Below are 55,067 nucleotides of genomic sequence, written 5' to 3'. Positions count from 1 at the left end.
TGCCAGGCCCACTACGATGGCGACGACGCCGGAGGTCGCCAGCAAACCTTTCACTGGCAGTTCCAGCACGTAGCCGGCGGCGGCCACCACCGCAATCAGGAACACCAGTGCGCCGATGACATCCTGCAACAGCCGGCCGCTGTGGCCGATGCGCCGCATCAGGGCCAGGCCGATCACTTCGGTGAACACCCGCGCCGCGTACAGCCACCAGAGAATCCCCAGCGCCGTGGCCCCCAGTTGCGCCACGCGATCATCGGCAAACAACGGCGCCTGCAACGGGCTGACGCCAGCATTGATGAGCACCGCGCCGAACAGCACAAACAGCGCCAGGCGCACACCGACCCGGCTGACGCGATGCTTGAATGGCGCGAGGTGCCAGAGCAGAGCGTCGATGGCCAGCAGCAGGGTGCTCAGGGAGAGCAGGTGACCGAGGAGAAAGGACATGGGAATGCTCCAGTAGAAATGAGGTCGCGCAGGTGGAGGGTGCTGTTGTGGCGAGGGAGTCGTCGCCCGCTTGAGTGCGGAGCAGATTAATACTGTGTCAGGAAAGGAAAAAGCGGCTATAAAGTGTTTGACTGTCAACCAGGAAGTGACAATGAATCCCTTCGAAGATATGCGTATTTTTTGCCAGGTGATGGAGTCTGGAAGCTTCACGGCTGCCGCCGATCAACTGGGGCTGTCCAAGCAGTTTGTCAGCCGTCGCTTGATGCAACTCGAAGAGCGCCTGGGCGTGCGCTTGCTCAATCGCTCGACCCGGCGACTGGATGTCACGCCGCTGGGGCAAAGCTATTACGAGTCAGCCTTGCGCCTGCTCAGCGAAGTCGAACAAGTGGAGCAGGGCATCGCCGGCCAGACCACCGAGCCACGCGGGACCCTTCGTGTGAGCGCTCCGCTGTCGTTCGCACTGGCGCATCTGGGCTGCCTGTTGCCGGTGTTTTTGCAGCGCTATCGCGACGTGACGGTGGAGATGGATTTGAGCGATCGGCCTGTGGATTTGCTGGGTGAGGGATACGACCTGGCGTTGCGCATCGGCACGCTCGAGGACTCGACCTTGATTGCCCGGCGGATCGCGTCGATCCCGCGGGTGTACTGTGCAAGCCCCGCGTACCTGGTCGAGCGCGGCACACCGCGCAAACCTGAGGATCTGCACGGTCATGACTGTCTGCCGTACGGCCATGGTCGACAGGTGCAATGGCGTTTTGCGGGGCAGGGCAAGCCGCTGACGGTCAACGTCACCGGGCGGATGCGGGTCAACAACGGCGAGGTGCTCAGGGATGCGGCTATCGCCGGCCTGGGGATCACGTATTTGCCGGCGTTCATCGTCGGCTCGGCGCTGAAGGATGGACGGCTGGTGGAGGTACTGGAGGATGTGCGCCCCGAGCCGCTGACGTTATCGGCGGTGTATCCGCAGCATCGTCAGAGTTCGCGGCCGGTGCAGGCGCTGGTTGAGTTCTTGCGCGAGGCGCTGGATCAGTCCGAGGGTGGGTTGTAAGGATAGGGTTCACACAATCTACTGTGGGAGCGGGCTTGCTCGCGAAGGCGGTGGGTCAGTCGACATCAATGTCCCATGACCCACCGCCTTCGCGAGCAAGCCCGCTCCCACAGGGGTTTTGTGTTGTATGGGAATCAGTAGGAATCAGCTCTTTTTGTCATCGCCGGATTCGGCATGGACACCACGGTCATCGCCGGGCTCGCCATTGGCATGAACGCCACGGTCATCGCCGGGCTCGCCATTGGCATGAACGCCACGGTCATCGCCGGGCTCGCCATTGGCATGGACGCCACGGTCATCGCCGGGTTCGCCATTGGCGTGGACGCCATGGTCATCCCCCGCTTCATCATGGGTGCCGTTGCGTCCTGAGGACGAGGCTGTTCCGGAGTGACTCGAACCACTGTTGGCACTGCCATGGCCGCTGTTGCTGCCATGGTCGCCGCTATGGCCGCTGCCGCTGTTTCCGCCGTTGCCACCACTGCCGCTTCCGCCGTGACTGCCGCCACCGCCGCCACCACCGCCACCACCATTACCGCCGCCACCTCCATTGCCACCGCCACCATTACCGCCGCCGCCTCCATTGCCACCGCCACCACCGCCACCACCACCGCCTCCACCGCCACTACCCCCATCCTTGGCCTGTGCACTGGATACCCCGGACAGGTTGTCCGGAATCAGTACGGTAGACGCCGACAGAACCGCGCCAATAGCTACTGCCAGTAAAAGCTTATTGATGTGCATGTCGTTCTCCGTCTTCTTGTTTGAGTCTGGAACGTTGATGAAGCTTGCAACGTGCTGCTTTTTCCCCATGGGAATCTGTTAAACACCTCGGCGGGCTGACTTATTCAGTTGGGTGGTTGAACAAATGCAACGGACAGCGCGGCCCTGTTCCAAAAGTCAGTGAATGCTCGAGGCCAGTTCGAAAATCGGGATGTACATCAGGATCACGATCACCCCGATCAACAGGCCGATGAAGGTCATGAGCAAGGGTTCGAACAGCCGCACGAACCATTCGATCCAGCGGCTGATTTCTTCGTCGTAGAAGTCGGCGCTGCGCTCCATCATCTGCCCGAGGTTGCCGGACTGTTCACCGGCGCGCAGCAGGCGCAGCGACACGGGGGTCACCAGTTGATTGAGTTCCAGCGCGGTGGACAACGATTGCCCTTCACGCACCCGTTCGCAGGCCTGGTCCAGCCGGCTGCGTGAGGCGACGGTGAGCAGGTTGCGGACCATGCCCATGGCGGTGACGAGGGGAATGCCGCCTTGCAGCAGGATGCCCAGGGAACGGTAGAAGCGTGCCAGCTCATACATGAAGATGCGCTGGTGCACCGCGGGGAGTTTTTCGATCACGCGGTCCAGCCCCCGCCGAAAGGCCGGTTGGCGCTTGAGCAGGACGAGGGCGACGATGATGGCCAGCAAGCCACCGAAGAATTCGCCCTGGTGGGCGTGAAGGAACATGCCGCTGCTCATCAGGATCTGCGACAACCACGGCAGGTTCGACCCCAGCCCTTCGAACACCAGGCTGAAGCGCGGCACGACGTAGCCCATCAAGAACAACACCACGCCGCCGCCCACTACCAGCAACAGCATGGGGTAGATCGACGCGCTGATGATCTTCTGGCGAACCTCGTCCATGCGCTGTCGATAGCTGACATATCGGCCCAGGGCATCGCCGACGGCGCCGGTCTTCTCGCTGGACTGCACCAGCGCCACGTACAAAGGCGGGAAAACGGCCGACAACTGGCCCAGGGCCTGGGAAAACGATTTGCCCTCGTAAAGCAGGCGCACCAGCTCGCTCAGGGTTTTGCGGGCTTGTGGCGCGTTTTCCTTTTCCGCCAGGCTTTCCAGCGCATCGATCAACGGCAGGCCGGCGTTGAGCAAGGTGGTCAGTTCCTGGCTGAACAACACCAGGTTGAACGTCTCGCGCCTTTGCAGGCGCAACGAGCGCCAATGTCGCTCGGCGTGCAGGCTGACCACCCGCAGGCCCTGGTCCTCGGCGATGCGCCTGGCTTCGCTTTGCCCTGGCGCATCGACGGTCATTGAGACGACACCGGCCTTGCCGACGGCTTTGAGGTGAAAGCGCATGGTCGCCATATCCGTCAGTTCCAGTTGGTGACTTCGGCGTTCTCGCCTTCGCCGCCGGGTTGCCCGTCCTTGCCCATGGACAACAGGTCGTACTCGCTGTTTTCACCGGGATAGCGATAGCTGTAGTTGCGGCCCCAAGGGTCTTGGGGGAGTTTTTTCTGCAGGTACGGGCCGGTCCAGCGCGGTTCGTCGGCGGGGGCCGTGACCAGCGCCTGCAAACCCTGTTCGGTCGACGGGTAATGGCCGACTTCCAGGCGGTAAATGTCGAGGGCTTTGCTCAAGCCTTCTATTTGGGCCTTGGCCACTTTCACTTCGGAACGGCCCAGTTGGGCGAAATACTTCGGCGCGACGATGCCGGCCAACAGCCCCAGCACCACCAGCACCACCAACAGTTCGAGCAGGGTGAACCCGCTTTGGGTTCGCCGGGCATAACGCAGATGCTGATTCATGATGACCTCGCACGGTAGGCAGCAGTGTTGCCAGTTGCCATGTAGTTGTTGTCCTTCAACAGCATGCAATTGCCATGCTCATGCTCGGTGATCCTTCTGCACCCCCCGTGCTACGGGCCTTCTCACTTACGGCACAGTGCTTGCGTATGGCTGTTGCACGACTGGCCATTGGGGCAATACCCCCATTTTTCGGGGCCGGGAAGGGGAGGTCTAATAATGAAATCACTCACCACCGGATTGCTGGGTCTGCTGGTCTTGACCGGCGCCGCACAGGCCGATGTGTTTGTTTCCGTGGACGCCAATGGCAGCTACGTCCTGTCCAATGTCCACCGCCCCGGACGCCACTATGAACGGGTGATCCGTGAACCCGATGCGCCGGTCGTCAGCCTCGACCAGCAACCGCAGATGATCGCCGCTCAACCCTACGCCGAACTGGTGGCGGCGGCGGCCACGGCCAACGAGCTGCCGGCGGCGCTGCTGCACGCAGTGATCAAGACCGAGTCGAGCTACAACGCCCGCGCTACCTCACCCAAGGGCGCTCGCGGACTGATGCAGTTGATGCCCGACACCGCCCGCGAAATGGGCGTGACCAACGTCTACGACCCCAAGGCCAACATCCAGGGCGGCGCCCGCTATCTCAAGCGCCTGATGACGATGTTCGACAACGATATCCGCCTCGCCGTGGCCGCCTACAACGCCGGCCCGCAAGCGGTGCTCAGCCGCGGCAACGTGGTCCCGCCGTTCGCCGAAACCCAGCGTTATGTGCCCAACGTGCTGAACCAGTATCGGCGTTTGCAGGGGTTATCCGCGGATGCGCCGCTGTGATCGAAACCCCGGGGGCGATTTTCCCCAATAGTGGGGAATAGTGGCCCCAGTCGGAAAGTGGGGGATTGGGTGGGGAATATCCCCCGGCTTATCAAGTCATGATTATAACTTGCTGATTAATAACGTATTTTTATTGGCATGCGGATTGCTCCAGACGATTTGTCGAGAAGTGTTCCCCCGATAACCCGCAGCGAGGTCCGAGTCCATGATCGGCATATCCCACGCTTCGTCCTTGATTAATTTGCAGCGGGTGGCTGTCGGCGATTGCCTGACCATCAATCTGCAGAACCTGCTGGCTTTGTGGGAGCGTGCTTGCTCCCACAAGGGTCGGGCAAGGCAGGAACAGATCGGTAAAGAGGAATGTTGTTATGGACAGGACCATCACAGTCGCTGGCAGCGCGCTGATTCTCGGGATGGCCCTGATCGGGTTCGGGGTATGGCGGACCGCGCCCCCGACTGCGCTCGACGAAGTCGCCTTGCCCGACACCTGGAGCGACCAGGCGCTGGAGCGTGACGGGAATTCGGTGGGCCTTGCCGACGTGCAATCTCGTGTGATGGACAAAGCCTCGGGCCAGCCCTTGTCCGGCGACGTGCCGGGTGTTCGGGTCGAGCCAGGCGATACCCACTAGGAGGAAACTGACATGAACCGATTCGCGCATCGCGCACTGCTGACGTTCTGCCTGTTGGCCTTCGGTATCGACCAGGTGCCGGCTCACTCGACGGACGGGCACACCGGGCACGACATGGGAGCCAGGAAGGCCGGCCAGGAGACCGCCCGGATCAAGATTGCCGACGTGACCTTGCTGGACCAGGACGGCAAGGTCGTCAGCCTGGAAAAAGACCTGGTCAGCAACAAGATCGTGGTCATGGGTTTCATCTACACCAGTTGCACCACGGTCTGCCCGGTGGTGTCCTCGATCATGGGCAAGGTGCAGAAACAACTGGGTGCGCGGGTCGGCACCGAGGTGCAACTGGTGTCGATCAGCATCGACCCGCAGCGTGACGATCCCCAACGCCTGAGCGACTACGCCCGCACCTTCCAGCAGGGGCCGGGCTGGAGCTGGCTGACCGGTTCGCCGCAGTCGGTCAATGCCACCCTCAAGGGCCTGGGCGCCTACAGCGGTGACTTCAAGAACCACTCGCCGCTGATTCTGGTGGGCGACGGCAACAACCGTTTCTGGACCCGCTATTACGGTTTCACCGACCCGACGGAACTGGCCCGGGCCGTCGAGAAACTCAGTGGTGAACGCAACGTCCACGCCAAGCACACTGCCATTGCCATGGAGCAACAGCCATGAGAGCCATCGACTGGTTTGCCCTGGGTATCTGCTACTGCATTTTCAGTTCAGTGGCGTTTGCCCACGAAGGGCATGAGCAGACCACCGCGCCTGCGGTGGCCGCCGCGCAGCCGTCCAGCGGCACCCACGACGCGAAGACCTGGTTCACCGACACGCCGTTGCAGGACCAGAACGGCAACACGCTGCGTTTCTACAGCGACACATTGAAAGACCGTGTGGTGCTGCTCAATGTGATTTTCACCCGTTGCAACGATGCTTGCCCGCTGATTACCCGCAAGCTCAAGGAAGTGCGTGAAGTGCTCGGCGACAAGGCCGACGGCATCACCTTTATCTCCCTTACCAGTGATCCGCTGCGGGACACCCCGGCGGTACTCAAGGCTTACACCTTGAAACAGGGCGTCGATGGGCCCCACTGGTTTTTTCTTACCGGCGACAAGGCGCAAATGGACCTTGTATTGGGGCGCATCGGTCAGATCGTGCCGACCCCCGAGCAGCACTCCACCCAGTTGATCGTCGGTGATGTGGCGAACAAGCGCTGGAGCAAAATCCGTCCCGATGCCCCGGCGGCCGCTATTGCCCAGCGCCTGCAGTTGCTGACAATGCCTGTGGCCGGACGCTAGCCATGGCCATCAATACTGCCCTCGTCCTTGGCCTGCTGCTCTTCGGCGGCCTTTCGCTCAGTGTCCAGGCGCTGCCATTGAGCCTCAGTGAAAGTGCCGGCAAGCGCCTGTACCGCGAAGGTGTATCGGCCAGCGGCGAGCCGATCATGGCCCGGGTCGGCGCATCGAACATGGTGCTGCCGGCCACCAGCCTGCCGTGCGCCAACTGTCATGGCGAAGACGGCCTGGGGCGACCCGAAGGCGGGGTGCGCCCACCGGACCTGAGTTGGTCGCGGCTGGCCAGCAGCCATGGCCAGCAGCACATCAACGGCCGCAGTTATCCGGCCTACAGCGACAGCACCCTGGCGCGGGCGGTGCAGGAGGGGCGCGACCCCGGCAACAACCGGCTCGATCCGTCGATGCCACGGTTCGTGTTGTCGATGAACGATCAACGCAACCTCACGGCGTACCTCAAGCGCCTGGCCGAAGACCGCGATCCGGGCCTGACCCCCGACAGTCTGCACCTGGGCACGTTGCTGCCGGGCACCGGGCCATTGAGCGAGGAGAGCGTCACGGTGGCGGCGGTACTCAAGGGCTGCGTGACGCGTATCAATGAGGCGGGGGGCATTCACGGCCGGCAGTTGCGCCTGACCATCCTCGACCCCGGTACCGATCGCGCCAGTGCCGAAAAAGCGCTGGACCGATTGATCGATGAAGAGCAGGTGTTCGCCCTGATCGCCCCGCTGGCGCCGGCATTGGACGTGGACCTCGCCGTGCGCCTGGAACGGGCCGGCATTCCGCTGATCGGGCCGCTGTCCTTGCAGGGCACGCCCCACGCCAGCCCGCAGATATTCGAACCACTGCCGGGCCTTCGCGAGCAATTGATCGCCCTGGCCGATTACGCCGGTGCCAGCCTGCGGGTGCTTCAGGGGCCGACGCTGATCGCCTATCCGGACGAATCCGGCCAACGGCGGGCGGCGCAGGAACTCGGCCAGTACTTGCAGGGGCACGCCTGGCAAAAGGTGCGCCTGCAAGCCTACGACCCGAGCGGGGAAGATTTGCCCCTGGGGTCGCGCTCGGTGTTTTACCTGGGCACCAGCAGCGGCTTCAGCCGACTGGCCGAGCGCCTGCAAACGGCGGGGCAGGTGCCTTACCTGTTCGCCACCTCGAACCAGGTGGCGGGCAATCTGACGCAGGTGCCCAGCGGATTTTCCCGGCGGGTGTTCCTGGCCTATCCGTTCGTGCCCAGCGACTGGACCCTGGCCGGGCGCCTGGCCTTGACCCAGTTGCGCGAACACCAGGGCCTCGGTGGCCAGCACGCGATACTGCAAGTGGGCGCGTTCAGTTCGATGATGCTGCTCAGCGAAGGCATGAAGCAGGCCGGGCGGGATGCCAGCCGCGAAAAGCTGGTCAGTGCCCTGGAAGGCCTGCATGACTTCGATACCGGGCTGACGCCCCTGATGAGCTTTGGTCCTGGCCGACGCCTGGGCTTGAGCGGTGCCCATATCGTCACGGTGGATCTGCCGGACCAGCGATTCTATCTGGTCGCCCCCTATAAACCTGTCGCCGCCACGCCCTGACCGGAGGCCGATCATGAAACTCGACACTTTGCTGGTCCTGCTGACGTTATGGGCACCCGTGGCGTGGTGCAGCAACGGTCCGGCCGCGGCGCGGGTCAATGGCGAGGAAATTTCCCAACTGCGCCTGGAGCGCTACTTCGCCGAATACCTGGAAGATCAGGGCCGGGCGGTAGGCAACATCCGCAACCCGACCGCCTACAAGCAACTGCGCAAGGCTGCGCTGGATGCCTTGATCGATCGCGAATTGCTGTGGCAGGAAGCCGTCAAGCGCGGCGTGGTGATCAGTGATGCCGTGGTCAAGGACCAGATCGATCAGACCCGTCAGGCCATGGGCGGAGCCGAGGTGTTTGCCAGGCGTCTTGAAGAGGCCGGTTTCGATGAGGCCGGTTACTCCGAATACACCCGCCGTGAACTGGCGGCCCGGCAAGTGTTCAATGACCTCATCCAGGCCGCCGGGCCGGACGAAAAACAGGTCCGGGCATTCTACGAAGAACACCGAGGCGAGCTGAACCGGCCCGAAGAAGTGCGGGCCCGGCATATCCTGGTCAAGGTAGCGCCCGGTGCTGACGCTTCCACAGTCGAGGCTGCGCGGCTACGCTTAATTGAAACAAGGGCGTCCATCGTTGCCGGGGCCGATTTCGCCGGCGCTGCCCGTAGCGGGTCCGAAGACGCGTCGGCCAGCGAAGGGGGCGACCTGGGCTACTTTCCCCGTGGACGGATGCTGCCGGAGTTCGAGGCGGCCGCGTTTGCCCTGGCACCGGGGGCCATCAGCGAACCCGTGCGCACGGCGGTGGGCTGGCATCTGATCTATTTAGAGAACCACAGGGAGGCGAGCCATGTCCCGCAAGAGCAAGGACTTGAGAGGGTTCGGGCTTACCTTGCCCGCCAGCAACAGGTTCAGGCGCGCTCGCAGGCCTTGGCGCAATTGCGCTCGCGCAACCGGATCGAGCGGATTGATGATGACTAGGGTGTTCCCCAACAGTGGGGGAAAAACGTCAATGCCCATCCGATCGCTTTCCCCGTTTTTGGGGGATGGGATTGCTGCACAAAAAGGCATTGTTTTTAAATTCAAGGACATGAAGGCCTAAAATAACCGGCGCTCAGTCTGGCATGAAGTGTGCGTTAGTCCTCTCAGGGCACGCGCTCCGCCAGGTTCAAAACCCGGACCTGCGGTTTCAAGGAGTCGACCTTGTTAAACAAAGTACTGGTTGTTGATGACGAACAGCTGCTGGCGGAAAACCTCCAGGGTTACCTGCAGGCGCAAGCGCTGGAAGTCCGGATTGCTCACGACGGTGCACATGGAATCGCCGAAGCAGACGATTTCGCACCCGATGTGATGGTGTTCGATTACCGCTTGCCGGATATGGAAGGCTTTCAGGTGCTCGATGCCGTCCGCCAGAACAGGAAGTGCCATTTTGTGCTGATCACAGGGCATCCAACCGCGGAAGTTTGCGAGCGGGCCCGGCTACTGGGAGTCAGCCATATCCTGTTCAAACCCTTTCCGTTGGCGGAATTGGCCCGTGCAGTGCTTGATCTTCTGGGCAGGCGGCGCGAGCCCAGGCCGGGTGTGAGCACTTGCGAAGGATTCGTCGAACGACGCCAGAGCAGGACCGAGAGTTTCCCGCTGCAGTTGTACGACGGTAGTTGGGTGCTTGCAGATCGCCGAAAAAACACTTCGGCTTCCATGGCGCCAGACGACGAACAATTGCTCACCGGGGAGTAGTGGCGCGACAAGACGTTCCGGCCTGTGCCGAAATGGCTCGCCGCGCCGACAGGGCTCAAAGCCCCGGGCGTTGGAGAGCATGCCATGGACCGTCTATCCCTTGCCGTAGAACCGGCGCAAGTGGAATGTGTACCGACTCGTTTCAGCAGTGAACAACTGGCCCGGGCGCGCGCCCTGGCCACCAGTTCCGGCGAGCGGATGCTGGACACCCTCGGGGAGTTGAGTGAACTGGCTCCCATGCCTTTCATCCAGTGCCTGGGTGTCACCCTGCACTACCCGGTGCTCGACACCGACAGCCTGTTCAGTGCCACACCGGTGTTCGACCGGGTGACCCTGGCCCAATGCCTCAAGCGAGAATTCATCCTGCTGCGTCACGACGATGCGGTCATCGGCGTGTTTGCCGACCCCTTCGACAGCGCACGCCTGGCCTGGATCGATGAATGCCTGCACGGCGCGCCGCTGTACCTGGTGCAGGCCGACGACCTGAAGGCCTACCTGGCGCGTCACGAAGAAAGTTTCCACGCGGTGGAATCGCTCAACGCCCAGGCCGAGGGCGGAGCCGAGATCGATACCCTGCAAAGCCTGTCCCTGACCAGCATCAGCGAAGACGCCAGCGTGGTGGTCAAGCTGGTCAACTCGACGCTGTACGACGCGCTGAAAATGCACGCCAGCGACATCCACCTCGGCACCACCGGCAGCGGACTGGTGATCAAGTACCGGATCGACGGTGTGCTCAACAACATCAGCAAGATCCAGGGCAGCGAGTTCGCCGAGCAAGTGATTTCCCGGGTCAAGGTCATGGCTGAACTGGACATCGGCGAAAAGCGAGTGCCCCAGGACGGTCGTTTCAAGATCGGCATCAGCGGACGGCAGATCGACTTCCGGGTGTCGATCATGCCAAGCATCTTCGGCGAAGACGCGGTGCTGCGGGTGCTCGACAAACAGGACCTCGCCGACAAAGTCTGTGGCGTGCAACTGCAAGCCCTGGGCTTTGAAGAAGATACCCTGCGCCAGTTGCGCCGGCTGGCCGCCGAACCCTACGGCATGGTGCTGGTGACCGGGCCTACCGGTAGCGGCAAGACCACCACCCTGTACGCGATGATCACCGAGATCAACCACGGCGTGGACAAGATCATCACCATTGAAGACCCGGTGGAATATCAACTGCCGGGCGTGCTGCAAATCCCCGTCAACGAGAAAAAGGGCCTGACCTTCGCCCGGGGCCTGCGCTCGATCCTGCGTCACGACCCGGACAAGATCATGGTCGGTGAAATCCGCGACCCGGACACCGCACAGATCGCCGTGCAATCGGCGCTCACCGGTCACCTGGTGTTCACCACCATCCACGCCAACAACGTGTTCGACGTGATCGGCCGCTTCACCCAGATGGAAATCGACCCCTACAGCCTGGTCTCGGCACTCAATGCCGTCCTGGCTCAGCGTTTGATCCGTCTGGTCTGTACCAGTTGCAGCGCCCCTTACAGCCCGACAGAAGAAGAGCTGGAGGTCTCGGGGCTTGATCCGCAAAAGGTCGCTCACTACCGGTTCGTCCACGGCAAGGGTTGCGGGCATTGCCGGGGCACCGGGTATCGCGGGCGCAGTGCGATTGCCGAACTGCTGCACCTGGATGATGAATTGCGGCAAATGATCGTCGAGCGCCAACCCATCTCGAAAATCAAGGCCCATGCCTGCAAACGTGGCTTGCGCCTGTTGCGCGAGTCGGCGCTGGAACTGGTGGAACAAGGCCGGACCACTCTCGAGGAGATCAATCGTGTCACTTTTATCTCGTGAGCAATTTGTCGCCGTGCTCGGCGCCAGCGGTGTAGGCCTGGGGCATCGCCAAGGCAGTGCAACCCACTGGCTGGGCAGCGTCGGCTACATCGATGAAGGTTTCCAGGCCTGGGCGGTGGCCCTCGACACCCTCGACCGTTTGCTGGCCGAGCACGCCGTTGCCAGGGCGGAACTGACGGTGGTGGTCTCCGGACACTTCAGCCGCTATTGCCTGGTGCCCTGGAGCGATCAGATCAGCAGCCCGACCGAATTGCTCGGCTTCGCCCAACTGTGTTTCGAAGACCTCTACGGTGCACCGACGCAACCCTGGAGCCTGGTGCTGTCGGCCGAACCTGCCGGTTATGACCGCATCGCCACCGCGCTGCCCCGGGACTTGCTCGACCGCCTGCGCGCCCTCGTCAGCGCGCGTGGCTTGCGCCTGCGTTCGGTGCAACCGTATCTGATGGCGGCGTTCAACCATTTCGATAAAAGCCTTGATGCCGGGGACTTCCTGTTCGTGGTCGCCGAACCGGTACGCAGCGTGTTGCTGCTGGCCCGGGAAGGGCGCTGGACGTCGGTGCGTTCAGTGGGCAGCAGCGACAGTGATGCGGCCCTGACGGCGCTGATCGGCCGTGAGAACCAGTTGCAGGCATCCACCAGCGAACGGCCGTTGACGGTCTACCTGCATGCGCCGGCGCGCATCGACTCGCACCCTGAAGTGCCTGGTGTGCATCTGCGCACCCTCGAAGAAGACCGGACAGCCGTACGCGATTGCCTGTACGTCATGTCTCGGGCGGTGGCCTGACATGCGCCCCCTGATGCTCGACTTTCAGCCGCGCCGCCGTGCAGGTCCCCTGGGCTGGAGCCTGCTCGCCGGTGGCGTGGTGCTGACACTGACTTGCGCTCTGGTGCAGCAGCACCTGAGCAACGAGGCCGAACAACAGCAGGGCCACCTGCAAACCACCCAGCGGGTGCTCACCGGCGACAACGGCAGCAAACCCGGCCTGACCCCGGCGGAAACTCGCGAGCAGGCGCAGAACCTGGCCGAAATGCGCAAGGTTTCCCAACAGTTGCGCCGCCCCTGGGAGCGTCTGTTCGCCACGCTGGAAGCCATGCCGCGGGACAACATTGCCCTGCTGACCCTGACCCCGGACGCCCGCAAAGGCCAGGTCCGGATCAGTGCCGAGGCGATGGACCTGGACGCCATGCTCGATTTCCACCGCCGCCTCGAAGCCAGTGACGAGCTGTCCGACGTGTCGCTGCTCAGCCACGAAATTGTCGCCAACGTGCCGGAACACCCGGTGCAGTTCAACCTGTCGGCTACCTGGGAGATCGGCGATGCAAATCCATAAATTGATCGTCCACGAATACCTGCAAGGCCTGGGGGTTCCGGGGCTGGCCGGGTTGGCCATGCTGGTGCTGGCGCTGAGCTATGGCCTGGCCGGATTGCTGCCGGACTGGCAGTCGCTGCAAAGCCTCAACCAGCAGACCCGCGAGGCCACCGAGTACCTGGCCAAGGTCGAAGACGGCACCGTGGCTGCACCCGTTGTGCCGCAGCGCCAGCTCGACGACTTCCGCAGCAAGTTGCCGTCCCAGCCCCAGGCCACCGTGGCCATCGACAAGATCTACGCCCTGGCTGCCCAGGAGCGCATCACCTTGTCCCGGGGTGAATACTCCCTGGGCGTGGACCCCAAGACGCACCTGGCCCGCTATCAGATTCTGCTGCCGGTACGTGGCAGCTATCCGCAACTGCGGCGTTTCCTGCACGCCTTGCTCGGCCAGTTGCCGGCGGTGGTGCTGGAAGATGTGGAGTTTCAACGCAAGAAAATCGCCGATACCGACCTGACCGGCCGGATCCGCATGACCCTTTACCTGTCGAGGTCGTGATGAATACCAAGCGAGTGGTGGGTTGGGTGGCGTTCTTCGGTGTAGCGGCAGCGTTCGCCTGGTTCCCCGAATACTTCAAACCGGCTGACGACAGCGACCCTGCGGTGGCCGCCGTGGCCACGTCAGCCAAAGGCAAGGCCTCGGGCGCAGCGGCGGCTGCATCAAGCGCCGCGGCGGTAGTGCCGATCAAGGACCTGAGCCCGGCAGGCGACCTGTTCGCTGCCCGCAGCTGGAAAGCGGAGCCGGTCCTCGGCACCGTCATTGAACAACCGGTAGTCGTGACTCCAGAGGTGCAGGTCCCCACTGCACCGCCAATGCCCTTCCAGTTTGTCGGCAGGCTGGATGACCGTTCCGATCTGCAGGTGTTCTTGCAGAGCGGCGAAAAAATATACGTCGTACGCAAAGGGGATGTCATCGACGAAACCTGGCGGATCGAGCGCATTTCCAAAGAGGAGCTGAGCCTGGTCTACCTGCCTCTGCATTTAGCTCAGACTCTGTCTGTGGGGAGTACGGAATGAACAAATCCCGTTTGCTGATGAGCCTTTGTCTCTGCGCAGGGCTGGCTGCATGCAGTTCGGCGCAGGTCGCCAAGGAAGAAGCTTCCGCCCTGATGGAATCTGGCCAGTACGAAGCCGGCCTGGCTCGCATCGAACAGGGGTTGCGCGAGAACCCTCGCGATACCGATCTGCACATCGCACTCAACAGCGGTCGGGCCCGCGCCGTGACGGCACTGCTGACCCAGGCCGACATGGACCGCGCCCAGCGTAATTTCGCCGGGGCCCGCATGGGCTACAGCCGGGTCCTGGGCATCGAGCCGAACAACCGTCGTGCCCAGGACTCCCTGCGCCAGCTCGACTACCTGCGCAGCATGGACGAGAAACTCGAATTGGCCCGTGGCGACCTGCGTCGCGGGGACATCTACGGTGCCGACCGCCAGGTCAAACAGATTCTCGAACTGGACCCGACCAACGAGGGTGCCAAGGAGCTGCAAGACAACATCCGCCTGGTGCAGAGCCGCAACGTGGTGCAGTACCCGCAGCTGCGTACACGCCTGGACCGGCCGGTGACCCTGGAGTTTCGCGACGCCAACCTGAAGACCATTTTCGAAGTGCTGTCCCAGGTCGCCGGCCTGAACTTCATCTTCGACAAGGACCTGCGCCCGGACATGAAAGCCACGATCTTCGTACGTGACGTGCGCATCGAAGACGCCGTGGAGCTGCTGCTGCAACAAAACCAGTTGCACCAGAAAGTGGTGAATGAAAACACCTTGCTGATTTACCCGGACTCGCCGCAGAAGCTCAAGGATTACCAGGAGCTGGTGATGCGCACCTTCTACCTGACCAGCATCGATGCCAACACCGCGTTGAACATGATCAAGACCATGCTCAAGACCCGCGACGTGTTCGTCGATGAACGCCTCAATACCCTGACCATGCGCGACACCGGCGACGCCGTGCGCATGGCGGAAAAACTCCTGCAATCGCAGGACCAGTCCAACCCCGAAGTGGTGCTGGAAGTGGAAGTGATGGAAGTCGCCCGCCAACGCATTCTCGACCTCGGTCTGCAATGGCCCAACACCTTCGGTGTGATCAACAGCGACGGCTCGCCAGTGTCCATCCTTGACCAGCTCAAAGGCATCAATTCCAGCCGCATCTCCATCAGCCCGGCGCCCCAGGCCAAGATCAACGCCCAGGACAAGGACATCAACACCCTGGCCAGCCCGGTGATCCGGGTGAGCAACCGTGAACAGGCGCGCATCCACATTGGTCAGCGCGTGCCGATCATCAGCGCCACCTCGGTGCCTTCGACCCAGGGCCCGGTGATCACCGAAAGCGTGACCTACCTCGACGTCGGTCTGAAGCTTGAAGTGCAGCCCATCGTCCACCTGAACAACGAAGTGGCGATCAAGATCGCGCTGGAAGTCAGTAACGCCACGCCGCTGACGCCGACCGCTCAGGGCACCATTCCAGTCCAGGTCGATACCCGCAACGCCCAGACCACCTTGCGTCTGCATGATGGCGAAACCCAGATCCTCGCCGGCCTGGTGCGCAACGACCATGGCAGCAGCGGTAACAAGATTCCTGGCCTGGGCGACATTCCTGGCCTGGGCCGCCTGTTCGGCAGCAACAAGGACGATGTCAGCAAGTCCGAACTGGTGCTGTCGATCACCCCGCGGATCGTGCGCAACCTGCCGTACCAGAGCCCGTCGGACATGGAATTCCCGACCGGCACCGAAACCAGCATGCACATCCAGGCCCCTGACCGTTCGATGAGCACCACGGTTCAGACCGGCCCCATGAGCGCACCGATCGCCACCACCGTTACCGTCGGGAAGCCATGATCATGAACGCCTCGCAACGCGGTTTTACCCTGATCGAAGTCGTGGTGACGCTAGCCCTGGTCGGCCTGTTGGCCGGCATGGCCGCACCGCTGACCGAGACGGTGGTGCGCCGGGGCAAAGAGCAGGAACTGCGGAACGCGCTGTACCAGATCCGCGATGGCATCGACGCCTACAAACGCGCCTTCGACGCCGGCTACATCGAGAAGACGCTCGACAGCAATGGCTACCCGCCGAACCTGAAAGTGCTGGTCGATGGTGTCCGTGACGTGCGCAGCGCCAAGGGGGCCAAGTTCTACTTCCTGCGGCGCATCCCCCGTGACCCGCTGGCCACCGTCAAGCGTGACGATGAGGGTGGCTGGGGCCTGCGTGCCTATGACAGTTCGGCCGAGAACCCGCGGGAGGGCCAGGACGTCTTTGACGTTTACTCCAAGGCCCGGGGCAAGGGTCTCAACGGCATCGCCTATAGGGAGTGGTGAGCATATGCGTCGGCAAAAGGGTTTTACCCTGTTGGAACTGATGGTGGTCATGGCAATCATCGCAACCCTGATGACGATCGCCATGCCACGCTACTTCACCAGCCTGGAAGCCTCCAAAGAGACCACCCTGCGCCAGAGCCTGTCGGCCATGCGCGAGGCGCTGGACCACTACTACGGGGACACCGGGCGATATCCCGACTCCATCGAACAACTGGTCGAACTGCGCTACCTGCGCAACCAGCCGCTGGACCCGATTGCCGAGCGCAAGGACACCTGGGTCATGGTCGCTCCACCGGAAGGCGTGGCGGGCGGGGTGGCCGATATCAAGAGTGGCGCCTCCGGGAGGGCACGTGATGGCAGCCTTTACTCCGAGTGGTAAGCCTTCGGGCCAGGACGGCTTCACCTACCTGGGTGTGCTGTTTCTGATCGTCGTGATGGGCATGGGCCTGGCCAGTGCCGGCGAGTTGTGGGCCACCGCTTCACGCCGGGACCGGGAAAACCAGTTGCTCTGGGTCGGTACGCAGTATGCCCAGGCGCTGCGCAGCTATTACCGCAGCTCGCCCGGCGTCGCCATGTACCCGAAAGAACTCGCGGACCTGTTGCAGGACGAGCGCTTCCCGTCGGCCAGGCACCATATCCGCAAGTTGTACCCGGAGCCGATGACGGGGGGCGAATGGGAGGTGATACGCGGTATCGACGGACGGATCAGCGGAGTGTACTGCTCCTCCACGGAGAAGCCGCTCAAGCAGGTGAACTTTCCCAGCCAGTGGTCGGACTTCAACGGCATGGCCAGCTACAAGGACTGGCAGTTCGTGGCCGAGAAAGCCTTCCTCGATGACTCCAGCGGGCAGCCGAAAGCACAGTCCACCGCACCTCAGGCATTGCAGCCTTGAACCCTTGGGAGCGGGTTTTGCGCCAGATATACCGGGTCCAATTGTGGACTTGCTCGCGAAGGCGGCCTGATAGCCGACCTGTCTTTTTTTGACTGTGTACATATCCGTTTTTTTGGTAACGGCGGCTTATGGTTCCGCTCTTACAGCGGGTCACTTTTGGCAAACGCCCCAAAAGTAACCAAAAGGTCTCGCCCCTTACGTACGGCCCCTCGCTGAGGCTCGGGGTTCCTTCGCTCCGGTATTCATCAGGGCGCATCGCCTCCGGTCTGCTTCGCGACGACCTCCTCTCGATGTGTTCGACTTCGTCGAACGGCGCTGCGCGCCTGCCCCCTGATGAACACCTCCACTTAGCCTGCCGAGGGGGCGGGTGGATCAAGATCAAGAGCTGCAGGCGAGCTAACGCTCGACCTGTTGAGTGGTGAAGAGCGAAGGTGTACGCCGCTCTGCTTTTACTCTTCTGTGGGAGCGGGCTTGCTCGCGAAGGCGACCTGCCAGCCGACCAATCTCTCACAGGTATACCCAATCCCTGTGGGAGCGAGCCTGCTCGCGAAGACGGCCTTGCAGCCAACGAAAGTCCTCTGCCTCACACCAGCAAAATGGCCAGAAATTATGGATGTCAGGCAAGGCTGTAGGACCAGGAGCGAGGCTACACCGCCTTGCGTCGTTGCCTACAACTACGCCAGAATCCGCCGGCTTGTGGGCCTTGGACCCTGACTCTATCGTTGTCGGGTCGCTGCAAATTCAGCGACCGGATTTAGCGATCCGAACAGATACAGGGACACCAGCACTCCAGTCTTGATTGCATTCGTTTCTATGCCTGCAATTTGATTATGGCGGCTGTGCGTCGGAGACCTTCGGGTCTGCCGGGTTTGCCTGTAACCGGTTCGCTAACCTTCGTACAGTCGCCACCCTTACTTGTTTAGCGACAGGTCTTGGTGGTTCCAGTTTCTACAGGAGCTCCACCATGTTCAAACCCACACCCAATCCCCCAGAATCAGAAACCGATACCACCCGGAGTGCATCAACTCTCCACCTCAAACCCGCCATCCTCAAAAACGACGCACCCCACAACCCCAGCACTATGTTCACCATCGTGCCGAACATCGACACCGAAAGCCTGTTGGCCCATGCCTGTGAATCGCTGGCCTCGGCGAGCGTCATGGCCAGTGATTTCGCAACATTCCTGGATGGTCCGCAACGCAGCATGTTGCTGGGGATCCAGCAGGTGATCATGCTGGCGGACCTGGCAGTCAACCGCGCACTGGATAACGTCGCCCCACTGGACTAAGCGCTGAACCTAGTGGCGCGGGAGCCAGCTTCCTCGCCACAGAAAGCACATCAACTTTTGGATGCGTCCTACGCACACTTCGGAAACATCCTATATCAATCTTTTTTCCCTTCCTGAAAGCTGCCCAGCGTTTGAACGAGGGTGGCAACGAAGCCTCCCCGTCCGCTTCAAAAGCCCAGGGAGGCCTGATTTTGTCCACCGCACTGCGCACCCTCATCGGCCACAACCGCCACACACTCAAGATCGACCAGCTCGACACCCACCTCGACGTCCTCACCTTCGAGGGCCATGAGTACCTTAGCCAACCCTACCTCTACCGCATCGAATTCACCGCCAGCGACCTCGACATCGGCGCGGAAAAGTTCATCGGCCAGTACGCCGAGTTCAGCCTGTACGACGCACCGTCCAACGTGCCAGTGTTCGACTGGGAAGTGCCCAGACCGATAATGCCGCTGCGCACGCTGTACGGCCGCATCACCGCCTGCCAGCGCCTGTCCGGCTCAATCGACGAAGCCCGCTACGAAGTCACCCTGCAACCGCGCCTGGCCCTGCTTGATCGCGGCCAGCAAACGCGGATCTATCAGCACCAGTCCGTGCCGGACATCGTCAAAAGCATCCTGCGCGACCGCCACGGTCTGGACACCGGGCACTTTCGCTTCAACCTCAAGCGCGAGTACCCGCAGCGCGAGCAGGTGATGCAGTACCAGGAAAGCGACCTGGCTTTCATCAGCCGGATCCTGGCCGACGTCGGCATCTGGTACCGCTGCATCCAGCACGAAGAGCTCGCCTTCGACGTCGTCGAGTTCTGCGACGACCAGCGCTGCTACCAGTTCGACGTCGAGCTGCCGCTGCGCTCGCCGTCGGGCTTCAGCAACAGCGAGCAGGACAGCGTCTGGGCCCTGCAAACCCGCCACCGGGTGGTGGAACAGCAGGTCAGCGTACGCGCCTATCACCCCGACGACAGCCGCGCCTACCTCGACGGCGAGGTCGACCAGACCCTCGGCGAGCCCGCCACCCACGGCGTGGCCACGACCCGCGGCGTCGCCGACAACACCTACGGCGAGGCCTACCACTACGCCGAATCCTACCGCGTGCTCGGCAAGTCCCACCTGCGCGACGAAGACCTGCAAAGCGAAAGCGGCTTTTTCTATGCGCGCCTGCGCCACGAACGCTACCTCAACAACCAGACCCACCTCAGCGGCACCAGCAGCAGCGCCACCCTGGCCCCGGGCCAGGTCCTGACCGTCAGCGGCGACGCCCCCAAGGCCTTCGCCTCCCGCGTGGTGATCACAAAGATCACCACGCGCGCCGCCCGCGACCGCAGCCTGACCTGCGATTTCGAAGCCATGCCCTACGCCTTGCGCCTGTGCTTTCGCCCACCCTTGCTAGCCAAACCACAAATCGCCGGCACCCTGCCAGCGCGCGTTACCCACCCCCAGAGCAACCCCCTTTACACCGAAATCGACATGCAAGGGCGCTACCGGGTCAAGTTCCTCTTCGACCGCGACACCTGGCCCGCCGGCCGCGAAAGCAAATGGCTGCGCCAGGCCCGCGCCTACGCCGGTGACACCTACGGCCTGCACCTGCCGCTGATCGCCGGCACCGAAGTGGCCATCGCCTTCGAACAGGGCGATCCGGACAAACCCTACATCGCCCATGCCCTGCACGACGACCAGCACCCCGACCTGGTGACCCAGCGCAACGACCACCGCAACGTGCTGCGCACGCCGGCCAATAACAAGTTGCGCCTGGACGACACCCGGGGGCAGGAGCACGTCAAGCTCAGTACCGAGTATGGCGGCAAGAGCCAACTCAACCTTGGGCATCTGGTGGATGGCCAGCGGAGGAAACGTGGGGAAGGGTTTGAACTGAGGACGGATCAGTGGGGGAGTATTCGGGCGGGCAAGGGCCTGTTCATCAGTGCCGATGCACAGGCCAAGGCGCAGGGGCCGGTGCTGAACATGGACGCTGCCGTCGGCCGCCTGCAACAGGCCGGCGAACAGCTGCAAAAGCTGTCGGTCGACGCCCAGGCCGCCAATGCCGAACCGGCGGACGTGGCTGCGCAACTCAACCTGCTGCGCCAGGATTTGGAACAGCTCAAGTCCCAGGTCCTGCTGCTCAGCGCCCCGCAAGGCATCGCCCTCACCAGTGGCCAGCACCTGCAACTGGCGGCCAAGGACAACCTGATGCTCAACGCTAGCGGTGAAGCCGACCTCAGCGTGGTCAAGCGGCTGTTCATTGGCGTCGGCCAAGGCCTGAGCCTGTTCGTGCGCAAGCTGGGGATCAAGCTGATCGCCAATCAGGGGCCGATAAGCGTCCAAGCGCAAAACGACCAGTTGGAACTGATCGCCCGCCATGGCCTGGAGATCACCAGCACCGAGGACGAAATCCACATCACGGCGAAAAAGAAAATCGTCCTCAACGGCGGCGGCAGCTACCTCAGCCTGGATGAGTGTTGCATCGAATCGGGCACAGCGGGCGACCACAAGGTCAAGGCAGCGCACTTCGAATACAGCGGCCCGGCGAGCATGAAGGCCACGCATCCGGATTACCCGCAAAGCCTGTCCCGGCAAGTGATCAACCTGAGCGTGTCGCCAGCCCCGAACACCTCCAGCCAAGGCTGGGCAGGCATGCCTTACACCCTGTACGCCGACGGCGCGGTACTCAAGCAAGGCGTGCTGGACAAGACCGGGCAAGTGTCGATTGACCATCAGGTGGTGACACGAGGCTACCGGTTGGTGATGGCCAACGGCGCGGTCTACCAGATCCCGGTGCCCACCGAATACCGCAACGCCGAGCAGGCGCAACTGGCCAATCGTGGTCTGCGCAACCACCCCTCGCAAACCGATACCGGCGTCAATCAGCCCGCGTCGCACACCGATCATCGCGGGCAGTACGCCACGCACATGGACATCACCGATCAGGAAGGGGAACCCCAATGACTCAATTCGAATGCGTGGTGCCCATCGCACTCCAGCACACCAATCAGGCCACCTGCACGGCGCCCTGGTATGTGTGCAACACCGAATACCACCCGGTGGGAGCCACCTATCAGCCCTTGATCAACGGCGAGGAAGCCTTCAAGGCCGTGCACGAGGCCATCGCCGCGGCGAAAAAGTCTGTCGATATCATCTGCTGGGGCTTTCAGCCGTCGATGTTTTTCATCCGCAAAGGACAGTCACCGAGCATCGGCGAATTGCTCAAGGCCAAGGCCAAAGAAGGCGTCAAGGTTCGGATGTTGGGCTGGGAGATGCCATTTAATCTGGCGGGCATGGGGGGTGAAGCCAACCTGCCCGGCAAAGGCTCGATTCGTATCGCTGATCGAGCGCTGCAGCGCTCCACCGAGGCGCAATACGCCGAAGACCGCGAGTGGTTTGCCCGCTGCGCGGTCGCAGGCAACAAGGCGGCTCAACAGGTCGCCAGTGGCCTGCCAGCGTTCGTCAGCCGTGGTTTCAGTTGGCAAGAAAGGGCAGAAATCTCCCATTGGGTGAAATACGAAAGCCTCGACCCGCACATCAGCACCAAGATGCGGCAAGCCCTGAAGTTCGCACCCTCGCACCACCAGAAGACGGTGCTGGTCGACTACGAACTCCCCGATAGCGCCGTCGGTTTCGTCATGGGCCACAACATGCTCGACGAGTATTGGGACACTGATTCCCATTCGGCGCTGAACCGCGCCGAAGGCAGCAAGCCTGCACCCAACGCCGGCCCGCGAGGCAATACCCCGCGCCAGGACATCTCCAGCCAGGTCAGCGGACCGATCCTGGAACACCTGCACCACAATTTCGCCAGCGCCTGGCTCAAGGAAACCGGTGAAGACCTGCTCGACTTGCGCCAGTCCAAGCAAGTCGGGCTGCAGCTGCAATGCACCCCGGGCGCAACACGGCAGATCGCCCAGATCCTGCGCACCCAGGCCCAGGAAGGCAAACGCGATATCGAGACGCTCTACCTGCAAGCGGCGAACAACGCGACCCAGTTCATCTACATCGAGAACCAGTATTTCCGCTGGCCGCCTCTGGCCGAACTGATCAAGTCGGTCGCCGCCGGCCAGACCCGGGCCGGTCGCGACCCCGGCATCCACGGCCCCCTGCACCTGTTCGTGATCACCAATGCCGGTGACGACAGCGTAGGCGACGGCACCCGCAATACCCAGCGCATGCTCGCCAGCCTGGGCCGGGCCGAGACCATCCCCGAAGTCACCAAGTTACAGCGCATCGAAGAAGTGAAAAAAAACGCCCCGCCCCGGCCACGCCCCGAACCCCGGGACCGCGTGGGGCACCGGGAACTGGCCGAATGGCAGGAGGATCTTGATTGGCACATCAAGCAGATCAAGGACAGCACCATCGAACCGGAGGACATCCCCGGCCTGAAAGTGCACTTGTGCTCGCTGGTCGCCCCCGACTCGCCAGCGGGCAAGAAATGGATGGAGGTGTACATCCACTCCAAGCTGATGATCGTCGACGACGTGTTCACCACTCATGGTTCGGCCAACATCAATACGCGCAGCATGCAGGTGGATAGCGAGCTGAATATTGCCCATGAGTGGGCGAGTGTGACCCAGGCAATGCGACGGCGGTTGTGGGATCTGCATACGGCTGGGAAAGGGGTGCAGGAAGAAGTGGGTGATGCATTCAAAGCTTGGCAGAAAATCATTGATGACAATAAAGATCTTCAAAAAGACAAGGAAAACGGTGTTCCCGAGGCACCTCTCGTCGAGTTTTTTTACGGTAAGGCCAAACTGTGGGACCTCGACTGATGCGCCGTTTTCTCCTGCTCTCCTGCCTGCTGTTGGTCGCTTGCGATAGTCGCAGCGCCTTTACCTACACGAAGAAGGACCCACATGTGAAACCGCTGACTGAAATTAAAGCCAATCTGGCCTTTACTTGCGCCCACGAGAAAATCCCTGAGGCCAGTGCCGAGTCCGACGTGCTGTTCCAGTACGCCCGCTGGTTGCAAAAGAATAACCAGCTCAAGCAGGACAAAAGTGTCGATGTCGAAATCGAACGGCTGTATCGCATTGCCGCCGAAAACGGTCATTACAAGGCCAATATCAATCTGCAGAATGGCGCCATGCGCGGCCGTTTCCAGCTCCGAGGCGATGAGCATTTACGTCTGAGTCAGCAATTGATTGATGCCGGTGTGGCAACGGGGTACTTCTTTGTCGGGATTTTCCTGCAGCAAGGCTCGGCAGGCCTTAAACAAGATCCGGAAATGGCCTTGCGGTACTACCGCAAGGCTGCCGATCAAGGCAGTGCCGAAGCGCAATACTATGTGGGTGACAAGCTGGCATCGAGTGACATTGCTCCGGATATCGCTAGGCAGATGCGTCGTTGTGCCGCCGAACAGAAGCATGGCAGGGCAGCTGTCGCACTAGCTGTCAATCTTAAGAACAAGGGGATTTACCAAGAGGCAGTTGAGGTACTCCAGATGGGTGTTGCCGGAGGGGATGAACATGCTGCTGGTCGCTTGGACGATGCATTTCGCGGCCCCCCTAAGACCAACAAACTGGACTACCTCGGTCAATCGGAAGACCTTGAACGCGCCGACCGCTACAAAAAAATCTGGAAAATCCTAGCCGGTTATTCCTACGCCAACCCCAAAGTCCCCGAAATCAACGAAATCGTCCCGCTACCCCCAGCCAAGCTCCCAGCCTGGGACGGCAAGCTGCAATGGCTCGAAGCCCGCCTGGCGAATGTCCCGCCGGAAAAACCCAGCCCGGCGCTGATCAAGAAGCTCGTCGAGGCCAAGGTCCTCGACCCCGCCACCGGCCGACCCATTCCGGGGTCGCCGGCGTTCAGCGATACCAACTTCCTCGGGCCGACCTGTTTGAGTGGCAACCCCTGCCCGCAAACCGGTTACTGGAAGTTCCACTGGTCCGGCCGAGGGCATTATTTGTTGATGCAACGAAACGACGCTCGCCATTTCGAACGAGGCGAGATCATGCCGACGGCGCTGGTCAGTTTCTATCGCCCACGCATTTGGCCACTCTCTGACAAGTACACCGAGAGACAGTATGAGGTGAACTGGGGCCTGCTCGGATGAGCCGTCGTCTTGCCATGACGCTACTGAGCTCGGTACTGCTTGGCGCTTGCACCCTTGACGCCCGCGTGACGAAAGCCACCATGGACCCGCTTACCGGGATCAAAGCCGATCTGGCCTTCACCTGCGCCCATGAGCAGATTCCGGAGGCCAGTGCCGACGCCGACGTGCTATTCCAGTACGCACGTTGGTTGCAAAAGAATAACCAGCTCAAGCAGGACAAGACTGTCGATGTCGAAATCGAGCGGTTGTATCGCATTGCCGCCGAGAACGGCCACTACAAGGCCAATATCAACTTGCAAAACGGCGCCATGCGCGGCCGCTTCCAGCTACGTGGTGATGAGCACTTGCGGCTGAGCCAGCAACTGATCGATGCAGGGGTGGCCACAGGGTATTTTTTTGTTGGCATCTTCCTGCAACAAGGCTCGGCGGGCCTTAAACAAGATCCGGAAATGGCCTTGCGGTACTACCGCAAGGCTGCCGACCAAGGAAGTGCCGAAGCGCAATACTATGTGGGTGACAAGCTGGCACCGAGTGACATTGCTCCAGACGTTGCCCGTCAGATGCGCCGTTGTGCTGCTGAGCAAGGGCATGGTAAAGCGGCTGACATGTTGTCGCTCTATCTCAGAGATGAACAAAAATATAGTGAAGCAATCGAAGTCTTGCAGATGGGTGTTGCCGGCGGCTCAAGCAATGCGGCTTCCCGCTTGTCTAAAGGTTTTCTTAACCCATCTCCCTCAGATGAGTTGTATTACCTCGACCAACAGGAAGACCTCGAACGCGCCGACCGCTACAAAAAAATCTCGAAACTGCTCTATGGCTACTCCTACGCTAACCCCAAAGTCCCCGAAATCAACGAAATTCTCCCCCTACCACCGGCCAAGCTCCCAGCCTGGGACGGCAAGCTGCAATGGCTCGAAGCCCGCCTGGCGAATGTCCCGCCGGAAAAACCCAGCCCGGCGCTGATCAAGAAGCTCGTCGAGGCCAAGGTCCTCGACCCCGCCACCGGCCGACCCATTCCGGGGTCGCCGGCGTTCAGCGATACCAACTTCCTCGGGCTGACCTGTTTGAGTGGCAACCCCTGCCCGCAAACCGGTTACTGGAAGTTCCACTGGTCCGGCCGAGGGCATTATTTGTTGATGCAACGAAACGACGCTCGCCATTTCGAACGAGGCGAGATCATGCCAACGGCGCTGGTCAGTTTCTATCGCCCACGCATTTGGCCGCTCTCTGACAAGTACACCGAGAGACAGTATGAGGTGAGCTGGGGCCTGCTCGGATGAGCCGTCGTCTTGCCATGACGCTACTGAGCTCGGTGCTGCTTGGCGCTTGCACCCTTGACGCCCGCGTGACGAAAGCCACCATGGACCCGCTTACCGGGATCAAAGCTGATCTGGCCTTCACCTGCGCCCATGAGCAGATTCCTGAGTCCAGTGCCGACGCCGACGTGCTGTTCCAGTACGCCCGCTGGTTGCAGAAAAACAACCAGCTCAAGCAGGGCAAGACTGTTGATGTCGAAATCGAGCGGTTGTATCGCATTGCCGCCGAGAACGGCCACTATAAGGCCAATATCAACTTGCAAAACGGCGCCATGCGCGGCCGTTTCCAGCTGCGTGGCGAAGAGCATCTTCGCCTGAGTCAGCAATTGATCGACGCGGGTGTTGCCACGGGCTACTACTTCGTGGGGATTTTTTTGCAGCAAGGCTCGGCAGGGTTGAAGCAGGACCCGGAAATGGCCTTGCGTTATTACCGCAAGTCCGCCGACCACGGCAGCGCATTAGCGCAAGCCTACGTGGGTGATAAGCTGGCACCGATACATTTTGCTCCGGATGTTGCCCGACAGATGCGTCATTGCGCGGCTCAGCAAGGTAATGGCGAGGCTGCTAGAGCTCTTGGAGTTAATTTATCGACAAATGGACGTTATCAAGAGGCACTCGAAGCATTCCAACTCGGAGTTGCTGCGGGTGATGAATCTTCTGCTTCCTTCTTGGAAAATGGCTTCCGCGGCCCAAAACCAGATGACCGGTTGTACTATCTCGGCCAACAGGAAGACCTCGAACGCGCCGAACGTTATGAAAAAATCTGGCGAGTGCTCGCTAACGCTTCTTACGCCAAGCCCACAGTCCCCGAAATCAACGAAATTGTCCCCCTCCCGCCGGCCAAACTCCCAGCCTGGGACGGCAAGCTCCAATGGCTCGAAGCCCGCCAGGCCAATGTCCCACCAGAAAAACCCAGCCCGGCGCTGATCCACCAACTGGCCAAGGCCAAACTCCTCGACCCCGCCTCCGGCCGACCGCTGCCGGACTCTCCCGATTTCATCCGCGCACCTTTCCCCAGGTTGACTTGCAACAGTGGCCAAGCCTGCCCGCAGACTGGCTATTGGAAAGCCGAGGGCATCGTCGACAAGATCCGACGTTTCGAAAAAGACGAAATCATGCCGACCCTGAATGTCCAGCGCAGCCATAGCCGCTTCCTGCTCGCCGACCGGGTCACCATCGCCGAAGAAAACATTAGATGGAGTCTGTTCGGTGAGTCCTGAGATTTCCTGATCTGTTTTTTGCTGCGCGCTGGCCGGTTGTTGCGCCAGCAACGCAGAAAGCTAAACCACCGCCAATTCCGGCAACTGCAAGGAGCAGCACAATGACCAAACTTAAAGCAGGCAAAATAAACGTAGAGTTTGAGGCAGTCCCACAAGGAGCTGAAACGGCAGCAGGCGATAGCTATGTTCAGGTAGACCGCGAAGGTAACTTCGTTGGCGCCCAGGTTTCTGGCGGCGTGGTGGAAAAGGTAGAGGGCGGCGTGAAAGTCACTCGCCCGGACGGGGCAATAGTGTTCCTGCATGACGCGGGAAATATCACGATCGAGAATATGATCCCCAAATCGGTAGGGGTCGAGGATCTATTCGAGATTGAATCCTTCGCGATGCGAACCGTGGATCAGTTGCGTATTTATCGCGTGGAGTATTTTGGCGGGGGGTATGTCGAGGTGACGTATTCACAGGAGGGTCAGGTGATAGGCCTCACCGGTCACAATATCAAGCAGTCCATCAGCAAGGACAATGAGATTCTGGTTCGCCAAGGTGATTCGGCCAGCGGTCAGGTGCATTGATGCCCTGTAGGAGCGAGCTTGCTCGCGATGCACTCAAGGACGCCGCGTGCAGTCAGAATGCCCGCGTTATCGTTGACCACCATCGTCGGAACGCCGCCCGGAGCAAGCTCGCTCCTACAGGGGGCTGTTTGCGTAACGCTCGTTAATTCAGTGCGCTCTCCAGCATCTCAATCAACTGTTCTGGCCAGACCGTTTCGCTGGTCGTTAACAGATCTTCCACCGACCACCACTTATGGTCAGCCATTACCCGAACTTCGTGAGCCGTCCACCCCTCACGGGACAGGCGTTCACTCTCGGTATGAACCACAAAATACCGTTCAACCGACAACACCGTTTCACCGCTTGGCAGCATCATCGGAAAACTGCGCTCTGCAACGCTGGCTCCCACGGCAGCGACGTTCAGCCCGGTTTCTTCAAACAGTTCACGAACCGCCGCCGCCTCAAAGGATTCACCCGGCTCAAGCCCGCCGCCGGGTGTCGCCCAGTGGCTTTGGCCGTCGAGGGCATCGCCTTTGTGCCGGAAGTGAAACAGCAGAACCTGTTGCGAGGGATTGATCACCAGCAGTCTGGCGGAATGGCGTTGGCGCATTTTTTTCTTTCCATAGAGTGCCGCGAACCGCAGCTTTCACTGCGGCTCGCGACGGTAAAGCTCATGTCGGCGTTATTACACCAAAAGGGTTAAGCCACCACCCGATAACACGGCACATACGCCGCGCCGCCCGGCAGTTTCATGCGGTGCTGGGCGACGAAGGCTTTGAGCAGCAGGTCCAGCGGTTGCATGATCGCCGCGTCGCCACGGATCTGGTAGGGCCCGTGCTCTTCGATCAAACGGATGCCCTTGTCCTTGACGTTGCCGGCGACGATGCCGGAGAACGCGCGGCGCAGGTTGGCCGCCAGTTCGTGGGAGGGCAGGTCGAGGCTCAGTTTCAGGTTGGCCATGTTTTCGTGGGTCGGGTCGAACGGGCGCTGGAAGCCTTCGTCGATTTTCAGCAGCCAGTTGAAGTGGAACGCGTCGTTGCGCTCGCGGCGGAACTGCTTGACCGCCTTGAGGCCCAGGGTCATCTGGCGCGCCACTTCGGCCGGGTCATCGATGATGATCTGGTAGTGCTGCTTGGCGGCGTCGCCCAGGGTGGCGCCGACGAACGCGTCCAGTTGCTCCAGGTACGGCGCGGCATGTTTGGGCCCGGTGAGGACGACCGGGAAGGGCAGGCCTGCATTGTCCGGGTGCATCAGGATGCCCAGCAGGTACAGGAACTCTTCGGCCGTACCGGCGCCGCCCGGGAAGATGATGATGCCATGGCCGACGCGGACGAAGGCTTCCAGGCGTTTTTCGATGTCCGGCAGGATCACCAGTTCGTTGACGATCGGGTTCGGCGCTTCGGCGGCGATGATGCCGGGTTCGGTCAGGCCCAGGTAGCGGCCGCCGTGGATGCGTTGCTTGGCGTGGGCGATGGTCGCGCCTTTCATCGGGCCTTTCATCACGCCGGGGCCGCAACCGGTGCAGATGTCCAGGCTGCGCAGGCCCAGTTCGTGGCCGACTTTCTTGGTGTATTTGTATTCTTCGGTGTTGATCGAGTGCCCACCCCAGCACACCACGATCTTCGGCTCGACGCCTGGGCGCAGGGTGCGGGCGTTGCGCAGCAGGTGGAAGACGTAGTCGCTGATGCCCTGGGAGTTGCTCAGGTCGATGCGCTGGCTGTCGAGTTCGTTTTCGGTGTAGACGATGTCACGCAGGGCGCTGAACAGCATTTCCCGGGTGCTGGCGATCATTTCGCCGTCGACGAAGGCGTCGGCCGGGGCGTTCAGCAGTTCCAGGCGTACGCCGCGGTCCTGCTGGTGAATGCGGATCTCGAAATCCTTGTAGGCTTCCAGAATGGTCTTGGCGTTGTCGACATGGGCGCCGGTGTTGAGGATGGCCAGGGCGCACTGGCGGAAGAGGGTGTAGGTGCTGCCGGAACCGGCTTCGCTCAATTGCTGGACTTCCCGCTGCGAGAGCGTTTCCAGGCTGCCTTTGGGACTGACGGAGGCGTTGATAACTTGGCGTTGGGTCATTCAATGATCCTTAAAACGATGTCATTCACACAGCAACTACGAATGGCATCCGAATAATGTGTATTCATGAAAGAAGATGGCACGAACTGCGCGGTCTCGCCATGTCCCCCGCTTGACGATGAAAAGATGAAAAGATCAAAAGGAGCCCCAGCATAGCTAAATCCCCCGCAGAGGGGATAATGGCCCGCTGTCTTTTTGCCTCAGACGCCTTTTTACCCTTTCAGCTCAGGAAACCCGACGCAATGTTCGAAATCCAGCCGATGAACGCTGACACCTACCGGCAACAGACGCGGCGCAGCACGGTCATCATTGCCCTGATCTTCCTGGCGCTGGCGATGCTGCTGTCCACGGCGGCGGTGGCGCTGTTCGGCACGCCGGCGGGCGACAATCTGCGCTTCAACGTCGGTGGCGTGTTTGTTGCCGTGCTGGCGATGGCGGCGCTGATGCGCAAGGTGTTCTGGCGCCAGGCGTGGATGGCGCCTGCGGTCTACAGTTGGCAACTCAAGCGCAGCCTGATGAGCATCACCAATGTCATGCATCATGTAACGGCCGCCGTGGAACGCGGTGATCCGGTTGCGATGAAGCTGTTGCGTTTCTACCATTTGGGCTTGAACCAGATGCATCAACTCGATGGCAACTCCAGTGACCATGGCCAGTTGATCCGCGAAATGGACCAGCACAAGGAACGCATGCAAGCGCAGGGTATCGAAATCGAACAGACACGGCTGGATCCCGCGTGGCTGGAGGCGGTTAAACAGGCGTCGCGCTAACATCATGGCGAGCCCGGCTCGGGCATGAGTGAGCAAAAACGGCGATCAGGAAGGCTCGTCCGTCATCGACACACAGGGAGCACCATGGGACATCCATTGATCAACGATCAAATTGAAATGCGTCGGTCAGCCGTGCCAAGGCTCAAGGTCCGCTCGGCGGTGACCTTGCTGATGGCGGTGTGCCTGTCGATGGTGGCTATCGTGATCTGGGAAGCCTGGAGCTCACGCCAGTACCGCCTGCATGACAAGGAAGTGGTGATGTCCAATCTGGCGCAGACCCTGGCTTCGCAAGCGCAGGCAACGATCAAGCAGGCCGATACGCTGCTGTTCACGTTGGTCGATCGTCTGGAACACGACGGCGCGGATCAACCCCGGCTGCCGGCGTTGCTCAATGCCCAGCGCAGTGAGTTGAGCCAGCTCCATGGCGTGTTCGTTTTCGACGAAAAAGGGCAGTGGCTCGCCAATTCCAATGGCGCCGGCCAAACCGGCGTCAACAATTCCGACCGCGAATACTTCATCTTCCATCGCGACAACCCCAGCCGAGGGCCGCACATCGGGCCGTCGATCAAGAGCCGGTCGAGCGGCGAGTGGATCCTGACGGTTTCGCGTCGGCTCAATCATCCCGACGGCAGTTTTGCCGGCGTGGCGCTGGCGACGATTTACCTCACTCATTTCCTGCAGCTCTACGACAGCATCGACATGGGCAGCAACGGCGTGATCACCCTGATTGCCGACAACGCCAGCATTGTCATTCGCCGACCCTTCAAGGAGGCGGATATCGGCAGCAGTCTCGCCAAGAGCCCGTTGTTCACCCAGTTGTTGCCCAAGGGCGATGCGGGCACGGCCACGATCACGTCGGTCGTCGACGGTGTCGAGCGGGTGACGGGGTACCGCCGGGTCGAGGGTTATCCGCTGATCGTGTTTGCCGCGCTGAACAAGAATGAAGTGCTGGCCAGTTGGCGCAAGGAAACGCTGCTCAGCGCCGGCATCGTCACGCTGTTGCTCAGTGTTCTCGGGGTACTGGGGTTCCGGCTGATCAAGCTGATGAAGCAGCAGAATCTGGTGCAGGTCGAGTTGCTGGACACCCGGGACAAGCTCCTGGAGGTCAATCGCAACCTCGAAGGCCTGGCCCTCAAGGATGCGCTGACGGGGCTGGCCAACCGGCGTCAGCTCGACGCGTTCATCGATGCCGAAATGGGCCGTGCCCAGCGCAGCCAGAGCGAGCTGGCGCTGTTGATGATCGATGTCGATCATTTCAAACCGTTCAATGACCGCTACGGCCACCTGGCCGGTGATGAGTGTTTGCGCAAGGTCGGTGCGATCATCACCGACAACATCAAGCGCCCCGGTGACCTGGCCGCCCGTTATGGCGGCGAGGAGTTTGCGGTGGTGCTGCCCGGCACCGACTACGTCGGGGCATTTCTGGTGGCGGAGAAAATCCGTCGCGCGGTGCTGCAGGCCGATATTGCCCACAGCGACAGCCCGGAAGGCGCCGTCACCGTCAGCGTTGGTGTGTGTGCCAGCAATGGTGCGTCCCAGGTTCGCTCCGAAGACCTGATCGGTGCGGCGGACAAGGCGCTGTACGTGGCCAAGGCCAGTGGGCGCAATATGAGTGTGATTGCCAACTGAGGCTCAGGCGTCAGGCAAACCGGTCCGTTCCCTGAACCAGTCGGGTCGCCAGGCCTGGTTTTTCAAGCTGCTCCAGCCACCAGCCGAGGGCGCGACCGTCATGGTCGCCACGCCAGCCGGCGTAGAGGATGTTCGGTTCGCGCGGGTCGGCCATCGGCTTTTCAACCAGCGTGCCGTTTTTCAGCAGTGAGCCAACCCGGTGCCGCGGCAGCCAACCCACCCCCAGCGCATGGCACTGGGCGAGGATTTTCGCGGCCATGGTCGGCACGGCCAGCACCGCTTGCCCACCGGTGACGCCGTAGGTGCTGCCCTCGGTGACTCTGGACGAATCGGCCACCACCACGGCCCGGTGCTGCGCGACCATGGCCCGGGTAATCGGGCTTTTGGCCTTGGCCAGCGGGTGCCTGGGTGACACCGCAAACACCCATTCCATTTCCCCCAGTTGCATCCAGCGCAAGGACGGAATCGCCGCAGGCTCATTGGTGGCGCCGATGATCAGGTCCGCGCGGCCTTCGCGCAGCGCTTCCCAGACCCCTTTGAGCACTTCCTGGGTGATGCGCAGCGGGACGCCGGATTGCAGCGCATCGAATTCGTCGATCACCGGGATCAGGGTTTCGAACTCCAGCAGCTCGTCGGTGACAATCCACAGGCGGCTCTCCCAGCCATTGGCCACTTGCCGGACCCGTTGGGTCAGGCGCGAGACGTCCTGCATCAGCCGCGCCGCTTCGTTGACCAGCAACTCACCCGCCGGGGTCAGTTGCAAACGGTAGCGGCGGCGGTCGAACAGCAACGCATCGAAGCGTTCCTCCAGCTGCCGCGCCGCATAGGACACGGTCGACGGCGCCTTGCCCAGATGCGCCGCCGCCCGCGACAGGCTACCGGTTTCGCGGATGGCCTCGAGTAGCGCCAGGTCTTCGGTCGACAGCATGTGCAAAATCCTCAAACGAACATCACACCCTGTAGGAGCCGGCTTGCCGGCGAAGGGGCCCGCGAGTGCGATGCATGGCTCAAGGCCGATCGCTGGCAAGCCAGCTCCTACAGAGGCAGGGTGGGTGACTCAGGAGGTACGGATCAATCGAAGATAGACCATCAGGTTGATCACCAATACCACGCTGCCCAAACCCAGTTGAATGGTCGGCGTCAGGCCCGCCGGGTAAATCACCGGCCAAATGTAATGCTCGATGAACCCACCGCCATAGCCGGTTTGCCCGGCCCCCTGGCGCATGCGGTTTTCCCAGTCGGTCAGCGGGCAGGGCAGGTGGAAGAACTCCACCGCCATCCCCCACAGCGCAGCAGGCGGATGCCACCAGATCAGGTGGCGCCATTTGAGCACCAGCAGCCCGCCGAACACGACAAACACAATGAACGACAGGTGAAACAGCATCAGCCCGTCGGCGGCGATTCGGTACAGCATGTCGGTGCCCCTGAAGGCTGATCGAATCGCTCCATGGTACTCGGGCCGCGGGCCGACGCTCTATCGATTGTCGCGGCCCAATGCGTTGAGCACACCCTTCAAACGCTCGGTCATCGACTCACTGCTGCGTTGCATCGGTGCGCGCAGTTCGTCACCGATCAAGCCTTGCAGGGCCAGCGCGGTTTTTACCGGGGCCGGGTTGGGCTCCAGGAACAGGCTGTTGATCAGTGGCAGCAAACGGAAAAACGTGGCGCGACCTTCAGCCAATTGGTTGTCGCGGATCTGCCGGTGCAACTGCACGAACAGTTCCGGATGGACATGCGCCGACGCGGCAATCGCGCCTTTGGCGCCCAGGCACAGGGTATTGAAGATCTGGTTGTCTTCGCCGCACAGCACGTCGACGTGGCCGCTATCGAGCAAGGCGAGGGTGTTGGAAAAGCTACCACCGCAATCCTTGATCGCGACGATCCGCTCGTGGGCGACGATGTTGAGCAGGGTCACCTGTTCGAAGGCCACGCCGGTACGGTAGGGGATGTCGTAGAGTATCAGTGGCACGCTGGAGGCATCGGCGACCGTGCGGAAAAACGCTTCGAGGCCGGCCTGGGACGGGCGGATGTAATACGGCGCCGGCACCAGCAGGCCCGCCACCGGGCGCTTGAGGATCTCGCTCTGGAACTGCAACAACTCGGTCAGGTTGTTGCTGGCCAGGCCCATGACCACCCGTTGCGCCGGCACCAGCTCCAGCACTGCATCAAGCACGGCCAGTTGCTCATGCTTGCCCATCGCCGCGGGTTCGCCGGTGGTGCCGCAAACGACGAGGCCGTCGACACCTTTTTCCAACAGATGGCTGACCAGCCGGCGCAAGCCGACGAAATCGATGGCGCCGTTGTGGAAGGGTGTGACCAATGGAACCCAGATACCCTGAAACGCTGACATGCTTTTTTCTCCTGATGGTTGACCGATTTCGTCACCGTCAGGGGCATGGAAGGAGAGTAAGCAAGGGGAGTGTGGTCCGTCGCGCTCAATGTCCTGTCAGCTCATCTGACGGGACAGCGCGCCCCGGTCACATGAGCGACTGTTTCTTCGATTTGAGGGCGTGCGCAACGCAACCTTGCGCCTTGGCAATCAAGCCAATGACGGAAGTGTTGAGGTTGAAGGTTGCGGACATACTTGCTTACACCCTGAGTGAGGCGCCCAGTTTTAAAAGCCGGCGCGCCTTTTGTCAATCACGAAAATCAGCGAACTCGGCGCGCATCCGGCCATTGTGCTTGGCCTTGTAGAGCAGATGATCGACCTGCTCGACGAACTCCAGGGCCGTCGCATGCATCGATGCCAGGGTGGTGCCGACGCCGAGGCTGATACTCAGCAGCTTCGATACGTTCGAGAATTCGTGGGGGATCTGCTGCTGGCGAATCAGGTGCAGGCATTTGCGCGCCACCAGCCGTGCGGATTCGGCATCGGTTTCCGGCAGCAGCCAGACGAACTCTTCACCGCCGATCCGGGCGATGAAATCCCGTGGCCGGTTCGCCGCCAGGGACAAGGTTTGCGCGACGCGGCGCAGGCATTCGTCACCCTTGATGTGGCCGTAGTGGTCGTTGTACTGCTTGAAGTAGTCGATATCCAGCACCATCACCGACAACGGCGAGCCGGTACGCTGGGCCGTGTTCCACTCGCGTTCCAGCACGGTATCGAACATGCGGCGGTTGGCGATGCCAGTCAGGCCGTCCTGGAAGGAATACTCTTCGAGCTGCTTTTGCAGCCGGATCAGGTGTTCTTCGGTTTTCTTGCGCTCGCTGATATCGAACATGAACCCCACCAGCGCCTCGACTTCACCGTCCTTGCGCACCACGTGCACCACATCGCGGATCCACACGTACTCGCCGCTGTCGGTCAGTGCCCGATAGTCGGCCTCGTGATCGATGCCGGCCCGCGATTGCGAGACACAGAAGTCCATCACGTAGTCGCGATCATCCGGGTGCATGCGCTCGACCCAGTCATTGACCGAGGCCCAGCTGTGCTGCTTCCAGCCCAGCAGTTCTTCGATCTGTGGTCCGATGTAGCTGAAGGTCATGGTTTTCCAGTCGATGCGCCAGGGAATGGCTTTGGTCGACTCAAGCAGGGTTTTGTAAACGTCGCTGTCGGTTTCGACTGAACTCATGAAGGGCCTGCCTCGATGAAAAATGCAGGGCCATCATGTTGCTAGCACTTTGGCGAATCAAGCGGGCAGCCGATGAATGGCACTCAGGCGTATCAGTGAGCAAGATTGTTCAAGCCATTGGCCGCCACAGCTGGCAAAGTCTCAGGTCTTTCCCTGTCTGTAGACTGTCATGTCCAACTCAATCATGCCGCGCAGTGCCTTTTTGCGCGGCGCTGCAGCGATCATGCCGCTGTCCCTGGCCACCGCGCCCTGGGGCTTGCTGGCCGGCTCCATGGCCATCGAAGCCAACCTCTCGCCCCTGCAAGGCCAGGGCCTGTCGAGCATTGTGTTTGCCGGTGCGGCGCAACTGGTGGCCATCGGCATGCTCAAGGGCGGCGCCGGGATCTTTTCGATCTTGCTCACCACGCTGTTGCTGACCTCCCAGCATTTGCTTTACGGGATGAGCATGCGTTCGGTGATTTCTCCATTGCCGGGGCGCTGGCGTGCGGGCCTGGGTTTCTTGCTCACCGATGAGCTGTTCGCCCTGACCAGCCAGCACGACAAGCAGCAATTCAACCGCTGGTACGCCCTGGGCGTGGGCCTGACCTTCTACATCGCCTGGAACCTCTTCACCCTGGCTGGCATTGTGCTCGGCAGCAGCATTCCGGGCCTTGAACACCTGGGCCTGGATTTCTCCATCGCGGCCACCTTCATTGCCCTGATCACCCCGGTGGTGCGCAACGTGCCGACTGTGGTGTGCGTGGCGGTGTCGCTGTTTTGCTCGGTGCTGTTCAGCTCCTGGCAATGGGGTTCAGCGCTGGTGCTGTCGGGGCTGGCGGGGATGACCGCCGGGTTTGCCTGCAATAAATTCTACGGTGGACGCACATGATGGTCTGGGCTGTGATTGTCGGAATGGGCGTGTTGGTGTTCCTCAACCGCTACGTTTTTCTCGAACCGCGCCTGCCGGTGCGCCTGAGCAGCAATGCCCGGCAATTCCTCGGGTTTGCCGTACCGGGCATGTTGACGGCTATCTGTGGGCCGATTGTGTTCATGCCGGAAAAACAGCTGAACCTGCACTGGGACAACCCCTATCTGATCAGCTCGCTGGTGGCGGTGGGGCTGGTGCTTTACACGCGCAACACGTTGCTCAGCATGCTGTTGAGCATGGGCTTTTTCTTTTTGCTGCGCTGGTGGCTCTGAGCGGAGCAGGGGAACTGATCTAAGCTTAAAGTGGATGACCGATCCCTTCAGGAAGCGAGGTGAACATGGCCAATGAACCCAAGCGTCCGGACCCGGAAGAAGACGTGGACGAACCCACGGAAGAAGAGATGGAGCAGCAGAAGCGTTCGATACCGGACTGGAAGCATCCTGACGACGGTAAGGAACTGTCAGAACCTGACCGCAAGTTCTGACCGGCACGCGAACACAACAAAGCCCCGCCATTGTAGGAGCGAGCTTGCTCGCGATGGGCTCAAGAGCACCGCGTTTAGCCAGTAAACACGCGTTATCGTTAACGACCATCGCGAGCAAGCTCGCTCCTACAATTTCCTTTCCATTCAGTGGGGCGTTGTCGTTATCGACAGATTCAAGGCACTTCCTTGATCAGCGCAGCGCCCTGGTTCCTGACATTTCCGACGGCCTTGTCCACCTTGTACCACTCAAATACGTGACTGACCTCGCCTTGGGATAACGCCATTTCCTCGGCTCTTTCCTTGGGCGTGGCCGGGTCCAGCCATTCCCGCGCCAGCTCGGGCGAGAACACCACCGGCCGCCGGTCATGCACGTCAAGCAGGCCGCCTGCGCTGTCCGCGGTGAGGATCACGAACCCGTCGTGCTCCCTGTGCGGGGCTCCGCCGATGGGGTACTGGCCGATGGCCGCACAGAAAGCCGGCGCGCGGTCCCGTCGCCGAATCAGCCAGGGCTGTTTGTTGCCGTCACCGGCGTCGACCCACTCAAACCAGTTATCGATCGGGCAGATCGCGCGATGCGGCCAGATGGCCCGGAAGTACGGGCCGTGGGCGACTTTTTCGACCCGGGCATTGGTCGGCTCCGTGCGATCCGTTGCCCAGTGCGGCCGCCAACCCCAGCGCACGGCGTCGGCGTGCAGCCGCTCGTTCTCCAGGTGCAGCAGGGCGAGTGGCGTGGTGGGCGCGGCGTTATAGTGCGCCAGGGGTTCGTTGCCGACGTGATTGACCAGCGCGTCGGGGATGCTCAGCACCGCCACGAAGTCGTGAATCCCGCGGTATTGCGACAGTCGTCCGCACATGGCCTGACACTCTGGTTGAGCGTTTTTTCAGTTTAGTAGCTGGCGACGAAACAGGCTTGGCAAGCGCCGGAACCAAAGCCTGTGTACCTTATCCAACCTCGGCCCGGCGTCTCGGGCGAAGGATTCCTGCCAACTTGCATTTCAATCGTGATGGTCTGGCCCAAGGCAAAAAATGAAACAGTGGTTCAAGTGTTTAACGGTGTGCGCCCTGGCCGTTGGCTTGCTGGGTTGTATCGCCGCCCCCATTGCAATGACGCCGCAGACCGAACAGCGTTTGCAGGCGCAACCGCCCATCCGTTTTCTGCTGACGTTCGATGACGGTCCCAGTGCATCGAGCTGGTGGAACCCGACCGTCACGGTGCTTGAGAGCCTGGCACAAAACCCGCTGCAGCCGGGGATCAAAGCCGTGTTCTTCGTGCAAACCCGCGCGCCGCGCGCTGGTGGCAGCGAATTGGGCCGGGACATCATGCGGCGCGAACACGCCGAAGGTCACATTCTGGGCTTCCACACCGCAACGCCCTGGCACACCAATCATCGCTCGCTGGAGCCGCAAGAACTGGAGCAGGCCCTGACCGATGGCAGCGCCGACATCGCGGCGATCACCGGCGCCCCCCCAACCCTGCTGCGCCCGCCATTCTGGAACTACGACAAGCGCACCTTCGCCGCTTATCAACAGCATGGCCTGCACGTGCTGCTCACGGACTTGAGCGCCAATGACGGCAAGATCTGGGGTTTCAATGCCAGCCCCCGGCGCCGCTCGCACATGCTGCGCTCGATGTCTGAAGTGCGCGAACGCATGGCTCGTGGCGAATTGCCGGTGGTCGACGGGGTGATTCCGGTCGTGGTGACATTTCACGATCTCAACCGCTATACCGCCCGGCATACCCGTGAATACCTGCAGATTCTGCTCGACAGCGCCCGGGAGACCGGGGTGAAAACCGCGGACAAGCCGTTTTACGACGACCAGGCTGCGCTACAGCGGGCGGCCATGGCGCGAACCGTGCGCGATGGCTCGCAGCCGGTCGAGTTGCCGGGGTTCTGGAACTGGATCTGGGGCGGGAACGCCCGTTAAAACGACCAGGAATGAGACCTGGGTAACAGTAATTGCGAATGATTTCTTGTGCAGATTCGCAAAGTGTATCTATTCTGAAACGGATCCAGTCCGATCTACTGTCGCCGAGGCACCGGCCATGGTTCCTATTTCAGTTCTTTGCAGCATTGTAGAGTCCGGTTTTGAGCCACTGTCGTGCGAATGTACGGAGAGTCTCGGGCTGCTGCGCATCGAAGTCTACGAACCCGTCACCGGGCGGGTGGAGCTGCTGATCAGCGGTGTCTCGACAGCCGAACTGACCAGCGTGCGTGCCATCTCTGATTTTATAGGCGAGTTGCGTACCGAGATGAAGGCAGGGCGCCGGGCTTTTGCCGGCTGATACTTCGCTGTTCGAATGTAAGCGCCGTCCTGTGGCGAGGGGGCTTGCCCCCGTTGGGGTGCGAAGCACCCCCAAAATGGTCCTTACGTTCATCTCCGGGAAACCGGGTAGCGGCTTTTAGGGCCGCTACGCGCCCCAACGGGGGCAAGCCCCCTCGCCACAGGTTATCGTCGTCTTACGCTGCCGGTGGCAACAGCTCATCAATCATCCGCAAACAATGGTTCAACCCCGGCGAAACATCGCCCACCCGTCGGCTGAGGATGATCGGCGAGGTCGCGTTGTCTTCCAGCAAGGGGGTGAAACCGATGTCGTCGCGGTGCAGCAACTGCACCGAGGCCGGTACCAGCGTGACCCCGATTCCCGCGCCCACCAGACCGATCGCCGTTTGCAGTTCGTTGGTCCACTGCGCGACGTGGATGCTCACGCCGTAGGACTCAAACAGCGCGATCACATGGTCGGCGTAACTCGGCCGTGGATTGCCGGGGTACAGCACAAAGGGTTCCCTGGCCAGTTCCCGCAGGCTGATGGGCCCGGCGAGCAACGGATGGCCGGCGGGCAGGGCGGCGACCAGGCGGTCTTCGGTGAGCACGGTCTGGACGATGGCCGGGTCGTCGATGCGGATCCGGCCAAAACCGATGTCGATGCGCCCGGCCTTCAATGCCTGCACCTGTTGCAGGGTGGTCATTTCCGACAGGCCCAATTCCAGCTCCAGCGGTTCGCCACTGCGTAAACGGCGGATCAGCTCCGGCAGCACGCCATACAGTGTCGATGGCGCAAAGCCGATTCCCAGCCAGGTCTTTTCACCCAGGCCGATACGCCGCGTGTTGTCGCAGACCTTGTTCAGTTGTTCGAGCAGGGCGGTGGAGTGCTCATGAAAGAATCGCCCGGCGTCGGTCAACTTCAGCGGGCGGCCGCGCTCAAGCAACATCACCCCCAGTTCGTCCTCCAGTTGCTGGATCTGCCGGCTCAACGGCGGTTGAGCAATGTGCAGGCGCTCGGCGGCGCGGGTGAAGTTGAGGGTCTGAGCCAGCACCTGAAAGTAACGCAGGTGACGCAGTTCCATGGGGCCTCCGGATGTTCAATTGAATACCTTTAAGGTATCAAGCCAGACCAATTCTATATTGGCCGCCCGGAAAAAGCCGTACGAGAATCCGACTCAGAACTTCAAGAACCTGACGGGTATCGAAATGCTTGCAACCGCCATTGAGTCGATCGAGACGATCATCGTCGATCTGCCGACTATCCGCCCGCACAAGCTGGCCATGCACACCATGCAGAACCAGACCCTGGTGATCGTTCGCGTGCGTTGCGCCGACGGCATCGAAGGCATCGGCGAATCCACCACCATCGGTGGCCTGGCCTACGGCAACGAAAGCCCGGACAGCATCAAGACCAACATCGATACGCACTTCGCACCCTTGTTGATCGGCCAGGACAGCGGCAACGTCAACGCCGCCATGCTGCGCCTGGAGCGCAGCATCCGTGGCAACACCTTCGCCAAATCCGGTATCGAAACCGCGCTGCTCGACGCCCAGGGCAAACGCCTTGGCCTGCCGGTCAGTGAATTGCTCGGTGGCCGCGTGCGTGATGCGCTCCCCGTCGCCTGGACCCTGGCCAGCGGTGACACGGAAAAAGACATCGCCGAAGCGGAAAAAATGCTCGACCTGCGCCGCCATCGCATCTTCAAGCTGAAGATCGGTGCCGGCGAGGTCAACCGCGACCTGGCCCATGTCATCGCCATCAAAAAAGCCTTGGGTGACCGCGCCAGCGTGCGTGTCGACGTCAACCAGGCGTGGGACGAAGCCGTCGCGCTACGTGCCTGCCGAATCCTCGGCAGCAACGGCATCGACCTGATCGAACAGCCGATCTCGCGCAACAATCGCGCCGGCATGGCTCGCCTGAATGCCATGAGCCCGGCGCCGATCATGGCCGACGAATCCATCGAATGCGTGGAGGATGCGTTCAACCTGGCCCGCGAAGGCGCGGCCTCGGTGTTCGCCCTGAAGATCGCCAAGAACGGCGGCCCGCGCGCCGTGTTGCGGACCGCCTCTATCGCCGAAGCAGCCGGTATCGCCCTGTACGGCGGCACCATGCTCGAAGGCGGCCTGGGCACGATGGCGTCGGCCCATGCCTTCGTCACCCTGAACAAACTGGCGTGGGACACTGAACTGTTCGGCCCGTTGCTGCTGACCGAAGACATTCTCAGCGAGCCGCTGGTGTATCGCGATTTTGAACTGCACGTGCCGAAAACACCGGGCCTGGGCCTGAACCTGGATGAAGAGCGCCTGGCGTTCTTCCGTCGCGACAAGACCACTCATCAAGCCTGAGGAGAGCATTATGCTGTTTCACGTAAAAATGACCGTGAACCTGCCGGTCGACATGAATCCGGAGGCGGCGGCCAGACTCAAGGCTGACGAAAAAGCCCTGGCCCAGCGCCTGCAAGAGCAGGGCAAGTGGCGTCACCTGTGGCGCATCGCCGGGCACTACGCCAACTACAGCGTGTTCGATGTCGACAGCGTTCAGGAACTGCATGACCTGCTGATGCAATTGCCATTGTTTCCCTACATGGCCATCGAAATCGACGCGATGTGCCGGCATCCTTCTTCCATCCGTGACGATGACCGCTGAGCCTCGCCTGTTCAGCTCGCTACGCCCATAATTACAAGATGAGGAACCCTGAAAAATGAACGTCAAGATTTCCCACACTGCCGAAGTCCAGAAATTTCTCGAAGAAGCCAGCGGCCTGCTCAACGACGCCGGCAATCCACGGACCAAGGCGCTGGTCTACCGCATCCTGCGTGATTCGGTGAACATCATCGAAGACTTGGCCGTGACCCCGGAAGAGTTCTGGAAAGCCGTCAACTACCTCAACGTGCTGGGCGCGCGCCAGGAAGCCGGGTTGCTGGTGGCCGGTATTGGCCTGGAGCATTACCTCGACCTGTTGATGGATGCCGAAGACGAGCAGGCCGGCAAGACCGGCGGCACTCCGCGCACCATCGAAGGTCCGCTGTACGTAGCCGGTGCGCCGTTGTCCGAGGGCGAGGCGCGTCTGGATGACGGCGTCGATCCGGGCGTGACCCTGTTCATGCAAGGCCGCGTGTTCAATACCGCCGGCGAACCCTTGGCCGGGGCCGTGGTGGACGTCTGGCACGCCAACACCGGCGGCACCTACTCGTACTTCGATGCCACGCAGTCGGAATTCAACCTGCGTCGCCGCATCGTGACCGACGCCGAAGGCCGCTACCGTTTCCGCAGCATCGTGCCGTCGGGCTATGGCTGCCCACCGGACGGTCCGACCCAGCAACTGCTCGATCAACTGGGCCGTCATGGCCAGCGCCCGGCGCACGTGCACTTCTTCATTTCCGCACCGGATCATCGCCACCTGACCACCCAGATCAACCTCGACGGCGATCAATACCTGCACGACGATTTCGCCTACGCCACCCGCGACGAACTGATCGCCAAGATCACCTTCAGCGACGATCAGCAGCGCGCGGCGGCCCATGGCGTGAGCGGTCGCTTTGCCGAAATCGACTTCGACTTCACCCTGCAGTCGTCTGCACAACCTGAAGAACAGCAGCGCCACGATCGGGTCCGCGCCCTGGAAGACTGACAGCAAATCCCTGTGGGAGCGGGCTTGCTCGCGAAAGCGGAGTGTCAGTCAACGTTGATGTTGAGGCTGATTCCGCCTTCGCGAGCAAGCCCGCTCCCACAAGGGGTATCGGTCAACTGTCCGGAAATGCCTCAAGCGCCTGACGCACTGTTCTAGAATGGACCGACGCAACCTATAACAACAACGAGAGTGACCTGATGATGCAAGCGCAACTGTTGAGTCAGCGCAGCCGGGTGTTCGACCATGCTGACCCTTACGCAGTGTCGGGCTACGTCAATCAGCACGTCGGTAACCACTGCATTCTCATGCCCCGTGCCTGCAACCCGCTGGCCAGCCTTGATCATCGCAAGTTCGCCAGCCTCGACCTGTGCCGCATCAGCTACGGTGCCAGTGTGCGCGTGACGTCCGGTGCGCTGGACAGCATTTATCACCTGCAAGTGCTGCTGCGCGGCAACTGCCTGTGGCGTGGACACGGCCAGGAGCATTACTTCGCCCCCGGCGAATTGCTGCTGATCAACCCCGACGATCCGGTGGACCTGACGTACTCTGCCGATTGCGAAAAATTCATCCTCAAGGTCCCGACCCGCTTGTTTGAATCGGTCTGCGATGAGCAGCGCTGGCGCTATCCGGAGCAGGGCGTGCGGTTTCTGGAAAACCGTTATCAGCTCAATGAACTGGAAGGTTTCGTCAACCTGTTGGCGATGATCTGCCAGGAGGCCGAATCCACCGAGCAGATCCCCAGGGTGCAGGAGCATTACACGCAGATCATCGTCAGCAAGATGCTCAGCCTGATGAGAACCAACGTCAGCCGCCTTGAGCTGGGCTCGCAGGCGGCCACGTTCGAAGCGCTTGCCGATTACATCGCCAATCACCTCAAGCAGGACATCGACAGCGAAGAACTGGCGCGCCAGGCCCACATGAGCTTGCGTTCGTTGTATGGATTGTTCGAACGCAATGCCGGTGACACACCGAAGAACTACATCCGCCGCAAGCGCCTCGAGTCCATCAAAGCCTGCCTCAGCGACCCGACCTGCAACGTGCGCAACATCACCGAAGTGGCCATGGACTACGGCTTCCTGCACCTGGGACGGTTCTCCGACAGCTATCGCAAGCAGTTCGGCGAATTGCCGTCCGATACCCTCAAACGCCGGCACTGAATCACACTCGATCTCCTGTAGGAGCTGGCTTGCCAGCGATGGCGTCCGCGCAGGCACACCGCGTCGCCTGAATCGCCGGCAAGCCGGCTCCTACAATGTCCGCGTATATCACTGCACAAAACGGATAAAGGTCTGCACCCCGCGGATACTCCCGCCTGATCCACCGTCCTAGCATGACCCCTGCCTGAACAATAACAATGGAGGCGGTGGCCATGACCCTGCGACCCGAATATTTGCATTCCCTGCTTGAAGACGATCCCGAGCAGGGCCTCTATCGCTGCAAGCGCGAGATGTTCACCGACCCGCGTCTGTTCGATCTGGAGATGGAACACATCTTCGAAGGCAACTGGCTGTACCTGGCCCACGAAAGCCAGATCCCCAACATCAACGACTTCTACACCACGACCATGGGGCGCCAGTCGATCTTCATCGCGCGCAACAAGGACGGTGTGCTCAACGCCTTCATCAACGCCTGCAGCCACCGTGGCGCGACCCTGTGCCGGCACAAATCCGGCAACAAGAGCTCCTACACCTGTCCGTTCCACGGCTGGACCTTCAACAACTCCGGCAGGCTGCTCAAGGTCAAGGATCCGGCCAACGCCGGTTATCCCGCGAGCTTCAACTGCGAAGGCTCCCACGACCTGACCCGCGTCGCGCGGTTCGAGTCCTATCGCGGCTTCCTGTTCGGCAGCCTCAAGGCCGATGTCCTGCCACTGGTCGAGCACCTGGGCGAGTCGGCGAAGATCATCGACATGATCGTCGACCAGTCCGCCGATGGCCTGGAAGTGCTGCGCGGCTCCTCCAGCTACATCTACGAAGGCAACTGGAAACTCACCGCCGAAAACGGCGCCGACGGCTACCACGTCAGCTCCGTGCACTGGAACTACGCGGCCACCCAGAACCAGCGTAAGCAGCGTGAAGCCGGTGACGCCAACCCGACCATGAGCGCCGGTAGCTGGGCCAGGCAGGGCGGTGGTTTCTATTCCTTCGACAAGGGCCACATGCTGCTCTGGACCCGTTGGGCCAACCCCGAGGACCGTCCGCTGTACGAGCGCCGCGATGAGCTGGCGCAGGATTTCGGCAAGGCTCGCGCCGACTGGATGATCGAGAACTCGCGCAACCTGTGCCTGTACCCCAACGTGTACCTGATGGACCAGTTCAGCTCGCAGATCCGCATCGCCCGGCCGATCTCGGTCAACCGCACGGAGATCACCATCTACTGCATCGCCCCGAAAGGCGAGAGCGACCACGCCCGTTCCAGCCGGATTCGCCAGTACGAAGATTTCTTCAACGTCAGCGGCATGGCCACGCCGGACGATCTGGAGGAATTCCGTTCCTGCCAGACCAGCTATCAGGGCAGCGTCACCACCTGGAACGACATGTCACGTGGCGCCGAGCACTGGATCGAAGGTGCAGACGAAGCCGCCAAGGAGATTGACCTGCACCCGCTGCTCAGCGGCGTACGCACCGAAGACGAAGGCCTGTTCGTGCTGCAACACAAGTACTGGCAGCAGACCATGCTCAAGGCCCTGGCTGATGAGCAGTCGAAACTGATCGCTGTGGAGGACGTGCAATGACCATCACCTACGACAGCGTGCGCGACTTTCTCTACCGCGAAGCGCGTTACCTCGACGACCGCCAGTGGGACGAGTGGCTGGAACTGTACGCCCCGGACGCGACCTTCTGGATGCCGTCCTGGGACGACAACGACGAGTTGACCGAAGATCCGCAGCGGGAAATCTCGTTGATCTGGTACGGCAACCGCACCGGCCTGGAAGACCGCATCTTCCGCATCAAGACCGAGCGCTCCAGCGCCAGCGTGCCGGACACCCGCACCTCCCACAACATCAGCAACATCGAGCTGCTCGAACAAGCCGACGGACTGTGCAAGGTGCGCTTCAACTGGCACACCCTGAGCTTTCGCTACAAGACCGTCGACAGCTATTTCGGCAGCAGTTTCTACACCCTCGACGTGCGCGGTGAAAACCCGTTGATCAAGGCCAAGAAAGTGATCCTGAAGAACGACTACGTTCGTCAGGTCATCGATGTCTACCACCTGTGAGGCGACCGACATGACCCATTCCATTGCTTTCAACTTTGAAGACGGCGTCACCCGTTTCATCGACGCCAACGTGGGCGAGACCGTGGCCGATGCCGCTTACCGCCAGGGCATCAATATCCCGCTGGACTGCCGCGACGGCGCCTGCGGCACTTGCAAGTGTTTTGCCGAAGCCGGTCAGTACGATTTGGGCGAGGAGTACATCGAAGACGCCCTCAGCCCTGAAGAGGCCGCGCAGGGTTTTGTCCTGACCTGCCAGATGCGCGCCCAAAGCGATTGCGTGGTGCGGGTGCCGACGTCCTCCGAGGTCTGCCGCACCCGTCAGGCCAGCTACGACGCGACCATCAGCGCCGTGCGCCAGCTGTCCGACAGCACCATCGCACTGTCGATCAAGGGCGAAGCCCTGAGCAAACTGGCGTTCCTGCCGGGGCAGTATGTGAACCTGGGAATCCCCGGCAGCGAACAGACCCGCGCCTATTCGTTCAGCTCGTTGCAGCGCGATGGCGAAGTCAGCTTCCTGATCCGCAACGTGCCCGGCGGCTTGATGAGCAGTTTCCTCACCGGCATGGCCAAGGCCGGCGATTGCATGAGCCTGGCAGGTCCCCTGGGCAGTTTCTACTTGCGTGACATCCGCCGGCCGTTGTTGCTGCTGGCCGGTGGTACGGGGCTGGCGCCATTCACCGCGATGCTGGAGAAGATCGCCGAGCAGGGCAGCGATCATCCGCTGCATCTGATCTACGGCGTGACCCACGATTTCGACCTGGTGGAAATCGACCGCCTCGAAGCCTTTGCCGCGCGTATCCCCAACTTCACTTTCAGCGCCTGCGTCGCCAGCCCCGAGGGCCAACATCCGCTCAAGGGCTACGTGACCCAGCACATCGAGCCAAAGCATTTGAACGAGGGTGATGTCGACGTCTACCTGTGCGGCCCGCCGCCGATGGTCGAGGCCGTCAGCCAGTTCATTGGCGAGCAAGGCATCGCGCCTGCGAACTTCTACTACGAAAAATTCGCCGCCAGCGCGGCGTGAGTCGACCCAATGTGGGAGCTGCGGTGCGGCGATTCGACTGGATCGCGAAGAGGCTGGAACATTCAGCATTGATGTCGTCTGTAAGTCCGCTTTCGCGGGCAAGCCCGCTCCCACAGTTGATGGGGGCGACCGCTGATTCTGTGCACGACACAGATCCATTGTGGGAGCGGGCTTGCCCGCGAAGAGGCTGGAACATTCAGCATTGATGTCGTCTGTAAGTCCGCTTTCGCGGGCAAGCCCGCTCCCACAGTTGATGGGGGGCGACCGCTGATTCTGTGCACGACACAGATCCATTGTGGGAGCGGGCTTGCCCGCGAAGGGGCTGGAACATTCAGCATTGATGTCGTCTGTAAGTCCGCTTTCGCGGGCAAGCCCGCTCCCACAGTTGATGGGGGGCGACCGCTGATTCTGTGCACGACACAGATCCATTGTGGGAGCGGGCTTGCCCGCGAAGGGGTCGGAACATTCAACAGAGATGTTGCGGATGAGACTGCCATCGCGAGCCAGCTCGCTCCCACAGGACTGCGTTTGGCCTGCATTTTCTTGATTGGCCGGAATTATTTGAGGTGTCCATGAACAGATTTCACGAAAAAATCGCGCTGATCACCGGCGCGGCCCAGGGCATCGGGCAGCGGGTGGCCGAGCGCATGGCAGCCGAAGGGGCGAAGCTGATCCTGGTGGATCGTTCCGAACTGGTGTTCGAAGTGCAGCAACAACTGGCGTCGACCACCCAGGTTTTGGCCCTGACCGCCGACCTTGAGCAATACGACGAATGCAGCCGGGTGATGCAAACCGCCGTCGAGCGTTTCGGGCGCCTCGATGTGCTGGTCAACAACGTCGGCGGCACCCTCTGGGCCAAACCGTTCGAGCACTACGAGGCGTCGCAGATCGAGGCCGAGGTCCGCCGTTCGCTGTTCCCGACCCTGTGGTGTTGCCATGCCGCACTGCCGTTCATGCTGGAGCAGGGCAGCGGGGCGATCGTCAACGTCTCTTCCATCGCCACCCGCAGCCTCAACCGCGTGCCCTACGGTGCGGCAAAGGGTGGGGTGAATGCCTTGACCGCCTGTCTGGCGTTCGAAACCGCCGGTCGTGGCGTGCGGGTCAACGCCACGGCGCCTGGCGGCACCGAAGCACCGCCGCGGCGCATACCCCGCAATGGTGCCGAGCAGAGTGAGCAGGAAAAGCTCTGGTATCAGCAGATCGTCGACCAGACCCTCGACAGCAGTCTGATGAAGCGCTACGGCACCCTGGATGAGCAGGCGGGGGCTATTCTGTTTCTGGCCAGCGACGAAGCGTCCTATATCACCGGCATGGTCATGCCCGTGGGGGGCGGCGATCAGGGCTGAGGCGAGTGGCGAACAACCCCATCGGCAAACGGAGTCAGGGTGATGAGTGACAAACCCACGATCGTGCTGGTCCATGGTTTCTGGGGCGGTGCCGCCCACTGGAACAAGGTCATCGCCAAATTGCTCAGCCGGGGCGACACGCACATTCGTGCCGTCGAATTGCCGCTGACTTCGCTGGCTGATGATGCCGAGCGTACGCGCAAGATGGTCGCCCAGGTGCCCGGTCCGGTGCTGCTGGTGGGGCACTCCTATGGCGGCGCGGTGATCACCGAAGCCGGCGACCAGCCGAATGTGGTCGGGCTGGTGTACATCGCCGCGTTCGCCCCGGACGCCGGTGAAAGTCCCGGCGGCATCACGCAACGTCACCCGCCTGCGGCAGCGGCCAACCTGACCCCGGACAGCGACGGCTACCTGTGGGTCAAGCCCGAGCTCTATCACGAGAGCTTCTGCCAGGACCTGCCGGCGACCGAAGGGTTGGTCATGGGCCTTACCCAGAAAGCGCCGCTGGCGAGCACCTTCGGCGACAGCATTGGCACGGTGGCCTGGAAGAACAAGCCATCGTGGTATCAGATCTCGACCGCCGACCGGATGATCGCGCCACAGAACCAGCAATGGATGGCCGCGCGGCTCAACGCCCGGGAGATTCTGACCCTGAACGCCAGTCATGCGTCATTGGCGTCGATGCCCGCCGAAGTGGCGGCCTTGATCGACAGGGCAGCGACGGCATTGGCCAACGGCTAAGGCCTACAAGCGCCGCACAAAGGCGTTGACGATACTGCGCATGGCATCGCTGATGTTCAGGTTGTGTAGTGCATCCAGCGGGTGCCAGATGCACTCGGTGATTTCGTTCAGCGGTCGCAATTGCTCCAGGTTCAGCACCGACACCTCGAAGACGTGGTGTCGGGTGCCGTCCGTTTCCAGCTCCAGCACGTATATCAACTCGTCCACCCGCAGACCGGTTTCCTCCCACAGCTCGCGCACGGCAGCATCGGCTGCGCTTTCACCCCGTTCGAGCTTGCCGCCAGGCAGCGTCCAGCGACCGCCTTGCTTGCGTACCAGCAGTACATGCCTGTCCTGCTCGCAGATGATGGTTGCGCGTACTTTCATGGGTTACCCGATGGCTGGTTGTCATGGAACAGGCAGGAAGAGGCAGCATTCGGGCCAGGACTGCAATTGCGCTGCCATTGGGTAGTTTGAGCTGCCAATGGGACGAAAAGTGCAACCGAAAGGGGGAATTTCCACGGCGACGTCTGGTCGGTATTTTGGAGAAGGGTGGGTGTAAGGTAAACAAGTCAACCTGATAGCACTGCCCAGGAGGAGGTGACCATGAGCGTTTCGATGCTGAACAAGATGCACATGAACGGCTATGACGTACTCAGCGTGAACAACGGCCCCTGGCGGGTATGCACCCAGGGTGACCGGCTTGGCTCGTTCAACAGTCGAGAGGAGGCATTGGCGTTTGCCGCGTCACTGCCCGGCTACAGGGCTCGTGCCGGCAAGCCTGCAGGCAGCCATCAAACAAAATGACCCCCTGTAGGAGCGAGCTCGCTCGCGAAAAACGTCCGGACAACGCGTTCATTCAGACAGGGCGCGTCATCGTTGACGTCCATCGCGAGCGAGCTCGCTCCTACAAATAGCGCGCTAGTACCCACCCCCTCCGCTGGGCCGGGAGGGCTCCCGGGCCTTTTGCTGCGCGTGACTCCATTCCGCGCAGGTCATGAAGCTCTTGTGGTCGACCATGCCGCGGCCATCGAAACTGACGTTGTACGCCTGCTGATGACCGGCCTGAGTCAGTTTGTAGTCAAAGCAGGTACCGGCTTCAACAGTACGATCAGTCACCGCCAGGGGTTGGCCGCCGATTTGCCGGACTTGCTCCCGGGTCATGCCGGTGTCGACTTTCGCCACCAGCGGCTGGTCCTGATAGATCGAGTTGGTGCTGCAGCCTGCCAACGCGGTCAGTACGGCGACCAGCGTGAATAGAGGCCTGTTCATGGCAGCGCTCCCGCTATTGAGCCTTGTTGCGGCTAATGACCTTGGCTTTCACTTCCTCGGCATAGCCAGCCAGTTTTTGTTCATCACCCTGAAACAAAGCACACAGTCTTTGCACGGCTTGCGCGTCGCCTTCGCTGCCAAGCTCGCGCAACCGCTGCTCAATGCGCAAAAGCTCCACCGCCGACCAGCGCAAATCTGACGCAAGCCCTTGCAGGTCACGCCGAAGTTCCTGTTCCGAATCGTTAAGCCACATGATGACCTCCTGAACACTGCATTCCGCAATGTTAGACCCGTTTACCGGACCGGATGTTGTGTTGTCTGAGTCAGCGGGGTTTCCTTTGGTCGGGAAAAGCGAACAGGACAATGCGCTGTCCTGCTCTAGTGCCGGTGTTCTCAAGCCAGGATGACGTCAAATGACAGCCTGCAAGGAACTAACTGGGCAAAGTGATATCAATGACTCGCCGAATCGTCGGGATGGATGTACGGTCGGCGGCAAGCTACATTTTCTCTTTTCGAATTTAAGGAAACAGCATGCGGATGTTGATGGGGGGAGTCGCGCTGGCATTGCTGGGCGGATGTTCGTTGCCGGCGTCGCTGGTACCGGGCGAGCCGAATGTCAGCAAGCACAGCGATAAGACGCCAAAAGAGTATGCGGCGTGCGTTTTGCCGGCCTGGCAGAAGGAAGTATCGAATACGACCCAGGTTTCGATTTCCAACGGCTACCGGATCACCGCACCAAGCGTGATAACGGCCGATGAAGTGCTGGATATCGTGAAATACAAGGATGGCAGCCAGATTTCGCTGTATCAGGGGCCACCTTGGGCCAAATCCGGCGACCTGCGCAAAATCGTGCGCGACTGCCTTTAAGCGCGAAAGGGTGAAAATCGGTCACCGACCGTTTTTCGCCTGAGCTGAGAAAAACCGGATGCCTGGCGTGCATCCGGTTTTATGTGGATCAGTCTGAAAGGTTGGTCGCAGGAATGATCTGCTCACTGGCCTGGGCACTGCTTTTCCTTTCCCGACGCTCGTTCATCCAGCTCTCCACCTTGACGCCGAATTCGGCCGGGGCCTTGCGCCCGAATTTCCTGGCGATGTCGAGGATGGTTTGCTGGGTGAGGGCCTCTTCCATGCGTTTTTGCGCAACCATCATCGCCCCATGGACCGCGCACGGACCGTCCAGTGCCCAGGCCGGCGGGGTGCCGTCGAACACTGCGCAACGGCCACGGATTTCCCGGCAATCGAAGATCGACTTGCGGCCGTCGATGGCGTTGACGATATCCAGCAGGGTGATTTCGTCGGCGGGCCGGGCCAGCTTGAAGCCTCCGCGCATGCCTTCGGTGGCGACCACCAGTTTGCCTTTGGCCAGCTTGGTGAAGATTTTCGCCAGATAGTCAAGGGGAACGCCTTGCAGTTCGGCAAGGTCGCGCACACTCGCTTCGCGCGAATCGCCACCGTTGCCGACGAGAAAAAGCAGGCAGTGGATGCCGTACTCGACACCCGCGCTGTAAAGAGACATACAAATCTCCGACTTGATTAGTCGCCAATTCTAGCAGCAGAGCCTAAGCCAGGCAATGAATCGTCGCGCCCTGAAATTTTTTTGTCTGCTCGAAAAATCCTTGTCATGCGCGTTCTTGAGGCTTTTCTGCCGAAGCATCGACGGGTTCGATGGCGGCCATCAAAAAAAACCGGTTGCGGGATTTAACTAGGATCAATACAGTCGTAGTTGTTCGAGCGGCACAGGTCGGCGGTTCTCGAAAAACACCGACCTCGTGCCCGCTCCCGATGAGCGTGACTCATAACCCTTGTTACCCCCTGGAGTTAAAGATGAAACAGCACATTCTGGTGATCGGCGCAGGTTTCGGTGGCATGTGGACCGCTTTGAGTGCCACGCGCCTGTTCGACATTCACGGCCACAACGACGTTGAAGTGACCGTGCTGGCGCCCCAGGCCGAGCTGCGTGTGCGTCCGCGCTTCTACGAACCGAACGCCCATCAACTGGCTGCGCCGATCGGAGATCTGTTCGATGCTGTAGGGGTCAGGTTCATCAAGGGCGCGGCGCAGACCATCGATGTCGAGCAAAAACAGGTCGGCTATGTCGATGCCGCCGGTGCCCGACAAGTCTGCAGCTACGACAAACTCGTTCTGGCCACCGGCAGCGGCCTGGCTTCGCCAAACACCCCGGGCGTGGCCGAACATGCGTTCGACGTCGACCAGATCGAACAGGCGGTGCGCCTGGAAAACCACCTCAAGGCGCTGGCCAATCAGCCCGAAAGCAACGCACGCAACACGGTGGTGGTGGCCGGTGGCGGTTTCACCGGGATCGAAACGGCGACTGAAATGCCGACCCGCCTGCGGGCCATCCTCGGCGACCGTGCCGACATCAATGTGATCATCGTTGACCGTGGCGATAAAATCGGCGGCTCGATGGGCGAGGAAATCGCCGAATCGATCGTCGAGGCCAGTGTGGCGACCGGCGTGAAATGGCACTTGAAAGCCTCGGTCGTGTCGGTCGATGCCAATGGCGTCACCCTGTCCGACGGTGCGCGTATCGATGCCAGGACCGTGGTCTGGACCACCGGCGTTCGCGCCAGCTCCCTGACCGAACAGATCCCGGCCGAACGCGATCGCCTGGGCCGCCTGCATGTCGACGCCCACCTGAAAGTGATTGGCCAGGACGACATCTTCGCCACCGGCGACGTGGCCTACGCAGCCAGCGACGAGATCGGCAACTACGCCCTGATGACCTGCCAGCACGCGATTTCGCTGGGCCGTCATGCCGGCAACAACGTGGCGGCGCAGATCCTCGGAGTCGACCCGACGCCGTACAGCCAGCCCAAGTACGTGACCTGCCTCGACCTCGGCGCCTGGGGCGCGGTCTACACCGAGGGTTGGGACCGCCAGGTCAAGTTGGTCAAGCATGAGGCCAAGGCATTGAAGACCCAGATCAACACCCAGTGGATCTACCCACCGGCGGCTGATCGTGTCACTGCGCTGGCTTCGGCGGATCCGATGATTCCTGTGGCCTGAGTCGTCAATCGCGTTGATTGAACAACGTTGTTCGAAAAAATCCCGCCCAGGGCAGCCAGGGCGGGATTTTTGATTATTCACGGATTACCGGGAAAGACGTGGTTGATCTACATAAGGATGAAAAAGAGCTCGCTATCGCGCTAACCGGGCTCGATGCGTCATTCCTTGTAACAGCCACGCGTATCGACATGCACTTCCAAAATGCGGAAGCGTCCTACGCGATTGTCAGAAATGCCTGATTTTCATTCCAGCCAACCTCTTGAATGCTTTCGCCCCCCCAGGACTCGGGTGAAAGCACAGCCTTTCCTGCACGTCCCCCGCCTCAGACCAGGAAGGCCTGACCATGAGCACCGCACTGCGCACCTTCTTCGACCACAGCCGCCACACACTCAAGATCGACCAGCTCGACACCCACCTCGACGTCCTCACCTTCGAGGGCCATGAGTACCTTAGCCAACCCTACCTCTACCGCATCGAATTCACCGCCAGCGACCTCGACATCGGCGCGGAAAAATTCATCGGCCAGTACGCCGAGTTCAGCCTGTACGACGCACCGTCCAACGTGCCCGTGTTCGACTGGGAAGTACCCAGGCCGCCCAAGCCCCTGCGCACCGTCTATGGCCGCATCACCGCCTGCCAGCGCCTGTCCGGCTCAATCGACGAAGCCCGCTACGAAGTCACCCTGCAACCGCGCCTGGCCCTGCTTGATCGCGGCCAGCAAACGCGGATCTATCAGCACCAGTCCGTGCCGGACATCGTCAAAAGCATCCTGCGCGACCGCCACGGTCTGGACACCGGGCACTTTCGCTTCAACCTCAAGCGCGAGTACCCGCAGCGCGAGCAGGTCATGCAGTACCAGGAAAGCGACCTGGCCTTCATCAGCCGGATCCTGGCCGACGTCGGCATCTGGTACCGCTGCATCCAGCACGAAGAGCTCGCCTTCGACGTCGTCGAGTTCTGCGACGACCAGCGCTGCTACCAGTTCGACGTCGAACTGCCGCTGCGCTCGCCGTCGGGCTTCAGCAACAGTGAGCAGGACAGCGTCTGGGCCCTGAAAACCCGCCACCGGGTGGTGGAACAGCAGGTCAGCGTACGCGCCTATCACCCCGACGACAGCCGTGCCTTCCTCGACGGCGAGGTCGACCAGACCCGCGGCGAGCCCGCCACCCACGGTGTGGCCACAACCCGCGGCGTCGCCGACAACACCTACGGCGACGCCTACCACTACGCCGAACCCTACCGCGTGCTCGGCAAGTCCCACCTGCGCGACGAAGACCTGCAAAGCGAAAGCGGCT

General features: G+C 61.3%; 61 protein-coding genes (2 of these 61 running past the window's edge). 45 read left to right on the top strand and 16 right to left on the bottom strand.

The window, feature by feature from the left end:
• Positions 1-444, bottom strand: partial view of a mechanosensitive ion channel domain-containing protein gene (locus tag AB7M25_RS19470; protein ID WP_429388783.1) — the start only. Its footprint begins 984 nt before the window's first position; 444 of the gene's 1,428 nt are visible here — the first part of the coding sequence; its start codon is at positions 442-444; its stop codon lies beyond the left edge, outside the window.
• Positions 445-595: 151 nt separating this feature from the next.
• Here AB7M25_RS19470 and AB7M25_RS19465 point away from each other — a divergent pair, with 151 nt between their 5' ends.
• Positions 596-1,492 (top strand): LysR family transcriptional regulator, encoded by an 897-nt coding sequence (locus tag AB7M25_RS19465; RefSeq protein ID WP_429388781.1) that lies wholly within the window; start codon positions 596-598, stop codon positions 1,490-1,492.
• A 144-nt stretch (positions 1,493-1,636) separates the two neighbouring features.
• Here the strand turns inward: AB7M25_RS19465 and AB7M25_RS19460 are convergent, their stop codons facing one another.
• The 3 genes from AB7M25_RS19460 to gspG all read right to left on the bottom strand — a co-directional run bounded on the left by AB7M25_RS19460 (position 1,637) and on the right by gspG (position 4,026).
• Positions 1,637-2,233, bottom strand: a complete 597-nt coding sequence (locus AB7M25_RS19460; RefSeq protein ID WP_454237860.1) for a hypothetical protein — start codon at positions 2,231-2,233, stop codon at positions 1,637-1,639.
• Between the two features lie 156 nt (positions 2,234-2,389).
• Positions 2,390-3,577, bottom strand: a complete 1,188-nt coding sequence (locus AB7M25_RS19455; RefSeq protein WP_429388777.1) for a type II secretion system F family protein — start codon at positions 3,575-3,577, stop codon at positions 2,390-2,392.
• 14 nt (positions 3,578-3,591) lie between these two features.
• Positions 3,592-4,026: a type II secretion system major pseudopilin GspG gene (gspG, locus tag AB7M25_RS19450; RefSeq protein ID WP_015095760.1), complete on the bottom strand. Its 435-nt coding sequence runs from the start codon at positions 4,024-4,026 to the stop codon at positions 3,592-3,594.
• Between the two features lie 216 nt (positions 4,027-4,242).
• Between gspG and AB7M25_RS19445 the strand changes: the two genes are divergently transcribed.
• From AB7M25_RS19445 to AB7M25_RS19335, 23 genes are all read left to right on the top strand, one after another.
• Positions 4,243-4,851, top strand: a complete 609-nt coding sequence (locus tag AB7M25_RS19445) for a lytic transglycosylase domain-containing protein (RefSeq protein ID WP_007977214.1) — start codon at positions 4,243-4,245, stop codon at positions 4,849-4,851.
• 368 nt (positions 4,852-5,219) lie between these two features.
• Positions 5,220-5,480, top strand: a complete 261-nt coding sequence (locus tag AB7M25_RS19440; RefSeq protein WP_429388775.1) for a hypothetical protein — start codon at positions 5,220-5,222, stop codon at positions 5,478-5,480.
• 12 nt (positions 5,481-5,492) lie between these two features.
• On the top strand, positions 5,493-6,149 hold the full coding sequence (locus tag AB7M25_RS19435) for an SCO family protein (protein ID WP_429561636.1): 657 nt from the start codon (positions 5,493-5,495) through the stop codon (positions 6,147-6,149).
• Positions 6,146-6,769: an SCO family protein gene (locus tag AB7M25_RS19430; RefSeq protein ID WP_429561637.1), complete on the top strand. Its 624-nt coding sequence runs from the start codon at positions 6,146-6,148 to the stop codon at positions 6,767-6,769. Before AB7M25_RS19435 ends, AB7M25_RS19430 begins: the two co-directional genes overlap by 4 nt.
• Positions 6,770-6,777: 8 nt before the next feature.
• Positions 6,778-8,328 carry a cytochrome c/ABC transporter substrate-binding protein gene (locus AB7M25_RS19425; protein ID WP_429388808.1) on the top strand — a complete coding sequence of 517 codons (1,551 nt, stop codon included), beginning with the start codon at positions 6,778-6,780 and terminating at the stop codon, positions 8,326-8,328.
• A 13-nt stretch (positions 8,329-8,341) separates the two neighbouring features.
• Complete coding sequence (locus AB7M25_RS19420; RefSeq protein WP_454237859.1) at positions 8,342-9,295, top strand: peptidylprolyl isomerase; 954 nt, start codon at positions 8,342-8,344, stop codon at positions 9,293-9,295.
• A 222-nt stretch (positions 9,296-9,517) separates the two neighbouring features.
• Entirely contained in the window at positions 9,518-10,051 is a 534-nt protein-coding gene (locus tag AB7M25_RS19415) for a response regulator (protein WP_102675568.1), read from the top strand.
• Between the two features lie 84 nt (positions 10,052-10,135).
• Positions 10,136-11,842, top strand: a complete 1,707-nt coding sequence (locus tag AB7M25_RS19410; RefSeq protein ID WP_429388765.1) for a GspE/PulE family protein — start codon at positions 10,136-10,138, stop codon at positions 11,840-11,842.
• A complete protein-coding gene (locus AB7M25_RS19405; protein WP_454237858.1) occupies positions 11,823-12,626 on the top strand; it encodes a hypothetical protein in 804 nt (267 codons plus the stop codon). The genes AB7M25_RS19410 and AB7M25_RS19405 overlap by 20 nt, the downstream gene beginning before the upstream one ends.
• Before the next feature lies 1 nt (position 12,627).
• Positions 12,628-13,173, top strand: coding sequence for a PilN domain-containing protein (locus tag AB7M25_RS19400; protein WP_007977236.1), 546 nt, complete (start codon positions 12,628-12,630; stop codon positions 13,171-13,173).
• Positions 13,160-13,708 (top strand): pilus assembly protein PilO, encoded by a 549-nt coding sequence (locus tag AB7M25_RS19395; RefSeq protein WP_429388761.1) that lies wholly within the window; start codon positions 13,160-13,162, stop codon positions 13,706-13,708. Before AB7M25_RS19400 ends, AB7M25_RS19395 begins: the two co-directional genes overlap by 14 nt.
• The gene (locus AB7M25_RS19390) at positions 13,708-14,226 is read left to right on the top strand and encodes a hypothetical protein (RefSeq protein ID WP_429561641.1); all 519 of its coding nucleotides are present in this window, start codon (positions 13,708-13,710) and stop codon (positions 14,224-14,226) included. The genes AB7M25_RS19395 and AB7M25_RS19390 overlap by 1 nt, the downstream gene beginning before the upstream one ends.
• Complete coding sequence (locus tag AB7M25_RS19385) at positions 14,223-16,049, top strand: secretin N-terminal domain-containing protein (protein WP_429388757.1); 1,827 nt, start codon at positions 14,223-14,225, stop codon at positions 16,047-16,049. Before AB7M25_RS19390 ends, AB7M25_RS19385 begins: the two co-directional genes overlap by 4 nt.
• A 2-nt stretch (positions 16,050-16,051) precedes the next feature.
• The gene (locus AB7M25_RS19380) at positions 16,052-16,525 is read left to right on the top strand and encodes a type II secretion system protein (protein WP_429388755.1); all 474 of its coding nucleotides are present in this window, start codon (positions 16,052-16,054) and stop codon (positions 16,523-16,525) included.
• A gap of 4 nt (positions 16,526-16,529) precedes the next feature.
• Entirely contained in the window at positions 16,530-16,904 is a 375-nt protein-coding gene (locus tag AB7M25_RS19375) for a type II secretion system protein (protein ID WP_007977246.1), read from the top strand.
• Entirely contained in the window at positions 16,879-17,418 is a 540-nt protein-coding gene (locus AB7M25_RS19370) for a type II secretion system protein (protein WP_429388753.1), read from the top strand. The genes AB7M25_RS19375 and AB7M25_RS19370 overlap by 26 nt, the downstream gene beginning before the upstream one ends.
• 964 nt (positions 17,419-18,382) lie before the next feature.
• Entirely contained in the window at positions 18,383-18,706 is a 324-nt protein-coding gene (locus AB7M25_RS19365; RefSeq protein ID WP_429519483.1) for a DUF6124 family protein, read from the top strand.
• A gap of 191 nt (positions 18,707-18,897) precedes the next feature.
• On the top strand, positions 18,898-21,648 hold the full coding sequence (locus AB7M25_RS19360; RefSeq protein ID WP_454237857.1) for a type VI secretion system Vgr family protein: 2,751 nt from the start codon (positions 18,898-18,900) through the stop codon (positions 21,646-21,648).
• The gene (locus AB7M25_RS19355) at positions 21,645-23,462 is read left to right on the top strand and encodes a phospholipase D-like domain-containing protein (protein WP_429519530.1); all 1,818 of its coding nucleotides are present in this window, start codon (positions 21,645-21,647) and stop codon (positions 23,460-23,462) included. Before AB7M25_RS19360 ends, AB7M25_RS19355 begins: the two co-directional genes overlap by 4 nt.
• A complete protein-coding gene (locus AB7M25_RS19350; RefSeq protein ID WP_429519529.1) occupies positions 23,462-24,748 on the top strand; it encodes an SEL1-like repeat protein in 1,287 nt (428 codons plus the stop codon). The genes AB7M25_RS19355 and AB7M25_RS19350 overlap by 1 nt, the downstream gene beginning before the upstream one ends.
• Positions 24,745-26,028, top strand: coding sequence for an SEL1-like repeat protein (locus tag AB7M25_RS19345; RefSeq protein WP_429561654.1), 1,284 nt, complete (start codon positions 24,745-24,747; stop codon positions 26,026-26,028). Before AB7M25_RS19350 ends, AB7M25_RS19345 begins: the two co-directional genes overlap by 4 nt.
• Positions 26,025-27,284, top strand: coding sequence for an SEL1-like repeat protein (locus AB7M25_RS19340; protein WP_429519526.1), 1,260 nt, complete (start codon positions 26,025-26,027; stop codon positions 27,282-27,284). The genes AB7M25_RS19345 and AB7M25_RS19340 overlap by 4 nt, the downstream gene beginning before the upstream one ends.
• A 101-nt stretch (positions 27,285-27,385) precedes the next feature.
• On the top strand, positions 27,386-27,853 hold the full coding sequence (locus AB7M25_RS19335; RefSeq protein ID WP_429519525.1) for a hypothetical protein: 468 nt from the start codon (positions 27,386-27,388) through the stop codon (positions 27,851-27,853).
• Between the two features lie 142 nt (positions 27,854-27,995).
• On the opposite strand, the gene AB7M25_RS19330 is transcribed toward AB7M25_RS19335, so the two are convergent.
• Both AB7M25_RS19330 and ppnN read right to left on the bottom strand, forming a co-directional pair.
• A complete protein-coding gene (locus AB7M25_RS19330) occupies positions 27,996-28,442 on the bottom strand; it encodes an NUDIX hydrolase (protein WP_454237856.1) in 447 nt (148 codons plus the stop codon).
• An 89-nt stretch (positions 28,443-28,531) separates the two neighbouring features.
• The gene (gene ppnN, locus AB7M25_RS19325; protein ID WP_428604108.1) at positions 28,532-29,905 is read right to left on the bottom strand and encodes a nucleotide 5'-monophosphate nucleosidase PpnN; all 1,374 of its coding nucleotides are present in this window, start codon (positions 29,903-29,905) and stop codon (positions 28,532-28,534) included.
• A gap of 242 nt (positions 29,906-30,147) precedes the next feature.
• Here ppnN and AB7M25_RS19320 point away from each other — a divergent pair, with 242 nt between their 5' ends.
• The gene (locus AB7M25_RS19320; protein WP_429519522.1) at positions 30,148-30,675 is read left to right on the top strand and encodes a DUF3087 domain-containing protein; all 528 of its coding nucleotides are present in this window, start codon (positions 30,148-30,150) and stop codon (positions 30,673-30,675) included.
• Between the two features lie 84 nt (positions 30,676-30,759).
• The gene (locus tag AB7M25_RS19315; RefSeq protein ID WP_429519521.1) at positions 30,760-32,304 is read left to right on the top strand and encodes a sensor domain-containing diguanylate cyclase; all 1,545 of its coding nucleotides are present in this window, start codon (positions 30,760-30,762) and stop codon (positions 32,302-32,304) included.
• Positions 32,305-32,314: 10 nt separating this feature from the next.
• On the opposite strand, the gene AB7M25_RS19310 is transcribed toward AB7M25_RS19315, so the two are convergent.
• From AB7M25_RS19310 to AB7M25_RS19295, 4 genes are all read right to left on the bottom strand, one after another.
• Positions 32,315-33,232 carry a LysR family transcriptional regulator gene (locus AB7M25_RS19310; RefSeq protein WP_454237855.1) on the bottom strand — a complete coding sequence of 306 codons (918 nt, stop codon included), beginning with the start codon at positions 33,230-33,232 and terminating at the stop codon, positions 32,315-32,317.
• Positions 33,233-33,361: 129 nt separating this feature from the next.
• Positions 33,362-33,718, bottom strand: coding sequence for a DUF2784 domain-containing protein (locus AB7M25_RS19305; RefSeq protein WP_429388738.1), 357 nt, complete (start codon positions 33,716-33,718; stop codon positions 33,362-33,364).
• Positions 33,719-33,778: 60 nt separating this feature from the next.
• Complete coding sequence (gene dapA / locus AB7M25_RS19300; protein ID WP_429388736.1) at positions 33,779-34,654, bottom strand: 4-hydroxy-tetrahydrodipicolinate synthase; 876 nt, start codon at positions 34,652-34,654, stop codon at positions 33,779-33,781.
• A gap of 286 nt (positions 34,655-34,940) precedes the next feature.
• The gene (locus tag AB7M25_RS19295; protein WP_429388734.1) at positions 34,941-35,876 is read right to left on the bottom strand and encodes a GGDEF domain-containing protein; all 936 of its coding nucleotides are present in this window, start codon (positions 35,874-35,876) and stop codon (positions 34,941-34,943) included.
• Positions 35,877-36,045: 169 nt separating this feature from the next.
• Between AB7M25_RS19295 and AB7M25_RS19290 the strand changes: the two genes are divergently transcribed.
• The 3 genes from AB7M25_RS19290 (at position 36,046) to AB7M25_RS19280 (ending at position 37,267) form a co-directional block, all read left to right on the top strand.
• A complete protein-coding gene (locus AB7M25_RS19290) occupies positions 36,046-36,744 on the top strand; it encodes an AzlC family ABC transporter permease (RefSeq protein WP_454237854.1) in 699 nt (232 codons plus the stop codon).
• A complete protein-coding gene (locus AB7M25_RS19285) occupies positions 36,744-37,055 on the top strand; it encodes an AzlD domain-containing protein (protein WP_015095729.1) in 312 nt (103 codons plus the stop codon). The genes AB7M25_RS19290 and AB7M25_RS19285 overlap by 1 nt, the downstream gene beginning before the upstream one ends.
• A 65-nt stretch (positions 37,056-37,120) precedes the next feature.
• Positions 37,121-37,267 (top strand): hypothetical protein, encoded by a 147-nt coding sequence (locus AB7M25_RS19280; protein ID WP_454237853.1) that lies wholly within the window; start codon positions 37,121-37,123, stop codon positions 37,265-37,267.
• A gap of 173 nt (positions 37,268-37,440) precedes the next feature.
• On the opposite strand, the gene AB7M25_RS19275 is transcribed toward AB7M25_RS19280, so the two are convergent.
• Positions 37,441-38,121, bottom strand: coding sequence for an SOS response-associated peptidase family protein (locus AB7M25_RS19275; RefSeq protein ID WP_429388730.1), 681 nt, complete (start codon positions 38,119-38,121; stop codon positions 37,441-37,443).
• Positions 38,122-38,293: 172 nt separating this feature from the next.
• Here AB7M25_RS19275 and AB7M25_RS19270 point away from each other — a divergent pair, with 172 nt between their 5' ends.
• The gene (locus AB7M25_RS19270) at positions 38,294-39,193 is read left to right on the top strand and encodes a polysaccharide deacetylase family protein (RefSeq protein ID WP_429388728.1); all 900 of its coding nucleotides are present in this window, start codon (positions 38,294-38,296) and stop codon (positions 39,191-39,193) included.
• Positions 39,194-39,311: 118 nt separating this feature from the next.
• On the top strand, positions 39,312-39,551 hold the full coding sequence (locus AB7M25_RS19265) for a DUF1652 domain-containing protein (RefSeq protein WP_428609273.1): 240 nt from the start codon (positions 39,312-39,314) through the stop codon (positions 39,549-39,551).
• A 175-nt stretch (positions 39,552-39,726) separates the two neighbouring features.
• Here the strand turns inward: AB7M25_RS19265 and AB7M25_RS19260 are convergent, their stop codons facing one another.
• Positions 39,727-40,614: a LysR family transcriptional regulator gene (locus AB7M25_RS19260; protein ID WP_429388726.1), complete on the bottom strand. Its 888-nt coding sequence runs from the start codon at positions 40,612-40,614 to the stop codon at positions 39,727-39,729.
• A 124-nt stretch (positions 40,615-40,738) separates the two neighbouring features.
• Between AB7M25_RS19260 and AB7M25_RS19255 the strand changes: the two genes are divergently transcribed.
• The 9 genes from AB7M25_RS19255 to AB7M25_RS19215 all read left to right on the top strand — a co-directional run bounded on the left by AB7M25_RS19255 (position 40,739) and on the right by AB7M25_RS19215 (position 49,494).
• Entirely contained in the window at positions 40,739-41,878 is a 1,140-nt protein-coding gene (locus tag AB7M25_RS19255) for a muconate cycloisomerase family protein (protein WP_454237852.1), read from the top strand.
• Positions 41,879-41,888: 10 nt separating this feature from the next.
• Positions 41,889-42,179 (top strand): muconolactone Delta-isomerase, encoded by a 291-nt coding sequence (gene catC / locus AB7M25_RS19250; protein WP_007978984.1) that lies wholly within the window; start codon positions 41,889-41,891, stop codon positions 42,177-42,179.
• A gap of 55 nt (positions 42,180-42,234) precedes the next feature.
• Positions 42,235-43,164, top strand: coding sequence for a catechol 1,2-dioxygenase (catA, locus tag AB7M25_RS19245; RefSeq protein WP_454237851.1), 930 nt, complete (start codon positions 42,235-42,237; stop codon positions 43,162-43,164).
• A gap of 197 nt (positions 43,165-43,361) precedes the next feature.
• On the top strand, positions 43,362-44,321 hold the full coding sequence (locus AB7M25_RS19240; RefSeq protein WP_429519514.1) for an AraC family transcriptional regulator: 960 nt from the start codon (positions 43,362-43,364) through the stop codon (positions 44,319-44,321).
• Positions 44,322-44,533: 212 nt separating this feature from the next.
• Entirely contained in the window at positions 44,534-45,898 is a 1,365-nt protein-coding gene (gene benA / locus AB7M25_RS19235) for a benzoate 1,2-dioxygenase large subunit (protein WP_454237850.1), read from the top strand.
• Positions 45,895-46,383 (top strand): benzoate 1,2-dioxygenase small subunit, encoded by a 489-nt coding sequence (gene benB / locus AB7M25_RS19230; RefSeq protein ID WP_454237849.1) that lies wholly within the window; start codon positions 45,895-45,897, stop codon positions 46,381-46,383. Before benA ends, benB begins: the two co-directional genes overlap by 4 nt.
• A 10-nt stretch (positions 46,384-46,393) precedes the next feature.
• Positions 46,394-47,407, top strand: coding sequence for a benzoate 1,2-dioxygenase electron transfer component BenC (gene benC / locus AB7M25_RS19225; RefSeq protein WP_454237848.1), 1,014 nt, complete (start codon positions 46,394-46,396; stop codon positions 47,405-47,407).
• 572 nt (positions 47,408-47,979) lie between these two features.
• Positions 47,980-48,753, top strand: coding sequence for a 1,6-dihydroxycyclohexa-2,4-diene-1-carboxylate dehydrogenase (locus AB7M25_RS19220; RefSeq protein ID WP_454237847.1), 774 nt, complete (start codon positions 47,980-47,982; stop codon positions 48,751-48,753).
• A 42-nt stretch (positions 48,754-48,795) separates the two neighbouring features.
• A complete protein-coding gene (locus AB7M25_RS19215; RefSeq protein ID WP_454237846.1) occupies positions 48,796-49,494 on the top strand; it encodes an alpha/beta hydrolase in 699 nt (232 codons plus the stop codon).
• A gap of 3 nt (positions 49,495-49,497) precedes the next feature.
• On the opposite strand, the gene AB7M25_RS19210 is transcribed toward AB7M25_RS19215, so the two are convergent.
• Positions 49,498-49,860, bottom strand: a complete 363-nt coding sequence (locus AB7M25_RS19210; protein ID WP_454237845.1) for an NUDIX hydrolase — start codon at positions 49,858-49,860, stop codon at positions 49,498-49,500.
• Between the two features lie 219 nt (positions 49,861-50,079).
• Between AB7M25_RS19210 and AB7M25_RS19205 the strand changes: the two genes are divergently transcribed.
• On the top strand, positions 50,080-50,280 hold the full coding sequence (locus AB7M25_RS19205; RefSeq protein ID WP_102701582.1) for an SPOR domain-containing protein: 201 nt from the start codon (positions 50,080-50,082) through the stop codon (positions 50,278-50,280).
• 114 nt (positions 50,281-50,394) lie between these two features.
• Here the strand turns inward: AB7M25_RS19205 and osmE are convergent, their stop codons facing one another.
• Together osmE and AB7M25_RS19195 are read right to left on the bottom strand one after the other, a co-directional pair.
• On the bottom strand, positions 50,395-50,745 hold the full coding sequence (gene osmE / locus AB7M25_RS19200) for an osmotically-inducible lipoprotein OsmE (RefSeq protein WP_429388706.1): 351 nt from the start codon (positions 50,743-50,745) through the stop codon (positions 50,395-50,397).
• A 13-nt stretch (positions 50,746-50,758) separates the two neighbouring features.
• Positions 50,759-50,998: a hypothetical protein gene (locus tag AB7M25_RS19195; RefSeq protein ID WP_104448762.1), complete on the bottom strand. Its 240-nt coding sequence runs from the start codon at positions 50,996-50,998 to the stop codon at positions 50,759-50,761.
• Positions 50,999-51,276: 278 nt separating this feature from the next.
• Here AB7M25_RS19195 and AB7M25_RS19190 point away from each other — a divergent pair, with 278 nt between their 5' ends.
• Positions 51,277-51,612 carry a hypothetical protein gene (locus AB7M25_RS19190; RefSeq protein ID WP_218480568.1) on the top strand — a complete coding sequence of 112 codons (336 nt, stop codon included), beginning with the start codon at positions 51,277-51,279 and terminating at the stop codon, positions 51,610-51,612.
• An 88-nt stretch (positions 51,613-51,700) separates the two neighbouring features.
• On the opposite strand, the gene AB7M25_RS19185 is transcribed toward AB7M25_RS19190, so the two are convergent.
• Positions 51,701-52,261: an RrF2 family transcriptional regulator gene (locus AB7M25_RS19185; protein WP_429388702.1), complete on the bottom strand. Its 561-nt coding sequence runs from the start codon at positions 52,259-52,261 to the stop codon at positions 51,701-51,703.
• A 308-nt stretch (positions 52,262-52,569) separates the two neighbouring features.
• On the opposite strand from AB7M25_RS19185, the gene AB7M25_RS19180 reads away from it, so the two are divergent.
• The 3 genes from AB7M25_RS19180 to AB7M25_RS19170 all read left to right on the top strand — a co-directional run.
• Complete coding sequence (locus tag AB7M25_RS19180; protein WP_429561657.1) at positions 52,570-53,772, top strand: NAD(P)/FAD-dependent oxidoreductase; 1,203 nt, start codon at positions 52,570-52,572, stop codon at positions 53,770-53,772.
• A 17-nt stretch (positions 53,773-53,789) separates the two neighbouring features.
• Positions 53,790-54,011 carry a hypothetical protein gene (locus tag AB7M25_RS19175; protein WP_429519506.1) on the top strand — a complete coding sequence of 74 codons (222 nt, stop codon included), beginning with the start codon at positions 53,790-53,792 and terminating at the stop codon, positions 54,009-54,011.
• Positions 54,012-54,115: 104 nt separating this feature from the next.
• Positions 54,116-55,067: the 5' portion of a type VI secretion system Vgr family protein gene (locus AB7M25_RS19170; RefSeq protein ID WP_454237844.1), read on the top strand. It continues 1,466 nt past the right edge of the window; the window shows 952 of its 2,418 coding nt (coding positions 1-952); its start codon is at positions 54,116-54,118; its stop codon lies off the right edge, out of view.

Source organism: Pseudomonas sp. AP3_22 TE3818 (assembly GCF_053628995.1).
The sequence above is the reverse complement of the archived record's forward strand: the minus strand, read 5'-3'. Positions and strand labels throughout refer to the sequence as shown.

Excerpts from the sequence above, each read along its gene's own strand:
- AB7M25_RS19385 (WP_429388757.1), top strand. The coding sequence starts at position 14,223 with ATGAACAAATCCCGTTTGCTGATGAGCCTTTGTCTCTGCGCAGGGCTG.
- osmE (WP_429388706.1), bottom strand. The coding sequence starts at position 50,745 with ATGAACAGGCCTCTATTCACGCTGGTCGCCGTACTGACCGCGTTGGCA.
- AB7M25_RS19430 (WP_429561637.1), top strand. The coding sequence starts at position 6,146 with ATGAGAGCCATCGACTGGTTTGCCCTGGGTATCTGCTACTGCATTTTC.
- AB7M25_RS19295 (WP_429388734.1), bottom strand. The coding sequence starts at position 35,876 with ATGAGTTCAGTCGAAACCGACAGCGACGTTTACAAAACCCTGCTTGAG.
- AB7M25_RS19315 (WP_429519521.1), top strand. The coding sequence starts at position 30,760 with ATGGGACATCCATTGATCAACGATCAAATTGAAATGCGTCGGTCAGCC.
- AB7M25_RS19420 (WP_454237859.1), top strand. The coding sequence starts at position 8,342 with ATGAAACTCGACACTTTGCTGGTCCTGCTGACGTTATGGGCACCCGTG.
- AB7M25_RS19195 (WP_104448762.1), bottom strand. The coding sequence starts at position 50,998 with ATGTGGCTTAACGATTCGGAACAGGAACTTCGGCGTGACCTGCAAGGG.
- AB7M25_RS19285 (WP_015095729.1), top strand. The coding sequence starts at position 36,744 with ATGGTCTGGGCTGTGATTGTCGGAATGGGCGTGTTGGTGTTCCTCAAC.
- AB7M25_RS19185 (WP_429388702.1), bottom strand. The coding sequence starts at position 52,261 with ATGTCTCTTTACAGCGCGGGTGTCGAGTACGGCATCCACTGCCTGCTT.
- AB7M25_RS19445 (WP_007977214.1), top strand. The coding sequence starts at position 4,243 with ATGAAATCACTCACCACCGGATTGCTGGGTCTGCTGGTCTTGACCGGC.
- AB7M25_RS19440 (WP_429388775.1), top strand. The coding sequence starts at position 5,220 with ATGGACAGGACCATCACAGTCGCTGGCAGCGCGCTGATTCTCGGGATG.
- AB7M25_RS19330 (WP_454237856.1), bottom strand. The coding sequence starts at position 28,442 with ATGCGCCAACGCCATTCCGCCAGACTGCTGGTGATCAATCCCTCGCAA.
- benC (WP_454237848.1), top strand. The coding sequence starts at position 46,394 with ATGACCCATTCCATTGCTTTCAACTTTGAAGACGGCGTCACCCGTTTC.
- AB7M25_RS19305 (WP_429388738.1), bottom strand. The coding sequence starts at position 33,718 with ATGCTGTACCGAATCGCCGCCGACGGGCTGATGCTGTTTCACCTGTCG.
- AB7M25_RS19370 (WP_429388753.1), top strand. The coding sequence starts at position 16,879 with ATGGCAGCCTTTACTCCGAGTGGTAAGCCTTCGGGCCAGGACGGCTTC.
- dapA (WP_429388736.1), bottom strand. The coding sequence starts at position 34,654 with ATGTCAGCGTTTCAGGGTATCTGGGTTCCATTGGTCACACCCTTCCAC.
- AB7M25_RS19435 (WP_429561636.1), top strand. The coding sequence starts at position 5,493 with ATGAACCGATTCGCGCATCGCGCACTGCTGACGTTCTGCCTGTTGGCC.
- benA (WP_454237850.1), top strand. The coding sequence starts at position 44,534 with ATGACCCTGCGACCCGAATATTTGCATTCCCTGCTTGAAGACGATCCC.
- AB7M25_RS19270 (WP_429388728.1), top strand. The coding sequence starts at position 38,294 with ATGAAACAGTGGTTCAAGTGTTTAACGGTGTGCGCCCTGGCCGTTGGC.
- AB7M25_RS19410 (WP_429388765.1), top strand. The coding sequence starts at position 10,136 with ATGGACCGTCTATCCCTTGCCGTAGAACCGGCGCAAGTGGAATGTGTA.
- gspG (WP_015095760.1), bottom strand. The coding sequence starts at position 4,026 with ATGAATCAGCATCTGCGTTATGCCCGGCGAACCCAAAGCGGGTTCACC.
- AB7M25_RS19290 (WP_454237854.1), top strand. The coding sequence starts at position 36,046 with ATGTCCAACTCAATCATGCCGCGCAGTGCCTTTTTGCGCGGCGCTGCA.
- catA (WP_454237851.1), top strand. The coding sequence starts at position 42,235 with ATGAACGTCAAGATTTCCCACACTGCCGAAGTCCAGAAATTTCTCGAA.
- AB7M25_RS19465 (WP_429388781.1), top strand. The coding sequence starts at position 596 with ATGAATCCCTTCGAAGATATGCGTATTTTTTGCCAGGTGATGGAGTCT.
- AB7M25_RS19365 (WP_429519483.1), top strand. The coding sequence starts at position 18,383 with ATGTTCAAACCCACACCCAATCCCCCAGAATCAGAAACCGATACCACC.
- AB7M25_RS19335 (WP_429519525.1), top strand. The coding sequence starts at position 27,386 with ATGACCAAACTTAAAGCAGGCAAAATAAACGTAGAGTTTGAGGCAGTC.
- AB7M25_RS19265 (WP_428609273.1), top strand. The coding sequence starts at position 39,312 with ATGGTTCCTATTTCAGTTCTTTGCAGCATTGTAGAGTCCGGTTTTGAG.
- AB7M25_RS19460 (WP_454237860.1), bottom strand. The coding sequence starts at position 2,233 with ATGCACATCAATAAGCTTTTACTGGCAGTAGCTATTGGCGCGGTTCTG.
- AB7M25_RS19255 (WP_454237852.1), top strand. The coding sequence starts at position 40,739 with ATGCTTGCAACCGCCATTGAGTCGATCGAGACGATCATCGTCGATCTG.
- AB7M25_RS19400 (WP_007977236.1), top strand. The coding sequence starts at position 12,628 with ATGCGCCCCCTGATGCTCGACTTTCAGCCGCGCCGCCGTGCAGGTCCC.
- AB7M25_RS19260 (WP_429388726.1), bottom strand. The coding sequence starts at position 40,614 with ATGGAACTGCGTCACCTGCGTTACTTTCAGGTGCTGGCTCAGACCCTC.
- AB7M25_RS19375 (WP_007977246.1), top strand. The coding sequence starts at position 16,530 with ATGCGTCGGCAAAAGGGTTTTACCCTGTTGGAACTGATGGTGGTCATG.
- AB7M25_RS19310 (WP_454237855.1), bottom strand. The coding sequence starts at position 33,232 with ATGCTGTCGACCGAAGACCTGGCGCTACTCGAGGCCATCCGCGAAACC.
- AB7M25_RS19180 (WP_429561657.1), top strand. The coding sequence starts at position 52,570 with ATGAAACAGCACATTCTGGTGATCGGCGCAGGTTTCGGTGGCATGTGG.
- catC (WP_007978984.1), top strand. The coding sequence starts at position 41,889 with ATGCTGTTTCACGTAAAAATGACCGTGAACCTGCCGGTCGACATGAAT.
- AB7M25_RS19280 (WP_454237853.1), top strand. The coding sequence starts at position 37,121 with ATGGCCAATGAACCCAAGCGTCCGGACCCGGAAGAAGACGTGGACGAA.
- AB7M25_RS19220 (WP_454237847.1), top strand. The coding sequence starts at position 47,980 with ATGAACAGATTTCACGAAAAAATCGCGCTGATCACCGGCGCGGCCCAG.
- AB7M25_RS19240 (WP_429519514.1), top strand. The coding sequence starts at position 43,362 with ATGATGCAAGCGCAACTGTTGAGTCAGCGCAGCCGGGTGTTCGACCAT.
- AB7M25_RS19355 (WP_429519530.1), top strand. The coding sequence starts at position 21,645 with ATGACTCAATTCGAATGCGTGGTGCCCATCGCACTCCAGCACACCAAT.
- AB7M25_RS19275 (WP_429388730.1), bottom strand. The coding sequence starts at position 38,121 with ATGTGCGGACGACTGTCGCAATACCGCGGGATTCACGACTTCGTGGCG.
- AB7M25_RS19215 (WP_454237846.1), top strand. The coding sequence starts at position 48,796 with ATGAGTGACAAACCCACGATCGTGCTGGTCCATGGTTTCTGGGGCGGT.
- AB7M25_RS19205 (WP_102701582.1), top strand. The coding sequence starts at position 50,080 with ATGAGCGTTTCGATGCTGAACAAGATGCACATGAACGGCTATGACGTA.
- AB7M25_RS19320 (WP_429519522.1), top strand. The coding sequence starts at position 30,148 with ATGTTCGAAATCCAGCCGATGAACGCTGACACCTACCGGCAACAGACG.
- AB7M25_RS19340 (WP_429519526.1), top strand. The coding sequence starts at position 26,025 with ATGAGCCGTCGTCTTGCCATGACGCTACTGAGCTCGGTGCTGCTTGGC.
- AB7M25_RS19345 (WP_429561654.1), top strand. The coding sequence starts at position 24,745 with ATGAGCCGTCGTCTTGCCATGACGCTACTGAGCTCGGTACTGCTTGGC.
- AB7M25_RS19190 (WP_218480568.1), top strand. The coding sequence starts at position 51,277 with ATGCGGATGTTGATGGGGGGAGTCGCGCTGGCATTGCTGGGCGGATGT.
- AB7M25_RS19380 (WP_429388755.1), top strand. The coding sequence starts at position 16,052 with ATGAACGCCTCGCAACGCGGTTTTACCCTGATCGAAGTCGTGGTGACG.
- AB7M25_RS19350 (WP_429519529.1), top strand. The coding sequence starts at position 23,462 with ATGCGCCGTTTTCTCCTGCTCTCCTGCCTGCTGTTGGTCGCTTGCGAT.
- AB7M25_RS19390 (WP_429561641.1), top strand. The coding sequence starts at position 13,708 with ATGAATACCAAGCGAGTGGTGGGTTGGGTGGCGTTCTTCGGTGTAGCG.
- AB7M25_RS19395 (WP_429388761.1), top strand. The coding sequence starts at position 13,160 with ATGCAAATCCATAAATTGATCGTCCACGAATACCTGCAAGGCCTGGGG.
- ppnN (WP_428604108.1), bottom strand. The coding sequence starts at position 29,905 with ATGACCCAACGCCAAGTTATCAACGCCTCCGTCAGTCCCAAAGGCAGC.
- AB7M25_RS19455 (WP_429388777.1), bottom strand. The coding sequence starts at position 3,577 with ATGCGCTTTCACCTCAAAGCCGTCGGCAAGGCCGGTGTCGTCTCAATG.
- AB7M25_RS19210 (WP_454237845.1), bottom strand. The coding sequence starts at position 49,860 with ATGAAAGTACGCGCAACCATCATCTGCGAGCAGGACAGGCATGTACTG.
- benB (WP_454237849.1), top strand. The coding sequence starts at position 45,895 with ATGACCATCACCTACGACAGCGTGCGCGACTTTCTCTACCGCGAAGCG.